This window comes from Pseudomonas sp. H3_E04 (assembly GCF_054668915.1).
The window spans coordinates 2350591-2407811 of the sequence record NZ_CP162797.1 but is presented as its reverse complement, the minus strand read 5'-3'; the positions used below and the strand labels follow the sequence as shown (position 1 = coordinate 2407811).

Below are 57221 nucleotides of genomic sequence, written 5' to 3'. Positions count from 1 at the left end.
TGCTGCTGGGCGAGCAGGGTGGTCGGCACCAGAATCGCCACCTGACGACCGCCGTGCACGGCGATGAACGCGGCGCGCATGGCCACTTCGGTCTTGCCGAAGCCAACGTCGCCGCAGACCAGGCGATCCATCGGTTTCGGCGCGAGCATGTCTTCGCGCACGGCCTCGATGGTCGCTTGCTGATCCGGCGTTTCTTCGAACGGGAAACCGGCGCTGAAGGTGGCGTAATCGGCCTTCGGGTCGGCGAAGGCATAGCCTTCACGGGCGGCGCGACGGGCATAAATATCGAGCAATTCGGCGGCGACGTCACGCACCTGCTCGGCGGCTTTGCGCTTGGCTTTCTGCCAGGTTTCCGAGCCGAGGCGGTGCAGCGGCGCGAGCGAGTCGTCGCTGCCGGTATAGCGCGCGATCAGGTGCAGGTTGGCCACCGGCACGTAGAGCTTGGCGTTCTCGGCGTATTCGAGGGTGAGGAATTCGGCGGCCTGATTATCGATTTCCAGAATCGTCAGGCCCAGATAGCGCCCGACCCCGTGGTCGATATGCACCACCGGCGCGCCCTCGCGCAGCTCGGTGAGGTTCTTGATTACCGCATCGTTGCTGACGTCGCTGCGCTTCTCGCGACGACGACGTTGCATGACTCGTTGGCCGAACAGCGGACTTTCCGCCACCAGCGCCAGCGCCGGGTCGTCAAGCAGCAGACCTTCGTCGAGCGGGGCAATGGTGATCGCCAGACGATCCTTGCTGGCGACGAAATCCGGCCAGCTGTCGACGGTTTTCGGCCGCAGCTTCAGGCGTTCCAACAGTTCCAGCAGGACTTCGCGACGGCCCGCCGATTCGGCGGTGAACAGCACGCGCCCAGGGAACTCTTCGAGGAAGCCGGCCAGCGCCGCCAGCGGTTGCGTGGCCTTGGCTTCGATGGCCAGATCCGGCAGCGCATGTGCCGGGAAGCGTTCACGGCCGACGCCGGATTCAACGTCCTGTTGACTGGCAACGACCCGTGGCCAGTTCTTCAGGCGCGCGAAGCAGTCTTCCACCGGCAGGAACAGTTCGGCCGGTGGTAATAAAGGACGCGATGGATCGACGCGGCGTTCTTCGTAACGATTGCGCACGTCGTTCCAGAAGTTTTCCGCCGCCTGCTCGATGCCCGGCAGCGAGAACACCTGGGTGTCCTGGGGCAGGTAATCGAACAGCGTCGAGGTTTCGTCGAAGAACAGTGGCAGGTAGTACTCGATGCCGGCCGGAGTGATACCGCTGCTCAAATCCTGAAAGATCGGGCAACGGCGAAAATCGACGTCGAAGCGTTCACGGAAGCGCGCCTTGAAGCGGGTCACTGCGTCTTTCTGCAGCGGGAACTCGCGGGCCGGCAGCAGCTTGACCGACTCGACCTTGTCGATCGAACGCTGGGTTTCCGGATCGAAGGTGCGCAGGGTTTCGATCTCGTCATCGAACAGGTCGATGCGATACGGCAGCTTGCTGCCCATCGGGAACAGGTCGATCAACGCGCCGCGTACGGTGAACTCGCCGTGTTCGTAAACCGTGTCGACATAGCGATAGCCGCTGGCTTCGAGCCGTGCGCGCATCTGTTCGACGTCGAGTTTCTGGCCGATATCCAGCACCAGGCTGCTGCCGAGGAGGAATTTGGTCGGCGCCAGGCGATGCAGGGCGGTGGTGATTGGTACCACCAGCACGCCGTGGGCCAGTTCCGGCAGGCGATAGAGGCTGGCGATGCGCTGGGAGATGATGTCCTGATGCGGCGAGAACAGGTCGTAGGGCAGGGTTTCCCAGTCGGGGAAATGCAGCACGGGCAAATCCGGGGCGAAGAAACTCAGCTCCTGTTCCAGCCGTTCGGCGCTTTGGCTGTCGGCGGTCAGCAGCAGGGTAAAGCGCTTGGCAGCGCTGGCAGCCTCGGCAATCGCCAGGCTGAGGGCGGCACCGGGCAGATTGCCCCAGTGCTGTTTACCTGCCTCGGCAGGGAGTAGCGGTAGACGCAGAACAGGCACGGAAGGTTGAGCTCCAGGCGTTGCGACAAAGTCGGTAATTGTAGCGGCCTAGGGTGCCGCCTGTCAGTTGCAGACTGCGTCTATCTTCACGGTTTGGACGAAATGTAGTGGTAACCATAAAAACGAGCACTTTTTTCAGGGTTATGTAGTGCCGAAACCGGGTGGTGTTACGGAGGGTTACAGACATCGTCTAACAGTCGTCGAAAAATTGACTGCGCTGAAAGCCCCGGTTTTACTGGGCTGGAGAAAGGCGTAAATTTTTTGAACGGAATTTTGTTACCGGTTGCGCGACAAGCGCGCATTGCTGAAAGGGCTTCTCGGCGGCATAATGTAGCCCCTTTTTTCTGCCCCTACATGTGGAAGGTTACCGTGACTCAGAAGCCCGACCAGTGTCTTGGTGAATGGATCGACCGTGAAGCACTCGCAGAAGCGATGATCCCGCTTATCGGTCAGCTCTACCGCAATAACAACGTGGTTAGCTCGATCTATGGCCGCAGCCTGATCAACCAGTCTGTCATCGCGATTCTCAAAGCTCACCGCTTTGCTCGCCACCGTTCTTCCGACGACAGCGAACTCTCCGTCCACGAAACATTCCCACTGCTCAAGGCCATGAGCGAGCTCAAGCTCGGCGCGGCGTCGGTGGATCTGGGCAAGCTGGCGTTCAAATTCCGCAATGAAGGCAACGGCCGCAGCGCCGAGCAGTTCGTGCGTGAAGAGATGGCTGACGTGGTTGGCCAGCAGAACGCCTCGGCCCGCAAAGGCACCGACGTTGTTCTTTATGGCTTCGGTCGTATCGGCCGTCTGCTGGCGCGCATCCTGATCGAGAAAACCGGTGGTGGCGACGGCCTGCGTCTGCGTGCCATCGTCGTGCGCAAAGGCGCCGAGAACGACCTGACCAAACGCGCCAGCCTGCTGCGCCGCGATTCGGTACACGGTTCGTTCAACGGCACCATTACCATCGACGAAGAAAACAACACCATCACCGCCAACGGTAACCTGATCCAGGTGATCTACGCGAAGAACCCGACCGAGGTGGATTACACCCAGTACGGCATCAAAGACGCGCTGCTGGTGGACAACACCGGTGTATGGCGTGACGCCGATGGCCTGGGTCAGCACCTGGCCTGCCCAGGCATCGACCGCGTTGTTCTGACCGCGCCTGGTAAGGGCAAGCTGAAGAACATCGTTCACGGCATCAACCACGGTGAAATCACCGCTGACGACAAGATCGTCTCGGCAGCTTCCTGCACCACCAACGCCATCGTGCCGGTGCTCAAAGCGGTCAACGACAAGTTCGGCATCATCAACGGTCACGTCGAAACCGTTCACTCGTACACCAACGACCAGAACCTGATCGACAACTTCCACAAGGGCGATCGCCGTGGCCGCAGCGCCGCGCTGAACATGGTGATCACCGAGACCGGCGCCGCTACCGCTGCTGCCAAGGCTCTGCCTGAGCTGGCCGGCAAGCTGACCGGTAACGCGATCCGCGTTCCGACGCCAAACGTGTCGATGGCCATTCTCAACCTCAACCTTGAGAAAGCCGCCACCCGCGAAGAGATGAACGAGTACCTGCGCTACATGGCGCTGCATTCCGAACTGCACAAGCAGATCGACTTCGTTAATTCGCAGGAAGTGGTGTCGACCGACTTCGTTGGCTCGCGTCACGCTGGTGTGGTCGACGCTGAAGCGACCATCGTGCAGGATAACCGCGTCGTTCTGTACGTTTGGTACGACAACGAGTTCGGCTACAGCTGCCAGGTGGTTCGCGTGATGGAAGACATGGCTGATGTGAATCCGCCAGCGTTCCCGCGCTAAGCTTCAGGCTTGAATGAAAACGCCCCGGCATTTTGTCGGGGCGTTTTTGTTTATGGGCCTGTTGGATTTTCGGTGTCCTTGCCGGCCTCTTCGCGAGCAGGCTCGCTCCCACACTGGATCAGTGTCGTTCACAATCTTCTGTGGGAGCGAGCCTGCTCGCGAAAGCATTCTGTCAGGCGCCGCTGGCTACCGAAGCCTGCGCCGTGCGCAACTCATGCCGGTTGCCACGGAACAGCACCAGTGTTGCAATCAATCCCAACACCGCCGCGCCGCTGAGCCAAATGCCCGGTGCAGCCTTGTTGTCCAGCACATGAATCAGATAGGTACACGCCGCCGGCGTAAAGCCGCCGAACGTCGCTGTCGCCAGGCTGTAGGCCAGAGAGAAACCGGTCGTGCGCACTTCCACCGGCATGATCTCGGTCAGCGCCACCACCATCGCGCCGTTGTACGAGCCATAGAGGAAGGACAGCCATAGTTCGACAATCAGCAAATGGCTGAAGCTCGGGTTCGCCACCAGCCACGACAGCGCCGGATAAGCCGTTAAAATCGCCAGAATCGTTGCCGCCAGTAGTAAGGGTTTTCTCCCGATCTTGTCGGATACCGCGCCCATCACGGGCAGCCAGAAGAAATTCGACAAGCCGATGCACACCGTCACCAGCAAGGCGTCGAGGTCCGACAGATGCAGCTCAGCCTTGCCGAACGTCGGCGTGTATGCGGTGATCAGGTAGAACGACACCGTGGTCATCACCACCAGCGCCATGCCGGCAATGACGATGCCGAAGTTCTGACCGATCGAGCGGACGATCTCGCCGAGGGTAGGGCGGTGGGTCCGCGCCTGGAATTCCGGAGTTTCTTCCAGCGAGCGACGGATGAAAAAAATCACCGGCACGATCATGCAGCCAATCAGAAACGGTACGCGCCAGCCCCATTCGCCCATTTGCTCCGGACTCAGCCAATGGTTGAGACCGACGCCGAGCAAGCCAGCGAAGACTACCGCAGCCTGTTGGCTGGCCGACTGCCAACTGACAAAGAACCCTTTGCGGCCGGGCGTTGAAATTTCCGCCAGATACACCGACACGCCGCCCAGTTCCACGCCCGCCGAGAAGCCTTGCAGCAGGCGGCCGAACAACACCAGTAGCGGTGCTGCTACACCGAGCGTCGCGTAGCCGGGCACGCAGGCAATCAGCACCGTACCCGCAGCCATCATCGCCAAGGTGATGATCAAGCCTTTGCGCCGTCCGTGACGGTCGATATAGGCACCGAGGAAAATTGCCCCGAGCGGGCGCATCAGGAAGCCGGCGCCGAAGGTCGCCAGCGACAGCATCAGCGAAGCGAAGGCGCTGTCGGTGGGGAAGAAGGTTTTGGCGATGGCCGTGGCATAGAAGCCGTAGACCATGAAGTCGAACATTTCGAGGAAGTTGCCGCTGACAACGCGAAAGATCGCTTTGCCTTTGCCCGTGGTGGAGGACATGGGAGGTACTCACTGTTCAATTTTGTATAAAGGCGTTGCAGCCATGGGGAAGCGAGCGGGCGCTTGTAGTTCATAATGGCCGCCGTGGTTTTGCGGGGAGATGAAGAATTGTTAACTGGACGCTGGTGGGGGCCTGTGGTGTTGGCGGTGGCGATCGGCGGCTGCGGCAACGGCGATGCCCTGGAACAGGTCGGCGGCTCGACCATGGGCAGCACCTGGTCGGTCAAGTACGTACGCCATGCCGGGGTCGCCGATCCTGCACGAGTGCGCGGTGAAGTGGAGACCATCCTCGGCGAAGTTGATCAACAGCTGTCGACTTACCGCAGTGACTCCGCCATCGAACGTTTCAACGCGTTGCCCGCCGATAGCTGCCAAGCCATGCCGGCAGCGGTGCTCGAATTGGTCCGCATCGGCGAACAGCTTTCAACGCAAAGCGAAGGCTCCTACGACCTGACCGTAGAGCCGCTGCTGGACCTCTGGGGGTTTGGCCCGCAAGGACGCGAAGAAAAGGTCCCGGATGCGGCCGCTCTGGCCGAGGTCATGCAGCGGGTCGGTCATCAGCACCTGCGCATCGACGGCGAGCAGTTGTGCAAGGACGCCGCCGTCGAAGTCGACTTCAACAGCATTGCCGCCGGTTACGCCGTGGATACCATCGCCGCCAGATTGCAGGACATGGGCATCGACAATTATCTGGTCGAAGCCACTGGCGAACTCAAAGCCCGGGGCAAGAAGCCGGATGGTTCCGCGTGGCGCATCGCTCTCGAAGAGCCTCGCGATGACCAGCAAGTGGCCGAGCGGATTATTGGTGTCGACGGCTATGGCGTATCCACCTCCGGCGACTACCGCCACTATTTTCTGCAGGACGGTCGGCGTTATTCCCACACCTTCGATGTACGCAGCGGGCGACCGGTCCTACACGACCTGGCGTCAGTCACGGTGATTCATCCTTCAGCGTTGATGGCCGATGGACTATCGACGCTGTTGCTGATTCTGGGGCCGGAAAGGGCGCGGGACTATGCCCAAAAGCATGACATTGCTGCATTCTTTGTCTTGCGTGCCGATACAGGTTTCGTCACCCGCAGCAGTCCGGCATTTGCGCAGCTTGTCGGTGAAAAAAACTGACTGAGGACAAGACGAAAGCTGGCGTTGTAGTGCAGGCAAAAGTAGCCTACGACGCGACCAAGGGTTAATGTGCGCGGCGTTGACGCTTCTATAGACTGTGTCCGGGTTCTTCACTGGCCCCCAATTGTTCCTTCGCGCCGCCGTTCGGCGTGATTTAGCCGCCGGTGCTGCTGGCACCGCGGCCTGTTCTGAGGAGTACGCATGGCTGTCTACAACTACGACGTGGTGGTACTGGGTTCCGGCCCGGCGGGAGAAGGCGCGGCAATGAACGCCGCCAAAGCGGGGCGCAAGGTCGCGATGGTCGACAGCCGTCGCCAGGTCGGCGGCAACTGCACCCACCTCGGCACCATCCCGTCCAAGGCACTGCGTCACTCGGTGCGGCAGATCATGCAGTTCAACACCAACCCGATGTTCCGCGCGATCGGCGAGCCACGCTGGTTCTCCTTCCCGGACGTGTTGAAAAGCGCCGAAAAAGTCATTTCCAAACAAGTCGCCTCGCGCACCGGCTACTACGCCCGTAACCGCGTCGACGTGTTCTTCGGTACTGGCAGCTTCGCCGACGAGCAAACCATCGAAGTGGTCTGCGGCAACGGCGTGGTCGAGAAGCTGGTGGCCAAGCACATCATCATTGCTACCGGTTCGCGTCCGTATCGCCCGGCGGACATCGATTTCCACCACCCGCGCATCTACGATAGCGACACCATCCTCAGCCTCGGTCACACCCCGCGCAAACTGATCGTTTACGGCGCAGGTGTGATCGGCTGCGAATACGCATCGATTTTCAGTGGTCTGGGTGTGCTGGTCGAGCTGGTCGACAACCGTGGCCAGTTGCTGAGCTTCCTCGACTCGGAAATTTCCCAGGCGTTGAGCTACCACTTCAGCAACAACAACATCACCGTGCGTCACAACGAAGAGTACGACCGCGTCGAAGGCGTGGACAACGGCGTGATCCTGCACCTTAAATCCGGCAAGAAGATCAAGGCCGACGCCTTGCTCTGGTGCAACGGCCGTACCGGCAACACTGACACGCTGGGTCTGGAAAACATCGGGGTCAAGGTCAACAGCCGTGGCCAGATCGAAGTCGACCAGAACTACCGCACCTGCATAGAGAACATCTACGGCGCCGGTGACGTGATCGGCTGGCCAAGCCTGGCCAGTGCCGCCCACGACCAGGGTCGTTCGGCCGCTGGCAGCATCGTCGACAATGGCAGCTGGCGCTTCGTCAATGACGTACCGACCGGCATCTACACCATTCCGGAGATCAGCTCGATCGGCAAGAACGAGCAGGAGCTGACCCAGGCGAAAGTGCCGTACGAAGTCGGCAAGGCCTTCTTCAAGAGCATGGCGCGGGCGCAGATTGCCGGCGAGCCGCAGGGCATGCTGAAGATCCTCTTCCATCGCGAAACGCTGGAAGTGCTCGGCGTGCACTGCTTCGGTTATCAGGCGTCGGAGATCGTTCACATCGGTCAGGCGATCATGAACCAGCCGGGCGAGCTGAACACCCTGAAGTATTTCGTCAACACCACGTTCAACTACCCGACCATGGCCGAAGCCTATCGGGTAGCGGCGTACGACGGCCTCAACCGGCTTTTTTGACGGGCTCCGGCCGGTGGCCTGAGCCGGCCGGGGAGACCGATTTCAGCAATTCTCAAGGGTGGCAGTGGCCAAACCGGGAAAGTCTGTAATCAGGCTGTCAACGCCGAAGTCGGCGAGTCTGCGCATCAGTGCAGGCTCGTTGACGGTCCACACCGACACATGCAGGCCCTGACGCTGCGCCTTCTGCAGGCGTTCCGGCGTACACAGCGTCCAGTTCAAGGCGAGAATCTCGCAGCCGTAGCTCGCCGCCACCTTCAACGGATCGAGCCAGGCGTATTCGGCCACCAGGCCACGGGATACGTCCGGTACCAGATCCAGCGCTGCCTTCAAGACTTCCCGCGAACTCGAGGTGATCGTCACTTTGTCGAGCAGGCCGTGGCGCTGAGCCATTTCTCGAATCGCCAGCACGGTAGTCGCCGCGCGGGTGCGTGATGCGCTTTTGACTTCCAACTGCCAGTGCTCGAAATCACATTGCTCGAACAACTCTTCCAGTGTCGGAATCGGGCACGGCTTGATCCAGCCCGGGCCGCCCTTGCGCGCGTCGTAGGTGACCAGTTGGGCGGCGGTGTGCTCGACGACCTTGCCGCGACGCTCGGTGGTGCGCTTGAGGGTCGGGTCATGAATGACCATCAGCTCGCCGTCCTTGGACAGGTGCAGATCCAGTTCGCAGCGGCGCACGCCGTGTTTGAGGCATTCCTGAAAGCTGCGCAGGGTGTTTTCCGGTGCTTCGCCCTTGGCGCCGCGGTGGCCGTAGATGAGGGTCACGGTGCTTCCTTAAAGTTAAATGCCGGATTCGTTCTGTTCGCGGGCCAGACGGCGTTCCTGAGCCTGCTTCTGCAAAATGTAGCGAGCGAGCAATTGGCGCTGGGCATCGGTCGGACGCTCGAACTCGGTGCCGACGTCATAGCCATCGCCCTTGGGGTCGCAATGGGTGACCCGGGCGCGCAGCAGCAGGCCCAGCGCCTGCGGCATCAGCACCAGCTTCACCGACAGGTGTGCGCCAGTGGCAATCGGGGTCGGGTACTGAAAGTCGATCCCACCCTCGGAGATAATCACCGGCTGCGGCTCGCCGATTTGGCCGAGCACGGTCAGGGCGATCACCTGGCTGAGCAGGTCGATGCGTTTGTTCTGCGATTTGAGGAAGGCCGCGATGGCGCGGTCGCGCTCGCTGATCTGCCGCAACAGGTGCTGCGACTCGAATTCGCTCAGGTGCAGTTCGCTGAGCAGGTTGAAGAGCGGGGAAGCATCCTGCAACACTTCCTGGCCTGCGGCTTCGGGAGCGGACAGGGGCCGAATTTCCAGTGCGATCGTGTCCTCGATACGGTAGTATTCGCGGCGATCTTCTTCATCTAATGTCGACATGGCGAACCCATGGTAGCGGCGGTGGTCTGAGTGTAAAGCTGGTTTTCGACCCCCGCCACAAGGACGTTCCTTTTCCCTCCGAACAAGCCCCGACATGTTCAGACCTCTCTTCGTATTTATCGGCACGCGTTATACCCGTGCAAAGCGTCGCAATCATTTTGTGTCATTCATTTCCCTGACTTCGATGATCGGGCTCGCCCTTGGCGTGGTCGTGATGATCGTTGTGCTGTCGGTGATGAACGGCTTCGACCATGAGATGCGCACCCGCGTGCTGGGCATGGTGCCCCACGCCACCCTTGAGACCGGTGAGCCTATCAACGACTGGCAAAGCCTGGCCGACAAGGTCAGGCAGAACCGGCAGGTGACGGCGGTGGCGCCGTTCACCCAGATGCAGGGCCTGCTGACCAACAACGGTCAGGTTTCCAAGGTGCTGCTCAATGCCATTGATCCTGCGCTGGAGCGCAATGTGTCGATCATCGACAACTTCATGAAGCAGGGCAAACTCGACGACCTGACACCGGGCAGCTTCGGCATCGTCATCGGCGACAAGGCGGCGACCAAGCTCGGCGTCGGCATCGGTGACAAGGTCACCTTCGTCGCGCCGGAGGTCAGCGTGACCCCGGCCGGGATGTTCCCGCGCATGAAGCGCTTCACCGTGGTCGGGATTTTCCATGTCGGCGCCGGTGAGCTCGACGGCTACCTCGGCGTGACCAATCTGCAGGATCTGGCGAAAATGCACCGCTGGAAAGCCGATCAGGTGCAGGGCCTGCGGCTGAAGTTCGACGACCTGTTCCAGGCCCCGCGCGAGGCGTGGAACATCGCCCAGCAGCTCGGCGAGGATCGTTACTACGCCCGCGACTGGACCCGCACCCACGGCAACCTGTATCAGGCGATCCGCATGGAAAAAGCCATGATCGGCTTGCTGTTGCTGCTGATCGTCGCCGTCGCTGCGTTCAACATCATTTCCACGCTGGTGATGGTGGTCAACGACAAGAAGGGTGACATCGCCATTCTGCGCACCCTCGGCGCGACACCGGGCACGATCATGCGCACGTTCATGGTGCAGGGCACGGTGATCGGCGTGGTCGGCACGGCCATTGGCGCGGTAGTCGGGATCCTCGCGGCACTGAATGTCAGTGCGGCCATTTCGGCGCTTGAAGGGCTGATCGGCCACAAGTTCCTTAATGCTGACGTGTATTTCATTGATTATCTTCCTTCGCAGGTACAGAGCCAGGACGTCGTCATGGTCTGCGCCGCTGCGTTGGTCCTGAGTTTCCTCGCCACCCTGTATCCCGCCTGGCGTGCCGCGCGCACCCAGCCGGCGGAGGCGTTACGTTATGAGTGAGTCGGGCATGAGTGAACAAGCAATTCTGAGCTGCCGTAACCTGGGCAAATCCTACGAGGAGGGTCCGGAGTCGGTACAAGTGCTGGCCGGCCTGCAACTGGAGTTGCACCCTGGCGAGCGTGTGGCGATCGTGGGTAAATCCGGTTCCGGCAAGAGTACCTTGCTCAACCTGCTCGGCGGTCTCGATACGCCGAGCAAAGGCAGTGTCTGGCTCGACGGCGAAGAGCTGTCGGCATTAAGCGAGAAAAAGCGTGGCCTGCTGCGCAATCGCGCGCTTGGTTTCGTTTATCAGTTTCACCACCTGCTGCCGGAATTCACCGCGCTGGAAAACGTCTGCATGCCGCTGTTGATCGGCAAGACCGCCATCCCGGAGGCGCGTCAGCGTGCCACGGCATTGCTGGAGCGCGTCGGGCTGGGCCATCGTCTGGAACACAAACCGGCCGAGCTGTCCGGTGGTGAACGTCAGCGCGTGGCCATCGCCCGCGCCCTGGTCAACAACCCGGGGCTGGTGATGCTCGATGAGCCAACCGGCAACCTCGACCTGCACACCGCCGAAGGCATTCAGGATCTGATGCTGGAGCTGAGCACTTCGATGCGCACGGCGTTCCTGGTGGTGACGCACGACATGAACCTGGCTCGCCAGATGGACCGCGTCCTGCAATTGCAGGAAGGTTGCCTCACTCCCATCTGACTGGCTGAAACCCGGCGCCCGTAACGGCGCCGGGTCTTTTATTTCTATACGGTGCCCCAGCGAATGTTCAGACCGTTATCGATCTTTATCGGCACGCGCTATACCCGCGCCAAGCGCCGCAATCGCTTTGTTTCGTTCATTTCGATGACCTCGATGATCGGCCTCGCCCTCGGCGTGCTGGCGATGATCGTGGTGCTGTCGGTGATGAATGGCTTCCAGCGCGAGATGAGCTCGCGCATCCTCGGCATGGTCCCTCACGCCACCATCGTCGGCGTCAAGCCGATCGACGATTGGCAGCCAGTGGCCGCCGCTGCGATGAAAAATCCCGAAGTGACGGCCGCCGTGCCGTTCACCGAGATGGAAGGCATGCTGTCCTACAAGGGTTCGATGCAGCCGATTCAGATCAGCGGCGTTGATCCGGCCCAGGAAGGCAAGGTGTCCATCGTTGCCCAGCACATCGTCCAAGGGCGGCTCGATGCCTTGAAGCCGGGCGAATTCGGTGTGGTGATCGGTGAGATCACCGCACGGCGTTTCCGCCTCAATGTCGGCGACAAGATCACCCTGATCGTTCCGGAAGTCAGCACCGCGCCGGGCGGGATCACTCCGCGCATGCAGCGCCTGAATGTGGTGGGCGTGTTCAAGGTCGGCGCCGAGCTGGACGGCTCGATGGGCCTGATCCACGTCGCCGATGCTGCGACCATGCAGCACTGGCAGCCGAATCAGGTGCAGAGCGTGCGCCTGGCGGTCAAGGATCTGTACGCGGCGCCGAAAGTGTCTGCGGACATCGCCAGCGGCCTTGGCGCCGAGTTCAAGGCTGACGACTGGACCCACACCCAGGGCAGCCTGTTCAGCGCGATGAAAATGGAAAAAACCATGATCGGCCTGCTGTTGCTGATGATCGTCGCGGTGGCGGCGTTCAACATCATCGCGACGCTGATCATGGTGGTGAACGACAAGGGCGCCGACATCGCGATCCTGCGCACCATTGGCGCTACGCCCCGGCAGATCATGGCGATCTTCATGGTCCAGGGCACGGTGATCGGTATTGTCGGCACGATCATTGGCGGTGTGCTGGGCGTGATTGCCGCGCTCAACGTCAGTGAGCTGGTCGGCTGGGTCGAGCGTGTGACCGGCCAGCATATCTTCAGTTCGGACGTGTATTTCGTCAGCAATCTGCCCTCGGAACTGCAGGGTGGGGATGTGCTGTTGATCTGCTCGGCGGGGTTCATTCTGAGCTTTTTGGCGACGGTGTATCCGGCGTGGCGGGCGGCGAAGATCGAGCCGGCGCATGCGTTGAGATATTCGTAACCTTTAGACCGCCTTCGCGAGCAGGCTCGCTCCCACAGGGGAGCGCCTCCTCTGCAGAGAGCAGGCTTGATGTCACAGGAGAGCGCTTCCTCTTCAGAGAGCAGGCTTGATGTCACAGGGGAGCGCTTCCTCTTCAGAGAGCAGGCTTGATGTCAAAGGGGGGCGCTTCCTCTGCAGAGAGCAGGCTTGATATCACAGGGGAGCGCTTCCTCAACAGAGAGCAGGCTTGATGTCACAGGGGAGTGCATTCCAACTGTGGGAGCGAGCCTGCTCGCGCAGGGGCCGGACCTGCTGGCCTCAATTCTGCTTCGGTAACTCAATCACAAACCGAGTAACTCCCGCCCCCGATTCGCAATGAATCGTCCCGCCATGCGCCCGCACGATCGACTGGGTGATCGCCAGACCCAACCCCGCATGCTCACTGCTGCCTTCCTGCCGCGCCGGATCCGCCCGATAGAAGCGGTCAAACAGACGTGGCAGTAATTGCGCTGAAATTCCCTCGCCACTGTTCTCGACGCAGACGCGCACGGCTTTCGCCTCGTCGACGATGCTCAAGCGCACATAACCCTCGGCCGGGGTAAACCGCAGCGCGTTATCCAGCAGATTCGACAAGGCCCGGCGCAACATGCCGCGATCACCTTCTATACGCGCCGCCCCCTCACGGCTAAGGCGAACGCCAGCGTCTTCCGCCAATGGCGCAAAAAACTCCAGCAGCATGTCGGCCTCATCCGCCAGCTCCAGCGGTTCGCGCTTGGGCATCAGCAAGCCGTGGTCAGCCTTGGCCAGGTAGAGCATGTCGTTGACCAGTTGCGCCATCCACTGCAGTTCTTCGAGGTTGCTGTGCAGCGCTTCGCGGTAATCCTCCAGTGCCCGTGGGCGGGTGAGGGTGACCTGGGTGTGGGTCAGCAGATTCGACAGTGGCGTGCGCAGCTCATGGGCGATGTCGGCGGAGAATGCCGAGAGGCGCTGAAACGAATCGTCGAGGCGTGCGAGCATGGCGTTGAAGCTGTAGGCCATTTCCGCAAGCTCTGGCGGCATCTTCTCCTCAGGCAGTCGGGCATTAAGCGATTGCGCGGAAATCCCACGGGCCACGGCGCTCATGCGGCGCAACGAGCGCAGACCACTGCGCGCGGCCCAGGCCCCGAGCAGGGCGGTGGCCAGCGCTGACAGGCCGACGGTCAGCCAGATCAGATGCTGCATGCGCGCAAGGAAATGCTGGTGATGGGTGATGTCCAGCAGCAGCGTCAGTTGCGGCGAATCCGCTGCGTCCGGGTAGAGCGGGGCGCGGAGCACGCGGTAATCAGTGCCGTCATGGCTGATCGTCGACAGGCCGGTTTGCAGCGGCAGATTCTTCGGAATCTGCACCGAGCTGTCATACCAGTGTTGCCCGTCGCCACTGGTGATGCGCAACGACAGATCCGCCTGACGGCTGAGTTCATCGGCCAGCCGCGCCTCGCGCTGGGCAGGTTGGAGATCCTGCAAGGCGCGGCGCAGGCCGATCAGTTTCGTCTCCAGTTGTTGCTGGTCAAGTTCGATGAAGTGCGCCTCGCTGGCGCGGTCGAACAGCACCCCGGCGAACAGCGAGACCACCGCAGTGCAGGCGGCAAACAACAGCGCCAGGCGCGTGCTCAAGGACAAACGACGCATCAAAGCGCACGCTCTTCGAGCACGTAACCCATGCCGCGCACGGTGTGGATCAACTTGTTGGGGAAGTCATCGTCGATCTTCAGGCGCAGGCGGCGGATCGCCACTTCGATGACGTTGGTGTCGCTGTCGAAATTCATGTCCCAAACCTGCGAGGCGATCAGCGATTTGGGCAGGACTTCACCCTGACGGCGCAGGAGCATTTCCAGCAGGGCGAACTCCTTGGCGGTCAGGTCAATGCGCTGGCCGCTGCGTTCGACCCGGCGGCGGATCAGATCCAGGCGCAGATCGGCCAGTTGCAAGCTGGTTTCCTGGGCGATCGCGCTGCCGCGCCGCAACAGGCTGCGCACTCGGGCGAGCAATTCGGAGAAGGCGAACGGCTTGACCAGATAGTCGTCTGCGCCCAGTTCGAGGCCGTGAACCCTGTCCTCCACGGCGTCTTTGGCAGTAAGAAAAAGTACCGGCGTCTCGAGGCCGGCGCTGCGCACCGCTTGCAGAATCTGCCAGCCACTGCGCCCGGGCAGCATCACATCGAGGATCAACAGCGCGTACTCGCCGCTCAAGGCCAATTGCTGGCCGCTGATGCCGTCAGCCACCAGCTCGGTATTGAACCCGGCCTCTGTCAGCCCCTGGCGAAGGTATTGGCCGGTTTTCGCTTGGTCTTCAACGATCAACAGTTTCATGGGCGACTCGGGCGGGGTTGGTATGTAGAAGGGCGAGGGCGTTATACCGTGAGATCCGGCGATAAGCATCAAGCTGACAAAGTTGTAATCTGCCTGTCAGGTCGATGCCAGCCCTGGGTGGTTAAAGTTTCCCACAGGCTGAACCTTCTCTTGTTGGAGTACGACCATGTTTTTGCGCACCTCCCTGAAAATAGCAGTCTGTCTGCTGGCATTGAGTTCGCCGGCCTGGGCGACCCCGGCGCACACCTACGCCTTCGGCCAGCCGGCAGCGGCGAGCCAGGCCACGCGCAGTATCGAAATCGTCATGGGCGACATGAACTTCGACCCGAAAGCCCTACAGGTCAAGGCCGGTGAGACGGTTCGCTTTGTGCTGGTGAATAAAGGCCAGTTGCTGCACGAATTCAACCTCGGTGATGCGGCGATGCATGCCAGTCACCAACAGGAAATGTTGCAGATGCAGCAAAGCGGCATGCTTACGCCTACCGGCATAAAAGAAATGTCCCACGACATGGCGGGCATGGATCACGCGGCGATGGGCCATGGCATGCAGCATGACGACCCCAACAGCGTGCTGGTCGAACCGGGCAAAACCGCCGAGCTGACCTGGACCTTCAGCAAGGCCACGGCGCTCGAGTTTGCCTGCAATATCCCCGGGCATTATCAGGCCGGCATGGTCGGCAAACTGACAGTCAGTCAGTAAGCACTCAAAGGCGCGGGCAAAGGCTGGTAGAATCCGCTGATTCTTCAGTCAGGTTTCCGCCATGCATCCCGCAGCCGAACATTCGCCGCTGGGCAAATCCAGCGAATACATCGCCACTTACACGCCCTCCCTGCTGTTCCCGATTCCGCGCACCGCGAAATGGGCCGAGCTGGGCCTGACCGCCGAAACCCTGCCGTATAAAGGCGTGGATTTCTGGAACTGCTTCGAGCTGTCGTGGCTGCTGCCCTCGGGCAAACCGGTGGTGGCGATCGCTGAATTCAGCATCCCGGCAGACTCGCCGAACATCATCGAATCGAAGTCGTTCAAGCTATACCTGAACTCGCTGAATCAGACGCCGTTCGCCGACGTCAGCACATTGGAAGCGACGCTGGTCAAGGATCTGTCCGCCGCTGCCGGCAAACCGGTGGGCGTGCGGGTGCGCAGTCTGAAAGACGTCGAAGCTGAAGGCGTTGTGGCGTTGCCGGGCGTGTGCATCGACGATCTGGATATCAGCGTGAGCAATTATGAGCATCCGCGTCCGGAGCTGCTGCGTTGCGATGATTCGCGCGTGGTCGAGGAGAGCGTGCACAGCCATCTGCTCAAATCCAACTGCCCGGTGACCAGTCAGCCGGACTGGGGCAGCGTTGTAGTGGAGTATCGCGGCGCCGCGCTGGATCACGCCAGCCTGCTGGAATACATCGTCAGCTTCCGCCAGCACTCGGATTTCCATGAGCAATGCGTGGAGCGGATTTTTCTCGATCTGCAGCGGTTGTTGAAACCGGAGAAGCTCACCGTATTTGCGCGATATGTTCGGCGCGGCGGGCTGGATATCAACCCGTATCGCAGTACCGAAAGCGTACAGCTGCCGAATCATCGGCTCGTACGTCAATAAAGAACCGGAATGTGCGATATCCCTTGTGGGAGCGAGCCTGCACGCGAATGCGGTGTTTCATTCAACGATGATGTCGACTGACACGACGCCTTCGCGAGCAGGCTCGCTCCCACAAGGGCTTGCATGCACATTTTGCAAATGAAAAAGCCCTGCCATCGCTGGCAGGGCTTTTTTGTGCGGCGGGGCGTCAGATGCCCATGCTGCCCAGCGTATTCATGATATTGCGCAGGGTGCCGGCGATCGCCGGGTGTTCGACTTCGAAGCGCTCGACCGCCAGGTTCACGCCGTCGGCGATGCTTGCGTCCTGGGTGGCAGTTTCCAACTGGATTTCCGATTCGATCTGCGCCATCAGCGCATGCAGATCTTCACGTTCGACTTCCGACAGCGGTGGATTGTGTTCCAACTGCTCGCGCAGGGTATCGAGCTGTTTTTGCAGTTCTTGGGCGGGCATGGTGGTTTCCTTTTATCAATAGGCACTGGCATTGACCGCAGCCACGCGCCAAAGGTCTATGGCTGACCTTTAGATTAATCCACTCTCGGTAAACCTGCATGACGCCGATCAGGGCTTTTCACCTTTGGCGCGGCGCAAGCTGATGTCGGTGAGGCAGGCGTCCAGTTCGCCGAGATGATCGATCACCGAATGCACGCCCAAGCCAAATAACTGCACGGTTGCCTTGCCGCGCAACTGTTCGCGTTCCTTTTGCGAGAGCGATTGCCACTCGCTCGGGCTCAGGCCGCACAGCGAGCCACAGGAGGCCAGACCAATCGTCCACAACCCGGCATTCAGGCCAGCCTGCAGCAGGCGCGGCTCACCGCTGACCAGTACGCAGCCATCGAGTCGATCGATGTTCAGATCCATCAAGGCTTGCCAGCACGCATTGGGTGCTGGCCATGGATTCATTGTTGCTGAATGTTGCGTAGGCTTCACCCAGTCCGGCAGCGAGGCGGCCAATGACAGAGTCAGGGCAGGGGGCAATTCGTCGAGCCACGCACAGGGAATCCGCTGGCGCTGCAAACTCTTCAGGCTATCGAGGGCGCCGGGGGTGAATTCGGCGTGTTCTGGACGGGCGTCGAGCTGTTGCGCAGCGCGGGCACCGAAATCCACCAGGCAACCGCTCAGGCCGAACAATACGGCAGTCAGACTGGGCGCGGCGACGGGCAAGGTTTCGGCGTGAGTCATGGCAACGTCCCTGAAATAACGCTCAAGGCTAGGGCGCGCGGGTGACAGTTGCATGACAGGCCGGTGAAAGTCGGCGTAGGAAACTTCCTGCATATCCTTGCTGCGGCGCACTGCCCAAATCGCCGTTTACGCTTATACTAGCGGCCTCAATGCACGGGCCGAGCGTCCGCGCCAGTATCAAATCCAAGGAGTTTTTCTATGCGCTGGAGCCCTTCGCTCACTCAGCTAAGTGTTTGTGCCAGCCTGTTGCTGGCGCCGTTCGCCACTCAGGCGGCCACCGAAGAAGACCCTTGGGAAAGCGTCAACCGGCCGATTTTCCAGTTCAACGACTTCGTTGATACCTACGCGCTGAAGCCATTGGCGCAGGGTTATGAGTTCATCACTCCGCAGTTCGTTGAAGACGGCATTCACAACATGTTCCGCAACGTCGGTGACGTCACCAACCTGGCGAACAACATCCTCCAGGCCAAACCGGCTGCGGCGGGCGTTGATACCGCCCGACTGATTTTCAACACCACCTTCGGTCTGCTCGGCTTCTTCGACGTCGGCACCAAGATGGGCTTGAACCGCAGCGACGAAGACTTCGGTCAGACCCTCGGTTACTGGGGTGTGGGCAGCGGCCCGTACGTGATGCTGCCGCTGATGGGGCCGAGCACCCTGCGTGACGCACCGTCGAAATACGTCGACAGCTTCACCGGCCCATACCGCTACATCGACCACGTGCCGACGCGTAACTCGATCTTCGGCCTGAACATCGTCGACACCCGCGCCAGCCTGCTGTCGAGCGAGAAGCTGATCAGCGGTGACAAATACACCTTCATCCGCAATGCTTACCTGCAGAACCGCGAGTTCAAGGTGAAAGACGGTCAGGTCGAAGACGATTTCTGATTTCGACCGATTCCAAAAAGGCGACCCTCGGTCGCCTTTTTTGTGCGCGGCAGAGCATCGCCAGCGACCGTCGCTACCTTCCATCGGGTTACGTTTAGAGCGGTTCTTATAACTCCCGGTGATTTGACAAACAAAGTCGTCAAGCGACAATCGGCGCATGCTTGAAACGCTCTGCGGATGGGAGTACCGTCTGCGCCTTAGAAGGGCACCTCTGTTTAAAACCGCGCGCCAGGCGAATGCTTGAAAGCGCTGCAACAGAGAGGCTAGAAAGCGAATCCAGTAGTCTGCGCAGGGCCGTTGCCCCGCTCACTACGCCAACCTAATTCTGGCGCCGTTTGCCCACATGCCAAAAACCAGTGCCACGCTGCTGATAATCGATGATGACGAGGTAGTGCGCGCGAGCCTCGCGGCCTATCTGGAAGACAGTGGTTTCAGCGTCCTGCAGGCCGGCAACGGTCAACAGGGTCTTCAGGTATTCGAGCAAGACGAGCCCGATCTGGTCATCTGCGATCTGCGCATGCCGCAGATGGGCGGTCTCGAACTGATCCGTCAGGTCACCGAGCGCTCACCGGAGACGCCGGTGATCGTGGTCTCGGGTGCCGGGGTGATGAACGACGCGGTCGAGGCCCTGCGCCTGGGCGCGGCGGATTACCTGATCAAGCCTCTCGAAGATCTGGCTGTGCTCGAGCACTCCGTGCGCCGGGCCCTGGATCGTGCGCGGCTGCTGCTGGAAAACCAGCGTTACAGCGAGAAGCTGGAAAAGGCCAACCGCGAGCTCGAAGCCAGCCTGAACCTGCTCCAGGAAGACCAGAACGCCGGTCGCCAGGTGCAGATGAACATGTTGCCGGAAAGCCCGTGGAGCATCGACGAATTCCACTTTGCCCACCAGATCATCCCGTCGTTGTATTTGTCGGGTGATTTTGTCGACTATTTCCGTGTCGACGAGCGCCGGGTCGCGTTTTATCTGGCGGATGTTTCCGGGCATGGCGCGTCATCAGCCTTCGTCACCGTGCTGTTGAAGTTCATGACCACGCGTTTGCTCTTCGAATCGAAACGCAGCGGTACCTTGCCGGAGTTCAAGCCTTCGGAAGTGCTCGGTCATATCAACCGGGGGCTGATCAGTTGTAAGCTGGGTAAACACGTCACAATGGTCGGTGGAGTCATCGACGAGGAGACCGGTTTGTTGACCTATAGCATCGGCGGCCATCTGCCTTTGCCTGTGTTGTACACGCCTGACAGTGTTCGTTATCTCGAAGGCCGTGGTCTGCCGGTGGGGCTTTTCAATGAAGCCACTTACGAAGACCACGTGCTTGAGCTGCCGCCGACGTTCAGCCTGACGCTGATGTCTGATGGCATTCTGGACCTTTTGCCGGAAGCAACGCTCAAAGAAAAAGAGGCTGCTTTGCCCGAACGGGTGAAGTCAGCGGGCGGCAGCCTGGATGGTCTGCGGCAAGTGTTTGGTTTGGCCACGCTAGGGGAGATGCCGGATGATATCGCCCTGTTGGTGTTGAGCAGGAATCTTCAATGAGTACCGGTAGAATCCAGTTCGCCGAGCAGGACGGCACCTTCGTCCTGAAGTTCGTCGGTGAAGTTCGCCTGACCCTGTGTTCGGCGTTGGATGCGACTATTGAGAAAATCTTCACCGCGCTGAATTTCAACGCGATCGTGATCGATTTGACCGAAACCCGCAGCATCGACAGCACGACGTTGGGCCTTTTGGCCAAACTGTCGATCCTGTCGCGGCAGAAGGTCGGCCTGTTGCCGACAGTTGTCACCACCCACGAAGACATCACCCGGCTGTTACAGTCGATGGGCTTTGAGCAGGTGTTCAACATCGTCAACCATCCGGTGCCTTGCCCGGAGTGCCTGGACGACCTGCCGGATCAGGATCAGTCGGAAGAAGTGGTGCGAATCAAGGTGCTGGAAGCGCACAAGATTCTCATGGGCCTGAACGATTCCAATCGGGAAGCGTTTCATGATTTGGTGAATGCGCTGGAGCGGCATTGATCCAGTGAATTGAGGATGCATGGGCCGGCCTCTTCGCGAGCAGGCTCGCTCCCACATTTTGATCAGCAGTTACCATAAAAAAGGGCGAACCCTCACAGGTTCGCCCTTTTTGCATTTCACCAACTCAAATCACAGCTTGGCCTGCAGCAACGCTTCCAGCTTCTCCTGGTCGCGGGCGAACTGACGGATGCCTTCAGCCAGTTTCTCGGTGGCCATCGCGTCTTCGTTGGACAACCAGCGGAATTGCGCTTCGTTGAGGCTCAGACGTGCTTCACCGGCATTGCCCGGCGCCAGTTTGCGTTCCAGCTTGCCGGTGTCGGCGGCCAGTTTCTCCAGCAGTTCCGGGCTGATGGTCAGGCGATCACAGCCAGCCAGTTGCTCGATCTGGTTGATGTTACGGAAGCTCGCACCCATGACCACGGTCTTGTAGTCGTTGGCCTTGTAGTAGTTGTAGATGCGCGTCACCGACTGCACGCCGGGATCATCGGCGCCTGTGTAGTCGTTGCCGTTGGCTTTCTTGTACCAGTCGTAGATACGGCCCACGAACGGAGAGATCAGAAACACCCCGGCATCGGCGCAGGCGGCGGCCTGGGCGAAGGAGAACAGCAGGGTCAGGTTGGTCTGGATGCCTTCCTTTTCGAGGATCTCGGCAGCGCGAATGCCTTCCCAGGTCGAGGCGATCTTGATCAGCACGCGGTCGCGGCCGACGCCGGCCTTGTCGTACAGCTCGATCAGGCGATGCGCACGCTTGAGGATCGCATCCTGGTCGAAGGACAGACGCGCATCCACTTCGGTGGAGATGCGGCCCGGAACCACGTTGAGGATTTCTTTGCCCACTGCAACGCCGAAACGGTCGCTGGCCAGGCCGACATCGCCCTTGCAGTCGCGAACGCAATCGTTCAGCAGTTCGGCGTAGCCGTGAATGGCCGAGGCCTTGAGCAGCAGGGAAGGGTTGGTAGTGGCGTCGACCGGTTTGACTCGGGCGATCGCTTCGAAGTCGCCGGTGTCGGCAACCACGGTGGTGAACTGTTTGAGTTGTTCCAGCTTGGAAGTCATGGGCGTGCTCTATCCTATGGGTCTGAAGACATTACCCGAGCGCTGACGGGCACTCAAGGGTGCATTCGTGGATCGATGGCCCCTGCGGCAACAACCTGAAAACGATTGTTTGAAAGGTGGGGCGCGGTGTCGCTGAATACGATGCCAAAACAGCCCACAGGTTCAAAGCAACCGACCTGTGAACAGACCGGTTGCCCAAAGCCTACTCAGCGTTCAGCAAACCTTCCACGGATAACCGCGCCGGTTTTGGCTGGCCGTCGGAGGTGAGAAAGCCGAAGTTCTTCTCGCGATCGTTGCTGCCCGAATCGCTGTTCCTCCATTCATAGATAGAAGTCAGCGGGATATTCAGGCGTTTAACGTCGGTAATAAACGCGTTGATCTTGGTCGCTTGTCCCTCAGGCCCCCCATTTGAGGCGAGGGCTGAAACCCCCCATTCACTGATGACCCCCGGCAGATTGAAGTTCTGCTGGATGAAGGTCTGGGCGTTGCTGATCTGCGTGGCGGTCATGCCGTAAGGGTGATAGGACACGGCGTTCAAGCATTTGGGGTAATCGCTGACGATACTTTTCATCGCCACCGTCGACGCCGAGCCTGCGCTTGGCGGCCGGGCGAAGCCGAAACCGACCCGTGGTGTCGATTGCGGCTGACCTTCAAAGGCCTTGCACATGCCAGCCATGAACGGCACGAAGGTTGTGTCGAAATTGCGCGTCGGCCAATAGGTTTCCAGGTCCGGCTCGTTCCAGATTTCGATCGCCACCAATTGCGAGCTCCAGGATTTTTCCAGCCCGGTCACAGTGTTGGCGAACTTACTGCCGGCGGCGTTCAGCTCTTCGGGCGAAGTGGCCGGCAGTGCCTTGATTGCGCGCACCGTCAGCAGCACCGGCAGGCCGGCGGAAGCGGCGGCGGCGAAGGCGTCGCTGACCTGTTTCTGATAAGTCTTGGCGGTGAGGCTGTCGCTCCACACACCGAAGCGCACAAAGCTGAAGCCTGCCGCTTTGATCTGCGCGGCATCGGCGGCGGTGAAGCTCTGGATCTTCACCTGCACGCCGATGGTTTTCGCTGGAAGGTTGGGGAACAGCTCACTGGCGTGAACCTGGCTGGTCGCACCGAGCGCCATCAGGGCAAGGGCGGCGAGTTTATTGCGCTGTGCTGTTTTCATGTCTGCTCTCCTGAAGAGAATGACAACTACGAATATTTATCCCGTTACTCAATTTCCGATAACGGTGATGGCACTAAGTGCGCGAATGTTATTTTTTGTCAGGAAAACAGCAACTGAAAATCACAGTTATTTTTAGTCCGTTAATTGTGGTTGGGGCGGCTTAAAACGCTGTGGTACTTAATGTTCCTGTACTAACAGGGCGAAGCTATTTCTGAGTGCAGGAAAGTCGCGAGGGTTCATTAACTTTCACGGCATGTTGGCTGTTTGATATTACACAGGAAAGCAAGACTTGTTCAAAAAGATCCTCGTTGTCTGCGTGGGCAATATATGCCGAAGTCCGACGGCTGAACTGCTGCTGCGCAACGCGCTGGGCCCGTCCGCCATCACCGTGTCCTCCGCCGGCCTGTCCGCCCGCGTCGGCGAGGGCGTCGAGGCCTCGGCGCGGCAGGTTCTCGAAGAGCGCGGGCATTGCGCCGAGGCCTTCAAGGCGCGGCAACTGACCTCGGACATCGTCAATGACTCGGACCTGATCCTGGTCATGGAAAAGGCCCACGTCAATCAAGTGCTGAAGATTGCCTCGCACGCCAGAGGCAAAGTGTTTCTGCTCGGTAAATGGCAGAGCGAGCGCGAAATACATGATCCGTATCGTCAAGGCAAAGCCGCGTTTATTCATGCCCACGCATTGATTGAAGATGCTGTTAGTTCATGGGCGAAGCGTCTCGGGCATTGATGAATCTTCTTCAGAACAGTAAATGGTAAGAACAGACTTATGCAGTTACCGTCCGTAATCGGCACCCGCGACAATGATCAAGACAGTATTGATCTGCTCGGCATCTTCGGCAGCCTGATCGACCAGAAGTGGCTGATCGGCGCGCTGACCGGTGCCTTCATGGTCACCGGCGTCGCCTATGCGGTTCTGGCGACGCCCGTGTACCTGGCGAACGCGCTGGTGCAGGTCGAACCGAAAAAGAACGACATGCTCGGTTTCTCCGATCTCAACAGCATGCTCGGCGGGCAATCGCCGTCGGTGACCGAAATCGGCATCATCAAATCCCGCGCGGTGATCGGCAAAACCGTTGACGACCTGCGCCTGGATATCGACGTCACCCCCAACACGTTCCCGTTGATCGGCGGCTTCCTTTCGCGGCGCTATCGCGGTGACAGCGAGACCAGCGTCGCGCCGCCGCGCTTCGGTTTGACCAGTTATGCCTGGGGCGGCGAGCGTCTGGAATTCAATCGGCTGCAATTGCCGAAAGATTTGCTCGGCAAGAAACTTACCCTGATCGCCGGCGAGCAGCAGCGCTTTGAGCTGTTCGATGAAAACGACAATCTGCTCGCCGAAGGCGTGGCCGGCGAAGCGTTTGCCAACGACGGCGTGGAAGGGCAGATCGCTCAGTTAGCGGCCAACCCCGGTACGCGTTTTCAAGTGGTGCGCAATCCCCGCATTGTGACTATCCAGGGCTATCAGGACGCGCTGGATATTTCCGAACAAGGCAAGGAGTCGGGCATCATTCGTCTGGCGCTGGCCAGCTCCGACGCGGCCGAAGCGGTGAAGATCCTCAACAAGATCGCCTCGCTCTACGTCGAGCAAAACGTACGCCGTACCTCGGCGGAAGCCGCGCAGAGCCTCGCGTTTCTGCAGAGCCAGTTGCCCCAGGTCAAGCGTGATCTGGCCAAGGCCAGCGACGCCTTGAATGCCTACCAGACCCACGGCAAGACCGTGAATATCTCGCTGGAAACCCAGTCGGTGCTGGGCCAGTCGGTGGCGCTGGAAACGCGCATCTCCGAACTGAAAATGCAGCAGGCCGAGCTCGATCGCAAGTTCACCAAACAGCACCCGGCCTATCGCGCCCTGATGACGCAGATCGGCGAGCTGACCCAGCAGCAGAAATCCCTCGAGGGCAAGGTTCAGGACTTGCCGGCCACTCAGCAGGAATTGCTCAACCTGACCCGCGATGTCGAAGTGGCCTCGCAGATCTACACGCAGTTGCTGAACAAATCTCAGGAGCTGGACATCGTCCGCGCCGGGGCGGTCGGCAATGTGCGCTTGATCGACTCTGCCGATGTCGACCTGACCAATCCGATCAAACCGAAGAAGCCGCTGATCGTACTGATCGCGACATTGCTCGGCGCGTTTGTCGGTGTGGCGCTGGTGCTGCTGCGCAAATCCCTCAGCCGTGGCCTTGAAGGCCCGGAGGGCATCGAGCAGTTGGGCCTGCCGGTTTACGCGTCGATTCCCTACAGCGCCTTGCAGGAGGAAGAGGACAACAAAAAGGGCCGCGCCCGCGACGGCGTCGACAAGCCGGCGTACCTGCTGGCGCTGCGCAACCCGACCGATCTGTCGATCGAATCGATCCGCAGCCTGCGCACCTGCCTGCACTTTGCCGGGCTCGATTCGACCAACAATCGCATCATGATTTCCGGGCCGAGCCCGCAGGTCGGCAAGACCTTTGTTTCGTCCAACCTTGCAGCGGTCATGGCCCTGAGCGGCCAGCGTGTGGTGCTGATCGATGCCGATATGCGCAAAGGGCACCTGCACAAAACCCTCAACACCCCGATCAGCAATGGTTTGTCCGACCTGCTGGTCAAGCGCTGCACCCTTGAGCAGGCGATCAACAAAGTCGAAGTCGACAACCTGCATTTCATCAGCCGGGGGCAAGTGCCGCCCAATCCTTCCGAGCTGCTGATGCACGCCAACTTCCGCGAACTGCTGGCAGAACTCAGCGAGCGCTACGACCTGGTGATCATCGACACGCCGCCGCTGTTGGCGGTGACCGATGCCGCCATCGTCGGTCGCGAAGCCGGCATCAGCCTGATCGTCACCCGCTTCGGGGTGAACCCGGCCAAAGAGATCGAACTGACCATTCGCCGCTTCGCCCAGAACGGCATCGAGTTGAAAGGCGCGGTGTTCAACGGCGTCGAGAAGCGCGCGGCCAGCTATTACGGCGGCACTGGCTATTACAACTACGAATACGCGTCCGACAAATCCTGATGGTTGCCGATTGTTCTTTCCTGTTTGAAGTGGGTGAGCTGTGAAAAAAATACTGCACGTGGCAGAGACGATCAAAGGTGGCGTGGCGACGGTGATCCGCACGATTTCGGCATCGCCTGAAGACGACGCGGCGAATTATCAACTGGTCTATCTGGTACCCGAGGATCAGGCCAAGGAGCTGCACGGTATCGCCCCGCAGCAGGTGCGTACATTCCCGCGCAGCGGCCGCAACGTGCCTTCGCTGCTGCGTTTCGCCTGGCGTCTGAGCCAGGTGCTGCTCAAGGAAAAACCCGACGTGGTGCATTTGCACAGCACCTTTTCCGGAGTGATCGGCCGTGTTGTGTGCGTGCTGTTGCGACCATGGCGCAAGCCGAAAATCGTCTACTGCCCGCACGCGTTTTCGTTCCTGATGGAAAGCTCGCCGACCAAGCAGAAGGTCTATGCGTGGATCGAGCGCGTGCTGCAGAAAGTCACCGACGTGATCATTTGCGTCAGCCAGTACGAGCTGGATAAAGCCGCGCGTTTCGGCATCGAGCGCAAGCGCATGAAGCTGATCTACAACGGCATTCATCACAAGGATGACGCGCCGAAAAGCGCTGGCGCCGAGCCGATTCATCTGCTGTTCGTCGGGCGGCTGGATTACCAGAAAGGCTTCGACGTGCTGCTCAAGGCCTACGCCAAGGTCAATCGCAACGACTTGAAACTTACCGTGGTCGGCAGTGCAGTCAACGAGGATTCGGTCGAGTGCCCGCCGATGGATTCGGTCGAGTACCTGCCCTGGGTGACGCCGAGCGAAGTGCAGGCGCTGTATCAGAAGGCCGATGCGCTGATCGTGCCGAGTCGCTGGGAAGGCTTTGCCATGGTGCCGCTGGAAGGCATGGCCATGGGGCTGCCGGTGATCGCCAGCAACTGCACCTCGCTGCCGGAACTGGTCACCAACGAAGTGTCCGGCTACGTCTTTCCGTCCGGTGATCACCAGGCGCTGGCCGACGTGTTGACGATCATTCAGAAGCCGCGCCTGCTCGACCTCGGCAACGAAGGCCGGAGCATTGTCCGCGAACGTTTCAGCGCCGCGTTGATGATCCGCCAGACCTACGACCTGTATCACGCTCCCACTTATTAAGTAGAACTCAAGCTTATGAACGTAACGATTTTGCATGGCTACAGTGCGTCCAACTCCGGTGACGGTCTGCTCGTCGATCTGGCCATTGCTCTGGTGCAGCGTAACTTCGGTGACGACACCGCGATCAGTGTCGTGGCGTCCGATCCCGAGTCGTTCAATTACTTGCCGCACCCGCGTTTCGATGCGCCGGTGATGGCCGCCAAAGGTCTGGGCCGGGTCAAGCAAGCGGTGTTTCTCAATCAGTCCTACGCCGGGCTCGCCGATCTGCTGAAGAAAACCGATCTGATCGTCGGTGTCGGCGGCGGTTACATGCGCTCGAAAAGTGCCTTCGAGCACATCAAGCTGAAGCTCGGCCACGCCAAGCAACTGGAAACCGCGATCCTCAGCAAAGTGCCGTCGGTGTACCTGCCGCAGAGCATCGGCCCGTTCCACGGCGAGAGCAGCAAGATTGTCGAGCACTACGCCAGTGCCGATGCAGTGTTCGTGCGCGACAACCGCTCCTCGGCCATATTCGACGCTTGCGAAAACGTCTACCGCGCGCCCGATCTGGCCGTGCAGTCGCTGGCGAGCAAGATTCTTCAGCAACCGAAATTCACCCGCTGCGCCGCCTCGCCGGCGACGGTATGCGTGGTGCTGCGCAAGCCGCCGGAGTGGAGCAAAGAAAAGAAGGTCGCCTACGTGGCCAATCTGAAACTGCTGCTGCAGCGTCTGAAGAACAAGAGCAAAGTGGTCTGCGCGGTGCAAAGCGCGGTGCGCGGCAACGATGACGGAGCGTTCTACCGCGAGCTGGGCATCAACGAAGACCTGCTGTCGCTGAAGGCAACCATCGCCAAGTACCAACCGGACCTGGTGATCTCGGTGCGTCTGCACGGCGCCATCGAATCGCTGCTCTCCGGCGTGCCGGCGTATCACATCAGCTACGAGCGCAAAGGTTTTGGCGCCTATCAGGACATGGGCGTCGAGGACTGGGTGATCAATGGCGGCAACATCGACGTCGACACCATCATCAACACCGTTTACGCGCCGAATGCGCTGGCGGATTTCGGCAAGCGCCTGACCGACACCTGCCGCGAGATCGAAGCGAAAACCGTGGCCATGGACGAAATCATCAAGGGTGTCGTTCGATGATATTTCGGCTGTTGCTTCGCGGCGGAGCCTTGGGCGCGAAGTTCTTGCTGGTGTTGGCCATCACCCATTACCTCGGGTACGAGGCGCTGGGTTTTTACGGTGTGGTGGTCGCGGCTTCGTTGATTGCTTCGAAGTTCTACAGCGTCGGCTTCAGTTCCGAAATCAACCGGCTGATCAGCGTCGGCGGCAGCTCGCGGCGGGTGGTCGACAAGGTTCTGTTGCTGTATCTGGCGGTGGGGCTGTTGTTGTCGGTACTGACGGTGCTGATCTATTCGCTGTTCCAGTCGGTGGGAGCAACCGCCACGCTGATCCTTTGCGTAACTTTGGTGCTGCTCACCGAACACCTGTCGTTCGAGATCAATTCCTTCGTTTTTTCTGCGCAGAAAGCCACCGCCGGCGCCTTGCTGTTCTTCATCAAGACTGGCCTGTGGGCGGTGTTGGCGGTGGGCGGCATGGTGCTCGGCTGGGTCGAGGGCATCGCCAGTGTGTTGTGGTTGTGGGTCGCCGCCAACATGCTGGTGATCATCGCCGGTTACCTGATCGTGGTGAACGTGCACAAGGGACGCGAAGCAGCGGCACTGGACACCGCGACGGTGTGGAAGGCCGGGTTGCCGTTCTATCTCGGTACCGGTCTGATTGCGCTGAGTCAGTACGCCGAGCGCTTTCTGATCATTGACCTGGAGCCCTACGCCAGCCTCGGTAAATATGTGTATGCGTGGTCGGCGGCCAACACTTTGCAGGCGTTGTCGTACGCAGTGGTGGCAGTGGTCGGCATTCCGGTGCTGGCCAAGCGTTTCCAGGCCGATCAACAGGCGTTCACGGTCAGGCAACTGTTCGTCAACAAATGGGTGTTGCGTTCGCTGGCGGTCTCCGCCGTTGTGGCCGTGGCGATCTATGTGTTTTTCAATGTGCTGCTCGATTACGTCGCCAGCAGCGTGCCGCGTCCCGACAACGCGCTACTCGCGGTGCTGATTTTTTCCTTCGCCTTGCGGGCGATTGGCGACATCGTCTGGGGCGGTTTGATTGCTTCGAAAAACAGCCGGGTGTCGCTGGCCAGCGCGGCGCTCTGCCTGCTGATTTCAGTGCCGGTCAGCTATGTGCTGATCAAGCATTACTCGATCTACGGCGCGGCGTGGGGCAACGTTTTCGCCATCGTCGTGCAGCTCAGTGTGATTGCAGTGTTGACCCGTGTCACCGGCGCGAAAAAAGGCTGCGCTGTCATGGGCCTGAAACTGCCGCGCATCGAATTTCGCGGGCGCAAATTCGATTCGTCGATTTCCTTTCTGATCCTGTTCACCGGGCTGTTCCTGTCAGTGGCGATGCCACTGCTGGTGCCACGCGATCCGGGGCCGGATGCGATGACCTTGTGGTCGTCGTATGCGCGTGCCGACAACTGCAATTTCTGGAACCCGTTCTCGCCGGATCGCTCGTCCTACGAGTGTTCTGCGTTCCTGCTGCGGCCCACCGGGATCAATCTGACCAATGCCTGGGCCTACGGCATGTTCTGCAATTTTTTCCTCACGGCAATTCCGGTGGTGGTGTTCCGGCGCATGCCGTTGACCATTTTCGGCACCCTGTGCCTGTGGGGCATCGTGCGCTCGTTTTTTCTCGAGAACCTGACCAAGGAAATCATTGTGTCGGTGGCGGTGTTGAGCATTCTGCTCAGCGCATTGACGCGCAAATATCGCGGCGGTTTTTTCCTCTCGGCGGTGATTTACGGTGTGCTGATCCGGCCCTACTGGATTTTGTTTTCGCTGTCGTGGGTCGGCGTCTGCGTGATGAAAAAGTACGTCTCGCGCTTCACCTTTTTTCTGATGCTGTTCCTGTTCTACCTGGCGGTGGCCATGGCCATTCAGCTGGCGCTGGGCTTTCCGGTGTCATCGATCCGGGCGAGCAACAACGAGCTGCGCACGGCGGGCGAGGAGGGCTCCAAATCGCTGATCGTCTCCTGGCTCAGCGGCAGCGACTTCGTCTCCCAGGCGCTGGACTCGATGATCATTTTCTTCCGCCTGTCGTTTCCGGTGGAGCTGATTCTGCTGTCCGGGCCGGGGCAGGTGATCTTTGTTGCACTGATGATCATGACTGCACTGCTGCTGTTCAAAGTCATCACTTCGACCGACTACAAAGGCGCGCCGATCCAGACCAAACCCAAGGAACTGATCGCGATTCCGCTGGCGTTTCTGTTGGTGCAGGGCTTGTTCGAGCCGGACTTCGGCTCCTTCGCCCGTCACTTCTCGATGGTCGTGCCGGTGTTGTTCGTCGGCCTGGGATTGATGCTGCGCGCGAACAAACCGGTGCAGGTCGAATCAAGAATTCTCACTTAAGGCAGGTGCTCTATGTCGAGCAAGAAAAAATCCCTGGAGATCGAAACCCTGCGCGGCCTGGCGTGCCTGCTGCTGGTGCTCTATCACGTCATCGGCCCGCTGGGCGGTGGCTTGAAGATCGACATCGGCTCGCCGTTCCGGGTCATCGCCGACTCGATGGTGTACGTGCGCATGCCGCTGTTCACCTTTATCTCCGGCTACATCTATTCGATCTACAAGATTCGCGGCAATGACTTTGCCGCGTTCTTCGCTGGCAAGGTGCGGCGGCTGATCGTGCCGCTGTTCTGCGTCGGCGTGCCGTTTTCGGTGCTGCAAGCGGTGGGGCCGGGGGTGAACAAGGACGTCGGCGTGATCGATGCGTTGTTGTCGTTCTGGGTGCCGATCAACCACTTCTGGTTTCTGCAGGCGGTATTCAGCATTTTCATCTTCGTTGGCTTGCTGGAGTGGCGCGGCCTGCTGCGTTCGGCGACGCGGCTATATGGCTTGTTTGCGTTTGCGGCGGTGTTGTTCCTGCTGCCGCCGTTGCCGCTGGATGCGTTCGGTATCAACGGTGCGATTTACCTGCTGCCGTTTTTCGTCGCGGGGATGATTGGCCAGGAAAATGTCGATGTTTTGAAGCAGCGTTTCAAAGTGCTCGGGCCGCTGTTGTTTGTGCTGATTGCGCTGACGCTGTTGTACGTCGCGGCGATCGATCGTGAGCTGATTGTCGATCGCCGTAGCCTGATCGGTTTGACGGTGGGGTGTGTGTCTTGCATCGCGTTGCTGTCCAGTGACATGCGCTCGAAAGCGCTGACCTGGCTGGGCGGGTATTCCTATGCGATTTTCCTCTTTCATGTGCTGTTCGCAGCGACCTCGCGCTTTGTGCTGGGGCGCCTCGGCGTGAAGGATGAGAGCTTGCTGGTGCTCGGTGGTCTGAGTTGTGGATTGCTCGGGCCGGTGCTGTTGGCGATGGTGTTCAGCCGGTTCAATTTTACCTCGGTGCTGTTCCTTGGCGAGCGCGCGGCGAAGAAGAAAGCGCCGGTGATTGTGGCTCCGGTGGTGCAGACGCAATCATCCCTGTAGGAGCTGACGAGTGAAACGAGGCTGCGATCTTTTGATCTTTTGATCTTTTGATCTTTTGATCTTTTGCCGTGGCTTGCGAAGATCAAAAGATCGCAGTCTCGTTGCACTCGTCAGCTCCTACAGTGGATCCGTGCTAGTCACACCATCCTTGTGGGAGCGAGCCCGCTCGCGAAGCGTTCATCCCGGGCAAAGGAAATATTCAATGATGCCAGTAGACGCCCCTCAACCAGTCGCCACCTCGGCCATCACGGTAGACGATGCCCGCCAGCGTTTTGCGCAATGGCGCGAGGGCAAGGCCGGCAAGGTGCTGGCGGTTTCGGTGATCGGTGACAGCTACACCGCCGGGCAGGATTTCTATCTGAACAAGCTGGTGCAGCGAGTGGCCGCCGAGGTGGGTTTCGCCGGCCCCGGTTACGTCGGTTTCAACCACGGCGCGGCGCTGGGCGGCACGCACTTCAAATACACCCGCAGCAGCGATAAATACTTCGGCGGCGGCTGGAAGGTTTCCGAGCTGGGCCAGGCCAGTCCGGACAGTCGCACGATCAGCGGCAAACCGGGCGCCTGGTTGCAAGTCGAGGCCAGCCCTTCGCCGCGCATCGATACCACGCTCACTCAGGCGAAACTGTTGTATCTGGGCAGCGGCGAAGCCGACGAGCTGCGCTATCGCTGGTCGCCCGCGCAAGCCTGGCAACCGTTGAAGCTCGCAGGCTCAGGCGTTCAGGAAGTCGCGCTGGCCGGCAATCCATCAGCCGCAGACTGGTCATTCAGACTGGAAGTGGTGAAGGGCGCGCCCACGTTGTTCGGCCTTTGGATGACGAATGATGAGAAGGGCATTCGGGTGTCGAAACTGGCGGCCTCCGGCGCGGCATCGGCGGATTTCTATCACGCCGATCGACAGTGGCAGACGCAATGGAAAACCGTGGTGTCGAAGATCCCGGCCGACGTTTACCTGATCATGCTCGGCGGCAACGATCAGGGCTTCGGCGTCAAACCTGCGCAGTACCTGCAAAACGTTCAGGGCCTGGTGAGCATGCTGCGCGAGATTCAGCCAGCGGCGAGCATCAACCTGATCATGCGTCAGGACACCACGCGTTCCAGCGCTTACCCGATGTCAGCCTATGCACAGGTGCTCGAACCGTGGGCGCGTGAGCAGCAGCTCGGTTTTGCCAACCTGCAATGCGCATTCGGCCCCGTCGTCAAACGCTACGCCAGCGCGATGATCGGCCCGGACAAGATTCATCCGTTGCCGGCCACGGGCGGGAAGGTGATTGCCGATTATTTTTATGGCTGGATCATGGGCGCCAACGACCGTTGCGACAAACCCCCGTTGTAGGAGCTGACGAGTGAAACGAGGCTGCGATCTCTTGATCTTGATCTTCACTGCGATCCGAAAAGATCGCAGCCTCGTTTCACTCGTCAGCTCCTACAGGTTGTTCATGCCGATGCGAAGCTGTCGACTTGTTCGAGTAACTCCGCAAGTTTCTGCGGCATCAACCGCGCATCACAACGGGTCTCGACGTTGATGATGATCGCCGGGTCGTTGCAGCAGATGCGCACGCGAAAGCGCCAGTCGCAGAAGATCACTTTCAGACCATCGCGGTCATCCATTTCCAGCGCCTGTTCGCCATATAGCGCCTTGAGATGCGCGAGCAGCGGATAGGGATTACGCAGCGGCCGGCGAATATCGCCGGACGCAGGGAACACACCGATCCGCTCCACCAGCAGAATCGTGCCCAGCCAGGTTTCGTTGGCGCTGGGCAGCGGTTGATGGCGCGACAACCAGCTCATCACCCCGAGGTTGCCCACCTCACGCTCAATCTCTGTCGAATGTTGTGCAATGTTCATGGTTGCCTGCCTCTGGTGGTGGGGGAGCCGTCTCAGCGGCCCTTGAGGTACACGTTGTCGTAGCAGAAGTTGGTCGCTTGCAAGTAACCCTCGGCGTCGCCGCAGTCGAAGCGCAGGCCTTTGAATTTGTAGGCCAGCACGCAGCCGTTCTGCGCCTGTTTCATCAGTGCGTCGGTGATCTGGATTTCACCGCCCTTGCCCGGTTCGGTGTCGGCAATCAGGTCGAAGATGTCCGGGGTGAGGATGTAGCGCCCGATGATTGCCAGGTTCGACGGCGCGTCCTGCGGCGCCGGTTTTTCCACCATGTTGTTGACCCGGTAGATGCCCTCGGAAATCAGCTCACCGGCAATCACCCCATACTTGTGAGTCTGGTCGGCGGGGACTTCCTGAATGGCGACGATCGAGCAGCGGAATTTCCTGTACAGCTGAATCATCTGCGATAGCACACCGTCGCCTTCCAGGTTCAGGCACAGGTCGTCGGCGAGCACCACGGCAAACGGCTCGTCACCAATCAACGGGCGGCCACTGAGAATTGCGTGGCCCAGGCCTTTCATTTCCACCTGACGGGTGTAGGAAAAGGTGCAGGTGTCGATCAGCTCGCGGGTGCCGGCGAGGAATTTCTCTTTCTCGGTGCCGCGAATCTGGTGCTCGAGTTCGTAGCTGATGTCGAAGTGGTCTTCCAGCGCGCGCTTGCCCCGGCCGGTGACGATGGCCATGTGTTGCAGGCCGGCGTCCCGTGCTTCTTCAACGGCATATTCAATCAACGGCTTGTTGACGATCGGCAGCATCTCTTTCGGCATGGCTTTGGTCGCCGGCAAGAAACGCGTGCCGTAGCCGGCAGCGGGGAACAAACATTTACGAATCATAAAAGTATCCTGGACAGTCATGGAACACAGGCGACGGTTGCGCACCACAAAGTGGTGGCAAGTTTCAATGATTATTGAAGGCTTACTTTAATACCCGAGTCAGGTTGTTGCTGGCAATTAGTTGCGCTATTAAAAAGCGCTATTGTTATGAGATGTCGACTACTTGGTTATAAGTTATTTTTAGTCGGTATCTGTCGATAGTGAGAAGTATCCAGGGAGTGCTAATAAGTACTCGTCAAACAGTTTGACCGGCAAAAATAATTATTGCCATTGGTTGAACTAAATTTGTTTGAGGTTGTTGTCGCCCTGTTTGTGTGAATTGCTCCGCATATCCACCAGGCATGGCTTGACACGCTACCGGGTACTTATTCAATGACGGACCGCGCTATGAAGATTCTGGTAACGGGTGGCGCCGGCTATATCGGCTCGCATACCACACTTGCATTGCTTGAAGCAGGTTATGAGGTTGTCGTTCTGGATAATCTTTGTAACAGCAGCGACGCAGCACTTCACGCCGTTGAAGCCATTTGCGGCAAAAGTGCATGGATGATTCGCGGCGATGTCTGCGATCGGCCGCTGCTCGACCGGATTTTCCGCGAGCATCAGATCGACGCCGTGCTGCACTTCGCCGGGCTGAAAGCCGTGGGCGAGAGTGTGCGCAAGCCGCTCGAATACTACGAAACCAACGTCGGCGGCAGCATCACCCTTTGTCAGGCGATGGCAGCGGCGGGGGTGTTCCGGCTGGTGTTCAGTTCTTCGGCGACGGTGTACGGCGAGCCCGAAGAGATGCCGATTCGCGAGGATTTTCCTACGGGCAATCCGACCAATCCCTACGGCCAGTCCAAGCTGATCGTCGAGAACGTGCTGCGCGACCTGAGCCTCGCCGAGCCGCGCTGGAGCATTGCGCTGCTGCGCTACTTCAACCCGATCGGCGCCCACGCCAGCGGGCATATGGGCGAAGACCCCAACGGCATCCCGAACAATCTGGTGCCATATATCAGCCAGGTTGCGGTCGGCAGCCTGCGCGAACTGTCGATTTTCGGCAACGATTACCCGACCGCCGATGGCACCGGTGTGCGCGATTACATCCATGTCGTCGATCTGGCGGATGGGCATTTGAAAGCGTTGCAGTCGATCAGCGAGCGCACCGGCATCCACACCTGGAATCTCGGCACTGGCGATGGCTACAGCGTGCTGCAAGTGCTGCATGCCTTCGAACAGGCCTGCGGGCGGCCGGTGCCGTACCGGATGATGCCGCGCCGTGCCGGTGACATTGCCGAGAGTTTTGCCGATGCTTCGAAAGCGGCGAAAGAACTCGGCTGGAAAGCCACGCGCAACTTGCAGGACATGGTTGCCGACACTTGGCGCTGGCAATCGAATCATCCCAATGGTTATTCGCGATGATGGCCATTTAGTCCGATGTTAGTTTCAGTCAGGTTGTTAGATAACGTCGGGAAATTACACTGGCAATGCCATTTGCAAGTCCGTAGATATAAACCTGCCGTTCGACTTTAGCAGTTGCACAGGACTGTGGAAGAACAACGGATCTTGTTCGCGCTCTTTGCGGACTTGAAAGCTACCAGCTCTGACACAGATCTGTTTTTTAACAGTTCGAATGTTAGAAAGGAGTTGTTATGAAAAAAGTGATGGCAGTTGCCCTGTTGACGATGTTGAGCAACTGGGCTGCCGCCGCTGAAGCGCCGTTGACAGCGGTAACCAATGTAGGTGGCAGTGTGGCGGCTTCGCAAGCGCCCGCGGCCAGTACTGCAATGGTTGCCAGTGCTGTAGCGGCGTCCAACAGCGGTGGCAGTGCCAACGGCGGTACCACCGGTACGACAGGTACCACCGGTACAACCGGCACGCATAACTAACAGGAACATTTGTTAGTGCAGTACAGAGTCGCCCGACGCAAGTCGGGTGACTTTGTTTTTTGGATTCGCCCTTGAATAGCGTAGTGCCATTATGACTCGTAGTGTTTATCTTTTAATGTTGGCAAGTCTCGCTTTGCAAGGTTGCATGTTTTCCCCCGGCCAGTACCTGAGCACCAGCGATATCACCCGCCAGGGTGCCAGCGAAAGCAGTCGGGTCGAGCTGATTCCGATCACCCCGAAGCTGATCGCCATGAACCGCGCCACGCAGAAGCGTGAGTCGCTGCCGGCGGAGCTGTTGGTGACGCCAGCGGAATACCGCATCGGCAACAACGACGTGCTGTACATCACCGTCTGGGATCACCCGGAGCTGACCGCGCCCTCCGGCGCGCAACAACAGATCGATGCCAACGGCCGTCTGGTGCGCTCCGATGGCACGCTGTATTACCCGTTCATCAAGGAAGTCCAGGCCGCCGGCCGGACCATCCAGCAACTGCGCGCGGACATCGAGCAGCGCCTGTCGGCATTCATCGCCGAGCCGCAGGTCGACGTCGCGGTGTTGCGCTTCGCCAGCCAGAAAGTCGTGGTCACCGGCGCCGTGACGAAGGCCGGCCCGCAAGCGATTTCGACCAATCCGCTGAGCGTGGTCGAGGCCCTTGGTTCCGCTGGTATCGACACTAACAATGCCGACTTGTCCGGGCTGTTGCTGACGCGCAACGGGCGCGTCTATCCGCTCAATCTCGATTCGCTCAATCAGCAGGATTCCGAACTGCAGAACGTCTACCTCAAGGGCGGCGATCAGCTGTATCTGCCGTACAACGACAACAAGCGCATCTACGTCATGGGCGAGGTCAACCAGCCACGCGCGCTGAGCTTCAAGACCGCGACCATGAACCTGTCCGACGTGCTCGGTTCGGTCGGTGGCCTGAGTCAGACCAGTTCCAACGGCAACGCGGTGTACGTGATTCGCGGCGTGGAAAATCTCGACGTCGAGCCAGCCAAGATCTATCAGCTCGAAGCCGAATCGCCGACCGCCATGGCGCTGGCCTCGCACTTTCAGGTGCGGCCGCAGGATGTCGTCTACGTCGGTCCGGCCAACGTTACTCGCTGGAACCGTTTCATCAGCCAGTTGGTGCCGTCGGCGTCGATTGTCGGCACCGGGGCTTCGGCAGCGAAGAACTGGAGCGAATACAGCAACAACAGCAAATAAGGCCGCCCGACTGTGAACCTATTGAAAGTGGGCGTCTGCCTGATGGCGGCCTCGTTGCTGTGCGGCTGCAATCCGCTGATGAGCGCATCGCTGAACAACCTCAAGGCCGCCGTCGTCGGCCCCGACGAGGTTGACGTTTCGGCGGCCGAAGTTGCCGGGGTCAATTATCCGCAACTGAAACTGACCACGCCCTCCGGCTCAGGCGTGCTGGCGCTGGTGCGCGAGCGCGAAGATCTGCAGTTCTGGGTCGCCTCCGGCAAGCAGGTGTTGCTGCTGCGCGATGGCCTCGCCGTGCGCAGTATCGGCCTCGGCCTGGAAGGCGATCTGGATGGCACGCGGCTGGCCGATGATTCGCCGTTCAAGCACGGTCTGCATCATGTCGCCGACGGTTTCACCACGCGGCGCTGGATCGATCTGTACAAAGGCCAGGAAGTCGGCGTGATCGTCAACAGCCGCTTCTCGCGCCGCTCCACCGAGACCCTGGAAATTCTCGACAAGGCTTACTCGGTGCTGCGCGTCGATGAGCAGATCGACGCGCCGGCCATCGGCCTCAGCGCGACCAACCGTTACTGGGTCGACCCGCGCGACGGTTTCATTCTGCAAAGTGAGCAACAACTGACCTCGCAACTGCGCGTCAAGCTGGTGCAATTGACACCTGATCGCAGGCATCTGCCGTGAAGCGCTTAAGCCTTATCGCGGCGGGTCTTTTGCTGATCGCGGAGGCGAGTCAGGCCGCCGTTACTGTGTCCGGCGACGTCGCCAATCCCGGTCCGATCGCATTGCCGCCGGGCGGCCGCCTGCTCGATGTGATCAGCGAAGCCGTGCCCAATGCCGAAGGCTACTGGCTGGCGGGCGGCTTGTTGCGCCAGTCGCTGATCGAGGAGCAGACGCGGCTCAAGGTCGGCGTGTTGTTCGATCTCGAGGTGCTGCAGCGCATGGCAACGCTGTTCGACCGGCCGAGCCGCGCAGCACTGGCGCAGCGAATTGCTGAAGAAGTCCGGCAAATGCCAGTGACCGGACGGCAGATCGCTGATCTCGATCCGGTGGCCGTGGAAGTCGGCTTCGCGCGCAACATTCGCCTGGATGACGGCGATCGGCTGATCTATCCGAAACGGGTTGATGAAGTGCAGGTGTTGGGCGCGGTCACCGAGCCATGCCACTTGCCCTATCAGCCGTTGCAAGAGGCCCGCGAATATCTCGAAGGCTGCTCGATTCTCGACGATGCCGAGGCCGATTACCTGTGGTTGATCCAGCCCAACGGCGTCTCGCGGCGCGTCGGCATCGCGCACTGGAATCGCGAGTCCGGGCAGTTTCCGGTGGCCGGTAGCAGGATTCTGGTGCCGATAAAAAATGATGATCTAGATCCGCCTCTTCCTGAACTGAATCAGCAGTTGGCCGAATTCATTGCCACGCAGCTGGCCGAGGTGGTTCGTTGAAGTTACGTTTTGCAGCTGTGTTGTTATTGCCCTGCGGTCTGGCTCACGCCGAGCCGCGCATCACCCAGAATGACTTCGGTGGCGCCGGTCTGTTGCAGACGCCGACGGCGCGCATGGCCCCGGCCGGCGAGTTGAGCGTCAATGCCAACCGCACCGATCCGTACAGCCGCTACAGCGTGTCGTTGCAACCGCTGGACTGGCTCGAAGGTTCTTTCCGCTACACCGCGATCACCAACCGGCCGTACGGCTCGGAGGCCCTCAGCGGCAGTCAAAGCTATAAGGACAAGGCGGTCGACGCCAAGGTACGCCTGTGGCAGGAAAGCCACTGGGCGCCGGAAGTGGCGCTGGGCTTTCGAGATATCGGTGGTACCGGTTTGTTCTCCAGCGAATTCTTCGTCGCCAACAAGCGCTTCGACAATTTCGACTTCAGCGCCGGCATCGCCTGGGGCTACATTGGTAATCGCGGCGACTTCGACAACCCGCTGGGCTACGTCAGCAGTCGCTTCGATACGCGCCCGGCGCTGGAAGGCACCGGTGACGTCAACTCCGGCTCGTACTTTCGCGGCAAGCCTTCTCTGTTCGGTGGCATGAGCTACCAGACGCCGTGGGATCGGCTGAGTCTGAAGCTTGAATTCGAAGGCAACGACTACAAGAACGAGCCGAAGGATAACGAGATCAAACAGGACTCGCCGATCAACCTCGGCGCGGTGTTCAAGGTGACCGATTCGATCGATCTGAGCGCTGCGTGGGAACGGGGCAATACGGCGATGTTCGGCGTGACCTTTCACACCAATTTCGTCAGCCGCAAGGCGCCGGCCAAGACCTACGATCCGACCCCCGAACCGCTGCCGACGAAGGCGCCGACGACCTCGATGGAACAGGTCAACTGGGCCGATGTGTCGCGGCGTCTGCAGCAGAATGCCGGGTACAAGGTCGAGCGCATCAGCCAGCGCGATTCCGAACTGATCGTCTATGGCGAGCAGCAACGGTATTTCCATTCGTCCAAGGCTGTCGGCCGCGCGAGCCGTATTCTCGACAACAGCGTCAATGACGACATCGACTGGTTCACCGTGGTCAACAAGCGCTATGACTTGCCGCTGGAAGAAACCAGCCTGCCGCGCCAGACCTTCCGCGAAGTGATCAACAACGAGGAGCCTCTGGAGTCGCTGCACCGCACCACCGAAATCAACCCGGCGATGCCGCACAACGAGAAAACGCTCTACAGCGAAGCGCCGCAGCATTTCAGCTACGGCGTAGGCCTGGGCTTCAAGCAGAACGTCGGCGGCCCGGATGGTTTGCTCTATCAGTTCAGTGCTGACGCGGACGCGGAATATCGCTTCAACCGCAACACCTGGTGGAGCGGTTTGCTCAGCGCCAACCTGGTCAACAACTTCGACAAATTCGTCTACGACGCGCCGAGCGGATTGCCCCGCGTGCGCACGGATCTGCGCCAGTACCTGACCACGTCAAACACGACCATGCCGTTGTTCCAGCTCAGCCATGCCGAGCAGTTGGACAAGGATCTGTACGGCATGGTGTACGGCGGCTATCTGGAATCGATGTTTGCCGGCGTCGGCGCGGAAGTGCTGTTCCGCCCGACTGGCGAGCGCTGGTCGCTGGGTGCGGATCTGAACTGGGTGCGCCAGCGTGATTTCGATCAGGGTTTTGCCTTGCGCGATTACTCGGTCGTGACCGGGCATATCACCGGCTATACCGACCTGCCGTTCGATACGCTGGCAGCGGTTAGTGTCGGGCGGTATCTGGCCGGGGACTGGGGCACCACTGTGGATATCTCGCGCGAGTTTTTCAACGGCGTGCGCGTCGGTGCCTGGGCGACCATCACCACGGCCAGCAGCGCCGAATATGGCGAAGGTAGTTTCGACAAAGGCCTGTACCTGTCGATCCCGTTCGACGAAATGATGAGCATGTCGACCATGCGCCGCGCCAACCTGGTCTGGGCGCCACTGACCCGAGATGGTGGTGCCAGACTGAACCGCAGCTATCAACTGCACTCGATGACCGATAGCCGGGAAGGGGACATGTTCTATCGCAATTTCGAGAAGATTACCGAGTAAGCGCTGGTCTATGGGAGCGAGCCTGCCCGCTCCCACAGTAAATCGGCATCACGCCACACATCCCGGCCATAACCCAAGCCCCTGTGGGAGCGGGCTTGCCCGCGAAGGCGCCGGCACATCCAACATCTCCATCGCCTGACCCAGCGCTTTCGCGAGCAGGCTCGCTCCCACAATTGGACGGCATCACGCCACACATCCCGACCATAACCCAAACTCCCTGTGGGAGCGAGCCTGCTCGCGAAGGCGCCGGCACATCCAACATCTCCATCGCCTGACCCAGCGCTTTCGCGAGCAGGCTCACTCCCACAATTGGACGGCATCACGCCACACATCCCGACCATAACCCAACCCCCTGTGGGAGCGAGCCTGCCCGCGAAGGCGCCGGCACATCCACCATCTCCATCATCTGACCCAGCGCTTTCACAGTAAATCGGCATCACGCCACACATCCCGGCCATAACCCAAACCCCTGTGGGAGCGGGCTTGCCCGCGAAGGCGCCGGCACATCCAACATCTCCATCGCCTGACCCAACGCTTTCGCGAGCAGGCTCACTCCCACAGTAAATCGGCATCACGCCACACATCCTGGTCATCACCCAAACCCCTGTGGGAGCGGGCTTGCCCGCGAAGGCGCCGGCACATCCAACATCTCCATCATCTGACCCAGCGCTTTCGCGAGCAGGCTCACTCCCACAATTGGACGGCGTCACGCCACACATCCCGACCATAACCCAACCCCCTGTGTGGGAGTGTTACACCACAATTTCCCCCAAACCCTAATCCCTGTGGGAGCGGGCTTGCCCGCGAAGGCGCCGGCACATCCACCATCTTCATCATCTGACCCAGCGCTTTCGCGAGCAGGCTCACTCCCACAATTCGTCGGAATCACGCCACACATCCCGGCCATAACCCAAACCCCTGTGGGAGCGAGCCTGCTCGCGAAGGCGCCGGCACATCCACCATCTTCATCATCTGACCCAACGCTTTCGCGAGCAGGCTCGCTCCCACACTTGGACGGCATCACGCCACACATCCTGGTCATCACCCAAACCCCTGTGGGAGCGAGCCTGTAGTCCATACCGGTTACCCAAATCCCGCGCACAAAAAAGGGGACTTTCGTCCCCTTGCGATCTGAAGCACTGAACCTCAGTAAATGTCCTTCGACAATAACGTAAACGGCGTCTTCACCAGGATCTTCAGATCCAGCCACAACGACCAGCTGTTGATGTACTGCAGGTCAATCTCGACACGCTTCTGCATCTTGTCGATGGTATCGGTCTCACCCCGGCAGCCGCTGATCTGCGCCAGGCCAGTGATGCCCGGTTTGATTCGGTGACGCGCCATGTAAGCGAGGATCTTGCCCGAGTAGTAATTGTTGTGCGCCACCGCATGCGGCCGTGGACCCACCAGCGCCATATGCCCCTGCAACACGTTGAACAGTTGCGGCAACTCATCCAGCGAAGTGCGGCGGATAAAGCGGCCTACTGCGGTAATGCGCGAGTCATTACGGCTGGCCTGTTTCACTTCGCGGTCATCGTGGACACGCATCGAGCGGAATTTCCAGACCTTGATCACCTTGCCGTTCCAGCCATGGCGGTCCTGCTTGAAAAACACCGGGCCGGGCGAGTTGAGTTTTACCGCCAGAGCGATGATCAACAGCAGCGGACTGAGGGCAATGATCGCCAGGAATGCGACGGTTTTCTCAACCAGACTTTTGCTCAGCGCAGCGGTCGGGCGGCTGGTCAGCGGGCTCTCGTTCAAGTAGATCGCCGGCAAACCGTCCACGACCTTCACCGAGTGGTTGAGCAGGGTCAGGCTGTTCAAGTCCGGCACCCACACGACATCGACGTTGGCGCCGAGCAAATCGACATACATCGCTTCGATTTTCGCGGCTTCGCACAGCGGCAGGGTGATGTAGAGGCGGCGGATGTCGTGGGCCTCGATCAGTTCGAGCAACTCGTCCTGAGCGCCAACGACACGCGGTGCGTCGGACGTCAGGACCGGTTTGTCACCGTTACTGACCAGGCCAATCAGCGGCAGGTTTTCCAGCTGGCTGAGCTTTTTCGCCAGGCCCAGCGCCAGTTCGCCGGTGCCGACAATCAGCGTCCGGTGTTCGCTTTTACGCGAACGCTGGTAGTACTTGGAAAACGCATGCAGCGGCGCGTAGAGGAACGCCTGACCGAGGAAGCCATACACCGCCCAGCTCAGAATTACCTGGCGGGAAAACAGCTCATCGGCCTGGCAGACAAAAGCGATGCACGCCAGCGCGGCCATGGTCATCGACCAGCCCATGAACAAGCGGCCGAGGCCGGTCAGGTAGTTGTCGCGTTTGCGATAAACGCCGCTGAATGTGTAAGCCGGCACCGAGGCCAGGACGGCGAGGGTGGCGCACATTCGGTAGTAGAACGCGACGGTGCCGGTGTGCTGTTCAGCGAGGATGAACAGCAGCGTCACAACGAAAGCTTGTGCCAGCGCCCATTGGCCCCAAAAGGTCAGTCCCTTGAGGCCCGTGCTTCGATTGATACTGAGAGAAAGATCCATACGATATCCCCAAAAGACGTCCATTCAGGTTTCAACAGTTGAAAGCCGAGTTGTTATGCAGACTTATTGTTTTTGTTTTAGCGAGTGTCTTGAGGTAACAACATCGAGAGCCGAACTGTCGTCAGCCAATAGACTAAGTTATTGCCGGGAATGGTGTCTGACGAGTTTTAACAAGATGGCACAGTGCCAACTTTTAATAATTAAATAGATGGCTGTTAGAAAAGGTCGTAGAGCGGGGGATGAAAAGAAGGGGGCGTATTTGTTACTGTTGAAGGGTGGAGGCAGGAAGCTTTTATCGAATCAGGGAGAGAAAACCAAACAGAGTGCTCTTCTTGTTGTTGTAGTCGCACTTTATATCTGTTTGTCTCGGTTTGAGTGTCGCCTGTGATTACGCGACGACTTCCTGGATCAGGCAATATCCGCGATTTCTTACGGCACGGAACAATCGCTCACCATTACTCGCGCTTTTGAACTTGTCCTGCAAGCGGCTCAAGCACATCTCCAGACCGCGGTATTGCTCGGGTTCCCGGCCAATACTGATGATCAGGTCATCGCGACTGACCACACGCTCTTCATGTCTCAGCATTTTTCTGACCAGAGCGGTTTCCAGACCAGTCAGGCTGATCGCAATGGTGTCCTTGAGCAATACACCCTGTTCATCATCAAGATGCCAGGTGTCGCTGCCGGACTCAGTACTCTCACTGACATTCGAGATATGGGCTCGTTCTGCAGTGGTCGTCGGGAAGCTTTGGAACGGATTGTCTGTTTGCGCAGCCCGCCATTCATTTTCAAGCGTGGCCAGTATGCGTTGAGTATCGTGTTCGATACTGCGCGCAACATTTTTTCGACTGAGGCTTGGGTAACTGAACTCCATGACCATCGGGGCGGAAGAGGGCGAAGCAACACCTTCAACAAACATTTGTGCCTGCGACGTGCCAAACGAATTGAAACGCTCACTGGACAAAATGCTTTCCAGTTCGCGTTGCGACGTTGTGCTGTGCGTCACAACAACAAAATATTTTCTGGGGAGGGTTGTACTCGTTTCCATGTCTCTCTCCTAAATACACACCAAAATTGGCTAAAAGATAAATCGGCAGGCGAGCAATGACTTCCTCGGAAGTAATCGTAGGCAGGGTTCGGGCCGAAAATGGCCGTCGATAAATTCCACTCGATCTGCTGCTATGTTATGGAGTTTTATTGTTATGCGGCGTGACGCCGTGCTCATTCAAGTGCTTGAGTTTTAATAAGTATGAAGTGCAGTTGAAACGATATGGCTGCATCAGACGATCCTTCGTTCGTATGCAAAAGGGAAGACTGCCCGAGACTCAGGCCGTCGATATCAGACCCCGCATCAGGCGATAGCCGTAGCCGCGGATGCTCTGAATCGCGTTCGTACCATACATGTCCTTGATTTTTCCACGCAAGCGGCTGATTGATTTTTCCAGTGCCCGAGGATCGTAGAAATTGGCGTTGAGGCCCATGATACCGGCGATTTCATCATGGCTCAGAATGTGATTGGCGGTTTGCGCAAAGGCCTCGAGGATCTTCATCTCGGCAAAAGAGATATCGAGTTTGCGCCGACTGTTCATCAGGCAGATCCGCGTCGGATCAAGTGTCAGATTGATATCTCGCTGCCAGTCTTCGCTGTTGAAAAACTCCTTCAGCAACTCGTCGCTGTCCTCGCCCAATGTGTTGAGCTTGATACAGGCATCAGCGCCAGCGAGGTAATACTTGATCTTGTTGACAGTGCCACGGCCGGTAATGATCGCGCAAATAAGCGGCTTCAAGTTTGCTTCGCGCAAGCTCTGGATCGCTGCCAGATTATCTTCGAGGGCCTGTGGATTATCGATGACGAGGAAAATCGCGCGATAGGAACCGATGTAACGTTGCTGCTTATATGAAGCGTTGAAAGCACCTGTTTCCAAGACCATCTCGGACTGCACGTGCTTTGCGATCAGCGTTATAAAGCGATCAGCCACACCCAAGGTACGACCCAGAGCAAGAACACCGGATTCATCATTTGTCGGGCGCGGACTTCTAGTCGCCAAGTTCCCTGAGAGCATCATGCGTTGACTCGAATTAGGTGCTGACATCGGGATGTTAAAGCACCGGTTCTCATCTGTGACTGACAATTGGTAACATTTACGCGGATTTTAGACGTGTCTCCCGAGTTTTCTAACAATAACTAAGCTTTTCAGGCTTTTAGTTGATTTTCTCGGGCTTGTGAACTAATGGGTAAGTGATGGCTATATGCAATGGTGCCACTATTTTGAGCTTGTGGCGATGGCTTTGTCTATGTCCTTTTGCCATTGATTGGCCATGTCGGCAATATGTGAAGTTGATCACACTTCATATCTGAACTGAAATATTTGTTGTAATAGAAGTAAATTTTTTCCGTTTAGTTCGTCGGCCGACGATTACTAACATGACTTGAGTGTGGCAGTCCGTTAGACCTATTCTTCGAAATCAAAAGATCGCAGCCTTCGGCAGCTCCTACAGGGAAATGCATTTCAAATGCAGGAGCTGCCGAAGGCTGCGATCTTTTGATCTTCATATGCGCCAATTGTGTAACTCAGATACTCAACCCCGAGTGTTATTGACTGGTCGCTCACCCTGAGTGCTCTGACGGAGGATTAATGGATTTCTGGACCCTTTTCCAGGTGTTGATATTGGGCGCGGTAGAAGGCTTGACCGAGTTCTTGCCGATCTCGAGTACCGGCCACCAGATTATTGTCGCCGACCTGCTCGAATTCGGTGGTGAGCGCGCGATGGCGTTCAACATCATTATTCAACTGGGGGCCATTCTTGCTGTGGTCTGGGAGTTTCGTCCGAAGATCTTCGAGATTGTCAAAGGCCTGCCCACCGAGCGCAACGCACAACGTTTCACCCTTAATTTGCTGATCGCGTTTTTCCCCGCCGTTATCCTCGGCGTGTTATTCGCCGACGCGATTCATGAATATCTGTTCAATCCGATCACCGTTGCGGTCGCCCTGGTTGTGGGCGGTATTGTCATGTTGTGGGCCGAACAGCGCAGCCATGTAGTCAGCGTCGAACATGTCGACGACATGCGCTGGTCTCACGCACTGAAAGTCGGTTTCGTACAATGCCTGGCGATGATTCCCGGCACCTCGCGTTCCGGCTCGACCATCATCGGCGGGCTGCTCTTCGGCCTCTCGCGCAAAGCCGCCACCGAATTCTCGTTCTTCCTCGCCATGCCGACCATGGTTGGCGCCGCCGTTTACTCCGGCTACAAATACCGCGACCTCTTCCAGCCCAACGACCTGCCAGTCTTCGCCCTCGGTTTTGTCACCGCGTTCATCTTCGCGATGATCGCCGTGCGTGGCCTGCTGAAATTTATCGCCAACCACAGCTATGCCGCGTTCGCGTGGTACCGGATCGGTTTTGGTTTGTTGATTCTGGCGACTTGGCTGTTTGGCTGGGTGAACTGGACGGCGGCTGCGGCCGCTTGAGGCGTCAAGCCAGGCGAATCACTCCGCCTGGCTGAATGAGGGGAGGGCATCAACGCCCTTCAAGCAACTCCGCCGCCTGATCCAGCAACGCCAGCGGATCCTTGGCCTTGTGAATATCCACCGACAACAACTGCCGAAACTTGCGCGCCCCGGGGAAACCGGTGCCCAGGCCCAGCACATGCCGCGTGATGTGATGCATCGCACCACCGGCCAGCAAATGCTCGGCGATATACGGCCGTAACTGTGCGAGCGCCTCCGCCCGGCTAATCACTGGCGCCGAACTACCGAACAACTGCTGATCGACCTCCGCCAGCAAATACGGATTGTGATAAGCCTCACGCCCGAGCATCACGCCGTCAAACGTTTGCAGATGCTCATGGCAGGCTTCCATGGTCTTGATCCCGCCGTTCAGCACGATCTCCAGTTCCGGAAAATCCGCCTTCAACTGCGCCGCCACGTCATAGCGCAACGGCGGAATGTCGCGATTCTCCTTCGGCGACAACCCTTCGAGAATCGCAATCCGCGCATGCACGGTAAAACTCGTGCACCCGGCATCCCGCACTGTGCCGACGAAATCGCACAGCTCGGCATAACTGTCGCGCCCGTTGATGCCGATCCGGTGCTTCACCGTCACCGGAATCGACACCGCATCACGCATCGCCTTCACACAATCGGCCACCAACTGCGGATGCCCCATCAGGCACGCGCCGATCATGTTGTTTTGCACACGATCACTCGGGCAGCCGACGTTCAGGTTCACCTCGTCGTAACCGTGCTCCTGCGCCATGCGCGCGCAGGCGGCCAGATCAAGCGGAACGCTACCGCCGAGTTGCAGCGCGAGCGGGTGCTCGGCCTCGTTGTGACGGAGGAAACGTTCGTAATCGCCGTTGAGCAGAGCGCCGGTGGTGACCATTTCGGTGTAGAGCAGGGCGTTCTTCGACAGGAGGCGTAGGAAGAAACGGCAATGGCGGTCCGTCCAATCCATCATGGGCGCAACGGAGAACCTTCTAGACAGCGTAGAGCCTATGTTTACTGGGTATGTAGCTGATTTATGTACCATTTTGCTCTACGTGTTCTGGGCCGATTTCAGGGGGTAAATAGGCGTTTTCTAAGGTCGGTTGGTACAATGTACCAATCACTTTTCCAATTGTACCAGTTGACTATGGCCACGATCAGAGCACGGAAACGCACCGACGGCAGCACCAGTTACACGGCACAGATACGCCTATTTCGCGATGGGGCGCAAGTTTACCAAGAGAGCCAGACCTTCGCCCGAAAACAGGCCGCACAGGCTTGGGTGCGTAAAAGAGAAACCGAACTGGACGAGCCAGGGGCGATAGAGCGGGCGAACCGACCTGGCGCGACGATCAAGGAAATGATCGATCGCTACTTGGCCGAGATGACCAAGGCGCGCCCTCTCGGGAAAACGAAACTCGGCACGTTGAAGGCGATCAGCGAGTCTTACCTGGGAAAGTTGAGCGACAGAGATATTAGCAGCCAGCACCTGGTCGAGTATGCGTTATGGCGCATGGGCGAGGAAGGTGGGAGCGTTCAGCCTCAGACCGCTGGCAACGATCTCGCCCACTTGGGCGCAGTTCTTTCGATCGCTCGTCCCGCTTGGGGTTATGAGGTAGATCCGCACGCAATGGTGGACGCGCGCCGAGTGTTGAAAAAGCTCGGTTACAACATGAAAAGCCGTGAGCGCGATCGCCGGCCCACCCTGGACGAGCTCGACAAGCTGCTTACGCACTTCGGGGATATCCAAACCCGTCGTCCGACTTCGATCAACATGCTTAAGCTGACGAGCTTCGCGTTGTTTTCCACGCGTAGGCAAGAAGAGATCACTCGGATCCTATGGGACGACTTGGACGAAGCTGGCCAGCGGGTGCTGGTTCGTGACATGAAGAATCCAGGCCAGAAGATCGGTAACGACGTCTGGTGTCATTTGCCGCCAGAAGCATGGGCGATACTTCAGACCATGCCTAAAGTGTTGCCTGAGATTTTTCCTTACAGCGCTGAATCCGTGTCCACGTCCTGGACAAGGGCCTGCAAAATCCTGGGCATCGAAGATCTGCACTTTCACGATCTGCGCCACGAAGGCGTCAGCCGGCTTTTCGAAATGGACTGGGATATTCCGCGGGTCGCGAGTGTGTCGGGACATCGAGATTGGAACTCGATGCGCCGCTATACCCACCTGCGCGGGCGAGGGGATGTCTATGCATCTTGGGAGTGGTTCGAGCGCATCCTGCAGGCGCCCGTAAAGCTGGGCGCCAAAACGTTAAAGTGAGTTAGCTGCTGCGCGGTGCGCTATTCAGTTGGTGGCTTTCCTTGACTGCTGCAGCGCGCTGTTCGTCCAGGTAAGCCGACAGATCTGCAATATGAACACCTTTCGCACTTTTCTGGCTCGGCTCCATGCGAGTAATCGGCAGCTTTATCTGCCCGGCACCCACTTTGCGTTGAAACATATCCGTTGTCAGGTGCGTGAAATAATCCTGGCACACTCGATCCAGCGGAATTACCACTTGGCCATTGTATTGAGCCATCAGTACAAACAACGTTTTCATAGTGCGATTCCTTCGAGTGGGTGAGGTCGATCAATTGGGATTAGGTTGGCTGTTGAGTTGTTAGCTAGTAGTTGAGCAACAACCGCGAACTCTGCCGCGTCGATGTCGCCCAACTCCTTGGCGAAGGTGGTAAGGCATTCAAGACGGATCCGCGCTATCTCGGTTTTCCGCACCTGATAATCAAACAGTGCTGTACCGACGATTTTGATAGCCATCAAATGCCTCGAATGCGGGTCACCGTTGATGAGTGTGTTAGCCTTTGAACCGCTGTCGCTTAGGTGCTGTGCTTGCATGGTGTGTCCCTTTGTGGTGGTTGGTGTCGGGGAGGTGCAACTCCTCGACATCGCTTCTTCTTCACGTCAGTCCCGACGGGCCAGGTGAATGATCAGGTCGACGTATTTCGGATCCTCCTCATTGCAGGACTGCCATTCCAGTACGCTCAGAATCTGCTGCGGGCTGCACGCGTCCACCAAAATTTCGCGTTGGCCACCTGCAGCACGAACCTCAAGAATCTGTAGCAACCCTTCCTCCCCGTAAGCACCTGCCTGAATCACCGGCTGGCTTTCACCCAACGCATCCAGACGATCAATGATCTCCTGCAGCTTGTTCGTTTTGCCGTCGCCGGCGTTGCCCAAAAAGACTTGGATTTGCATCGGTGTAGCCTCCTTTTTTTCACGCTTTGAATATCCAGCACTTGACCGTTGTAGGGCGACCGGGCGCTAGTGGTGTTCTGCTGTTCATCGCTGCACGAACTGCGCTGTGAACGGCCTTGTTGGCCTCTAGAAACTTGTGCGAGCGGGACTCCTTCAGCAGGTCGCGCAGAGTGGCCACTTCGGCCAGCTTCTGTTTGTGTTCTGCAGCTCGTTCGCTGAATTCGTTGAGGTTGATCGCGATGACGCTCGGGTCACTGCTGTGGTCGACCACTGGGTCTTCATTCAGGGATTCGAGGTAGTCGTAGACCTCCCAGAATTCGGCGACGGCCGGATGGTCGGAGCTGATCGAGGCCTGACGCTCGATCGCCATCCGCACGATCTGCCGCTGCGTGGCGGCAACCTGCGGGTCGCTCAGTTTCAGCACCAGGCGGAGGCCATCAAGCAATGACAGCAATTGCGCGTGGTTTTTGCTGATGCGCTCCACGCGGATGTAACCGCGTAGGTCGTAGCCGCAACTGCTGCAACTCCCCTGGTCACTGAGGTAAACCGTGCCGCAGGCAAAACAGTGGGTATGCAGGCGGCGTAGCTTGGCTTCGTGTTCGGGCATGCGCTGGGCGAACAGCTCGAGCACGGCGGACTCTTTGCCTACCGCGCGTAATAGGAAGTGGCTTAGGGTGCTGCCGTCCAATGCGTTCAACTGATCAGCGGCCGCACGGCTCTCCGGGGTGACAATCGGACGCACAAAGTGCAGTTTGACGATGCGCGTCATGATCGCTTCGTGCGCAACCACCGCCGCGTTTTGGCTGATCGCAATCGTTCCGCGAAAGGGAGGTTCGTACGTCTCATTGCCAGCTGTCTTAACGCCTTTGGTGGCCAGCGTGCCGCCGCCATAGAAGTCTTTGAGCTCGTCCCACTCGAAGGTTTTCGCGTTCGCTCGATCGTCGCTGTGGCGATCGGCTTCCAGAAACACCACCGGCATGCCGGACACTTGACCCATCAAACGAGACCGTCCGGCCTTGGTGGATTTCATCGGATCGAAGCCTTCGTAACCTTCGCGGCCGAGCAATTTCCACAACAGGTTGAGCAGGGTGGTCTTGCCAGCGCCGGCTTCACCGGTGGCTTCCAGGAAAGGAAAAGACTGGTAACGCGCGCGGATCTGCTCGCAGAACAGGGAACCGAAAAAGAAAACCAGTGCGACGAAGCCTTGGGCGCCGAAGCAAGTCCATAGCAGCTGTACCCACTTCTCGTTGAAGTCTTTGCCGTCACGCTGCAGTTTGATCGGCACACCTTTCTGCAGGGTTTTGAGGCGCAGCTTGCCGAACTCGAAATAGTCTTCGCTGTTGACCTTGTAAGTGGTGCCGTCCTTGATCGCGAGATCGCCGTAGACGTAGCAGGCGTATTCCTTGCTGTAGCCGACGTAGTCGATGGTCGACACTGTTTTGATGCCAAACAGCTGATCCTTCATCAGCTTGTCGAGCTGTTGGCCACTGCCGGTAAACATCGCGCCGGCCGCCATGCCGAGCAGACGTTTCTTGAATTCACTCGCGGCGGATAACTGGCCGCTTGTGAAGGTGTTTTTCACGCTCTCGGAGTCGTGGGGGAAGTCCACGCGCAGGTAATACCAGGACTCGTCGGTGACTTCGTTGCGCTGGAAATACAGGGCTTGTGGGTAGCAGTTGGCAATCTCCACGACGCTGCCGGACTGCTGCAACGCCTTTTCACGCTGTTGCGCCTGGTTAAGCAACTGATCGTCATGATTCTCGCTGTCCTCGATGTCCGACATGGCGCGGTTGAATTTCTCCATGTCTAACTTGAACCAGTACAAACGGTTACCAAAGCCAAGGTGAAATTCCCCGCGCTTGTTCCAGTCGTACATCAGCAAGGCTTTTTCCGCTGCGCTCTCTGCCAACAGCAACGCGCCCTGATGGCGAGCCTGTTTGAGGTCGGTAGCAATCTGGTCGGCGCGCTTGCCGTCTTCCTGGATGAAGCTCCAGCGCTGGTGTAGGTCGTTCCAGTCAGCCTTGCGACCATCGCGTTGCGGAATCAGCGCCGCTTCGCAGACGAAACCCAAAGCGCGAGCATCACGAACCCAACGCCGGGTGTAGGCGTTGGCGCTTGGCTCGTTGTCCAGCGCCCAAACCAGCTTGGGCAGCTTACCGCCCTCACGGTTTTTGATGAGAGCCTTGAGTGAGTCCCCAGGGAACGCGTTAGACGACATGGCCGATAAAAACGCCGATGGCCGGCCCATGCGCACTGACTACCAAGGCAACCACGCACACAACATCGGCGTCGGTGCCGCTGGTCAGCATGCGCACAACGTGGGTGTTGGAGGCGGCGGCGCGCACACGCACGCAATTGTCGTAACTGCTTCGGGCGGCACCGAAACCCGGCCTCGAAACATGGCCCTTAATTACTGCATCAAGTATTGAGATCGAGCATGACTGAAAAACTCGTGTATCAAACCGATCACCGCGGCATTTTCGTCGGTACGGTATTGGCTGACGAATCGCCTCTGGAGGCGGGTGTTTATCTGATTCCTGGCGGCTGCGTCGAAGCAGAACCCCCCGCGGTACCGGAACACAAAGCCGCGTGGTGGAACGGTAAGGCCTGGCAGTTGGTGGATTACTTTGACGGCGTTGTGGTTTACAGCACCGATACCGGCGAGCCACGAACATTGGAAGGCTTCGAAGCGGTGCCTGCGGGCTTTACCATGGAGAAGCCCGGGCCGAATCAGATCTGGAAGAATGGCAAGTGGGTAGATGACATCGACGCCGTGCTGGCGGCTCTTCGTGATCAGAAGCTGCAGACGATTACCACTGGCTGCGCGGACTACGATGCGGGCGGTTTCACTTCCAGCGCCCTGGGCGAACCATATCGGTACAGCAGCGCGATCGACGACCAAGTGAATTTAAACGGCCAGGTGCTGCTGGGTCTGGACGACGTCTACCCATGCTATGACGTCGATCAGGTGTTGGCCTTCCGGCCGCACACTATCGAACAACTGCAAAAAGTCAGTCTTGACCTGGTGCGCTTCCGGCAGGCGGCGCAGCAGCACGCTGAAACACTGCGCCAAGCTGTGGCGAAGGCTCAGAAAGACAAAAATCTGAAGGCAATGAAAGCCATCACCTGGACGCCGCCGGCATGACCTGGGCACCGGTGACAATGCGCTGGCCGGAGCAGGCCACGCAGTGGATGGCCGGGCTGTCAGCGGCCAAGGATCTGGCCGGTGGCGAACTGGCCAGCACCGCCCAGCGCCTGGCTGGCCTGAGTGGACTGGCCAACAACAACCCGGGGCCGGTCGGTGATGCAGCAAAAGGCGCGATCGCGGCCGGACGCGCAGCGCTGGCCGAGCAGATGGGGCAGGTGCCGGCGTGCCTGGTCGTGACGCCATTTCAAAGCGGCGTTGGCCAGGGCGCGGGCTATCAGCGCTTTCTGTCCGCGCCCAACGCGCTGGAACATCTCGCCAAGAAACTGGAAGACGCCAGCGACAGCGGGCGTCCGACTGGGCCGCAATACGCATTGTCGATCCTGTTCCTGGGCACGCGCCTGGAACAGTTGGCCAGCAGCTTGGCGCGCTTCAATGCACTGCTGCCGATCCCTGACCTGGTGCGCACCGAGCGCCGGGCGCATCACCTGGTGAAACTGGAGAGTGAAAAGTGGGAGATCCCCGGCGCCGGAACTCTACCGCGTTGGCAAGGTTTGCCGCTGGAGCGTTGCACGGTGGTCAAAGCTGCCAAACAGTCGATGGCGGGGCAGATAGCCGTGCTGGAAGGCTACGCCGCTGACAGCTCGCCGTTGGCCGATCTGGCAGCGCTGGCAGCTCGCAAGAGCGCCCAGCAGCAGGGGCGAGATAAGCAATTGGCTGACCTGAAAGACCTCCTGGCCGGGGGCAACCCTGACGTCAGCATGCGCGCGCGAATGATCGGCCCAGGCACTGCCGGCGAATTACGCCGCGAACTGCTGGCCGGCGATGCCCCGGGCCACGAATGGATTCAATGCGCCGGGGTTTTGTTGGTCGGCAGCAAAGAAGGACTGAGTTTTGTGCGGGAAATGGTGGGCCTATGACGCTGCTACTCGACGGGCAAAAAGTCCAAGGCAAGAACCTCAAAGTCACGGCCAACCTGCGAATCGAAAGCGGCGACATGTCCGGCCAGACCAGCAACACCGACAAGGCTCACAAAGGCTTCAAGCCTAAGACGCTGGCCGTCTCGCTGATGATTCCCTTCGTGGATAAAACCCAGCTTACGGATCTGTTGCGCATGGCTGAAGCCACCGCCGGCGGCGGTCAGTTGCATCTATATCGGATCGTGAACGACACGGCCGAAACCTTCGGCGTGCGTCAGGTGGAGTTCTCCGACGGTGTCAGTGCGCGGGAAGCCGACACCCTGAAAGCCTGGCTTGTGCAATTCACGCTGAGCGAACGCGAATCGAACCCGGAGAAAGTCGAAGGCCGGCGCGCCGGCAACAAGGTAGACGCTCAAGGCGCCCCGGGCAGTGCGGTCGGCGAAGGCGGCGCCGGCAACGGTGATGGAACCAGCGACAACCCCGCGCTGAGCGGCTTTGAAAAAGTACTGGGACGTGTGGATAAGTGGCTGGGCGGGAGTGAGCAGACGTGAAACTGCACAAGATACTTTCCCTCAACGGCGCCCCGATCGCTCTCATCAAAGAGGACGTCCGGCTGGACGCTACCAGCCCCGGCCGGGCGAACTTCACAGTTCAATCCCCTGTGCCGCTGAAAGGGCTGGTGACGCTGGATATCGGCTACAACGAGGGCACGCTGCAACGGCACTTTATCGGCTACGTCGAGCGCTGCACGGCCGCCAACGCGGTCGAACAGGTGCTGTTCTGCCGTGAGCTGGCCGCCGCGCTGGCCAACCCGTTGCCGTTGAACCTGCGTCATGTGGATCTGCGCGCCGTTCTTGCCGAGGTCAGCGAACAGACCGGACTGCGCTTTCGTGTCCCTGATCGGCCTTATGCCAGCGTCAAGACGCCGTATTTCTACAGCCTCGCCGCCGGTTACCAGGCGATGGACAGTCTGGCCCGAGTCTTCAGCATTCCCGACTTCACCTGGCACCAGCTGGGCAACGGTGAAGTGTTTGCCGGCAGTTGGGCCGACAGCTTCTTTGGCACACGTGCGCCGCTGCAAATCCCCACGGAGCTGTTCCACGGCTACCAGGGCAACCAGAGCGCGATGGTCGCGGCCCTTCCCGGGGTGCGCCCAGGTGCAACGATCAACAATGGCGAGCGCATCACCACGGTGACGCTGACCAATGACCAGATGGCTATCCGATGGAAGACGCAATCCGCCGCGCTGTAGAGCGCCAATTTCCCGAACTCACCGGTGGCTATCACCTGCCGCGCTTTGCCCAGGTTACCGCCGTGTCCGACGCGCCGGCGGACGCCGGACTGTGCGACGACTTCCGTCCGCGCTACGCTGTGGACATTGTCGTACTCGGTCCGGATGACGAGCCAGATCCGGCCATGCCGCCGCTCACTGGCGTTCCTTTGCCGCTGCCCACCGGGGGCGAGGAAATGGGTATTTATGCCTTTCCGGAGGAGGGCACGAGGGTTGTGGTGTGCTTTGCCTACGGCCTGCCGAACAAACCCTACATCCAATCGATCTTGCCGCACGGGTTGAGCATGCCGAAGGTGCCGAAAGGTGATCAGGTGTGGCAGCACAGCGCTGCCGCCCAGCAGCGCGTCGACGTCGACGGCAACTGGCTACGTCAGACCGATGGCAAGATCCGGGATCAGGCGATAGAGCGCGAAGTTGAAGCTCTGGACAACCGCGAGCAATACCAGAGCCATACACGGGCGGTGGACGACCATTCGACCGAGACAGTGGGTGGTGTCAAAAAGATCGAAGCGCTGGGTGCGCTCAAGCTGATGTCGGGCGGATCAGCGAGCCTGGCGGCGGTGGACGATCTGCACCAGGCGACCGGTCGTGATCTGAACCTGGTTGTGGGGCAGAACCACAACGCCACGGTCGGTGGCGATATGCTGGAGCGTATTGAAGGTTTACGAGAGAGCGTGACAGGAATGAGTCAGCGGATGCAGGCTCCAAAAAGCTGGATAGGTTCTGATGGTGTCAACATTTTTCAGGTGGTATGTGAAATTCTAAGGCTGATACAACACATGAACGAACAGCTAGCAGCGCATATTCACATTGCTGGCCAGTATCCGAGTGCAGCTGATACGGCGGCGTTTAAGGAGTATTCAGCCGCAGCAATGTCCCTAGAAATAGTTGTACAAAAAATCACCCTGAGCTAGGGAACCATTTCATTGAATCCGAGCGATGCCGCTGGTGCGAGTGATTTTTTTTAGGCAGTATCTATTTCCTATAAAAAAAGGAAGTCAGATATGGTAATCACAGGGGCGGTTGTAACAGGGTTTGTTGTGAAGAATTTTGAGAAAATTTGGGCGGTGGCTAAGCAAGTCTATAATGCAGCAGATGAAACATTGCAGATTTCTCTAAAAACGGCTTATACAGATTATCTTTCTAAAACTTCGGAAAAATACTCAAAGTCAAAATCGTTTTTTATTCGTAATGAGCCTACTAGTCTCTATAGTTATTATGTTCCGATAGGTATTGCTTGTAATACGCATTCGATCAGTGAACCCGACATTAAAGGTTGTATATCGATAACTAATAGAGTCATAATTTCTGGTTCAGGCGGAAGCGGCAAATCGGTGCTACTTAAGCATCTTTTTTTGGACTGCATCGCAACCGGTGCGTATGTCCCAATCATGGTAGAGCTTCGAGATTTAAATAACACAGAAACTACACTCAATGAGTTTGTAACAGAGCTTTTAGGGGATTTTGGTTTTCAAGTCTCAGGTGGGTTCATCGAAAAAGCGAAGAAGGCTGGGCATTTTTGTTTCTTTTTGGACGGGTATGATGAAATCGCCCATGCACACCGGAAAAGACTGCTGAAAGAAATAAAGTCGTTGTCTAAAAAATATCCTCAATGTCCTATATTCATTTCGTCACGACCGGATGAAGCGTTTAATGGGCTTGATGAGTATTCGAATTTCTTTGTTTTACCTCTTAAGTTGTCTACTGCCTCGCTCTTAGTGGAAAAGCTTCCGTTTGATATAGAAATAAAAGCAAAATTCAAAAAAGATCTGCATGATAAGCTATT

53 protein-coding genes (2 of these 53 only partly in view) are annotated in these 57221 nt (G+C 58.8%); 32 read left to right on the top strand and 21 right to left on the bottom strand.

What is annotated here, in order from left to right; genetic code table 11:
* A protein-coding gene (gene mfd, locus AB4N53_RS10775; RefSeq protein ID WP_024013632.1) for a transcription-repair coupling factor crosses the window boundary here: on the bottom strand, positions 1-2000 show its 5' portion. Its footprint begins 1450 nt before the window's first position; 2000 of the gene's 3450 nt are visible here — the first part of the coding sequence; it begins with the start codon at positions 1998-2000; the stop codon falls past the left edge of the window.
* A gap of 354 nt (positions 2001-2354) precedes the next feature.
* Between mfd and AB4N53_RS10770 the strand changes: the two genes are divergently transcribed.
* Positions 2355-3818 carry a glyceraldehyde-3-phosphate dehydrogenase gene (locus AB4N53_RS10770; RefSeq protein WP_016775482.1) on the top strand — a complete coding sequence of 488 codons (1464 nt, stop codon included), beginning with the start codon at positions 2355-2357 and terminating at the stop codon, positions 3816-3818.
* Between the two features lie 172 nt (positions 3819-3990).
* Here the strand turns inward: AB4N53_RS10770 and tcuC are convergent, their stop codons facing one another.
* A complete protein-coding gene (tcuC, locus tag AB4N53_RS10765) occupies positions 3991-5289 on the bottom strand; it encodes an MFS transporter (protein WP_041477332.1) in 1299 nt (432 codons plus the stop codon).
* A 75-nt stretch (positions 5290-5364) separates the two neighbouring features.
* Between tcuC and AB4N53_RS10760 the strand changes: the two genes are divergently transcribed.
* Together AB4N53_RS10760 and sthA are read left to right on the top strand one after the other, a co-directional pair.
* Positions 5365-6411, top strand: a complete 1047-nt coding sequence (locus AB4N53_RS10760; RefSeq protein WP_460120400.1) for an FAD:protein FMN transferase — start codon at positions 5365-5367, stop codon at positions 6409-6411.
* Positions 6412-6612: 201 nt separating this feature from the next.
* A complete protein-coding gene (gene sthA, locus AB4N53_RS10755; protein ID WP_039760770.1) occupies positions 6613-8007 on the top strand; it encodes a Si-specific NAD(P)(+) transhydrogenase in 1395 nt (464 codons plus the stop codon).
* Positions 8008-8049: 42 nt separating this feature from the next.
* On the opposite strand, the gene AB4N53_RS10750 is transcribed toward sthA, so the two are convergent.
* Together AB4N53_RS10750 and AB4N53_RS10745 are read right to left on the bottom strand one after the other, a co-directional pair.
* A complete protein-coding gene (locus tag AB4N53_RS10750) occupies positions 8050-8772 on the bottom strand; it encodes a glycerophosphodiester phosphodiesterase (protein ID WP_460120398.1) in 723 nt (240 codons plus the stop codon).
* 15 nt (positions 8773-8787) lie between these two features.
* Entirely contained in the window at positions 8788-9369 is a 582-nt protein-coding gene (locus AB4N53_RS10745) for a PilZ domain-containing protein (protein ID WP_350570859.1), read from the bottom strand.
* Positions 9370-9463: 94 nt separating this feature from the next.
* Between AB4N53_RS10745 and AB4N53_RS10740 the strand changes: the two genes are divergently transcribed.
* The 3 genes from AB4N53_RS10740 (at position 9464) to AB4N53_RS10730 (ending at position 12713) form a co-directional block, all read left to right on the top strand.
* Entirely contained in the window at positions 9464-10714 is a 1251-nt protein-coding gene (locus tag AB4N53_RS10740; protein WP_041477329.1) for a lipoprotein-releasing ABC transporter permease subunit, read from the top strand.
* Positions 10707-11405: a lipoprotein-releasing ABC transporter ATP-binding protein LolD gene (gene lolD, locus AB4N53_RS10735; RefSeq protein WP_024013628.1), complete on the top strand. Its 699-nt coding sequence runs from the start codon at positions 10707-10709 to the stop codon at positions 11403-11405. Before AB4N53_RS10740 ends, lolD begins: the two co-directional genes overlap by 8 nt.
* 63 nt (positions 11406-11468) lie before the next feature.
* Positions 11469-12713 (top strand): lipoprotein-releasing ABC transporter permease subunit, encoded by a 1245-nt coding sequence (locus tag AB4N53_RS10730; RefSeq protein WP_125918340.1) that lies wholly within the window; start codon positions 11469-11471, stop codon positions 12711-12713.
* A 297-nt stretch (positions 12714-13010) separates the two neighbouring features.
* Here AB4N53_RS10730 and AB4N53_RS10725 read toward each other — a convergent pair whose 3' ends face one another.
* Both AB4N53_RS10725 and AB4N53_RS10720 read right to left on the bottom strand, forming a co-directional pair.
* Entirely contained in the window at positions 13011-14360 is a 1350-nt protein-coding gene (locus AB4N53_RS10725) for a heavy metal sensor histidine kinase (protein ID WP_460120393.1), read from the bottom strand.
* Positions 14360-15040 (bottom strand): heavy metal response regulator transcription factor, encoded by a 681-nt coding sequence (locus tag AB4N53_RS10720; protein ID WP_460120390.1) that lies wholly within the window; start codon positions 15038-15040, stop codon positions 14360-14362. Before AB4N53_RS10720 ends, AB4N53_RS10725 begins: the two co-directional genes overlap by 1 nt.
* Before the next feature lie 166 nt (positions 15041-15206).
* On the opposite strand from AB4N53_RS10720, the gene copI reads away from it, so the two are divergent.
* Both copI and queF read left to right on the top strand, forming a co-directional pair.
* Positions 15207-15740, top strand: a complete 534-nt coding sequence (gene copI / locus AB4N53_RS10715; RefSeq protein ID WP_460120388.1) for a copper-resistant cuproprotein CopI — start codon at positions 15207-15209, stop codon at positions 15738-15740.
* 61 nt (positions 15741-15801) lie between these two features.
* Positions 15802-16632: an NADPH-dependent 7-cyano-7-deazaguanine reductase QueF gene (gene queF, locus AB4N53_RS10710; protein ID WP_460120386.1), complete on the top strand. Its 831-nt coding sequence runs from the start codon at positions 15802-15804 to the stop codon at positions 16630-16632.
* Between the two features lie 187 nt (positions 16633-16819).
* Here queF and AB4N53_RS10705 read toward each other — a convergent pair whose 3' ends face one another.
* Together AB4N53_RS10705 and AB4N53_RS10700 are read right to left on the bottom strand one after the other, a co-directional pair.
* The gene (locus tag AB4N53_RS10705; RefSeq protein WP_460120384.1) at positions 16820-17083 is read right to left on the bottom strand and encodes a DUF4404 family protein; all 264 of its coding nucleotides are present in this window, start codon (positions 17081-17083) and stop codon (positions 16820-16822) included.
* 108 nt (positions 17084-17191) lie between these two features.
* On the bottom strand, positions 17192-17812 hold the full coding sequence (locus tag AB4N53_RS10700) for an HAD family phosphatase (RefSeq protein ID WP_460120382.1): 621 nt from the start codon (positions 17810-17812) through the stop codon (positions 17192-17194).
* Positions 17813-18010: 198 nt separating this feature from the next.
* On the opposite strand from AB4N53_RS10700, the gene AB4N53_RS10695 reads away from it, so the two are divergent.
* The 3 genes from AB4N53_RS10695 to rssC all read left to right on the top strand — a co-directional run bounded on the left by AB4N53_RS10695 (position 18011) and on the right by rssC (position 20707).
* Positions 18011-18700, top strand: coding sequence for an MlaA family lipoprotein (locus AB4N53_RS10695; RefSeq protein ID WP_122508321.1), 690 nt, complete (start codon positions 18011-18013; stop codon positions 18698-18700).
* A 343-nt stretch (positions 18701-19043) separates the two neighbouring features.
* The gene (gene rssB, locus AB4N53_RS10690) at positions 19044-20228 is read left to right on the top strand and encodes a two-component system response regulator RssB (RefSeq protein WP_460120380.1); all 1185 of its coding nucleotides are present in this window, start codon (positions 19044-19046) and stop codon (positions 20226-20228) included.
* Positions 20225-20707 carry an anti-sigma factor antagonist RssC gene (gene rssC, locus AB4N53_RS10685; RefSeq protein WP_003226553.1) on the top strand — a complete coding sequence of 161 codons (483 nt, stop codon included), beginning with the start codon at positions 20225-20227 and terminating at the stop codon, positions 20705-20707. The genes rssB and rssC overlap by 4 nt, the downstream gene beginning before the upstream one ends.
* Before the next feature lie 129 nt (positions 20708-20836).
* Here the strand turns inward: rssC and tal are convergent, their stop codons facing one another.
* Both tal and AB4N53_RS10675 read right to left on the bottom strand, forming a co-directional pair.
* Positions 20837-21763 carry a transaldolase gene (gene tal / locus AB4N53_RS10680; RefSeq protein ID WP_041477315.1) on the bottom strand — a complete coding sequence of 309 codons (927 nt, stop codon included), beginning with the start codon at positions 21761-21763 and terminating at the stop codon, positions 20837-20839.
* A 202-nt stretch (positions 21764-21965) separates the two neighbouring features.
* Positions 21966-22922, bottom strand: coding sequence for a glycosyl hydrolase family 5 (locus AB4N53_RS10675; protein ID WP_460120378.1), 957 nt, complete (start codon positions 22920-22922; stop codon positions 21966-21968).
* Between the two features lie 289 nt (positions 22923-23211).
* Between AB4N53_RS10675 and AB4N53_RS10670 the strand changes: the two genes are divergently transcribed.
* The 7 genes from AB4N53_RS10670 (at position 23212) to AB4N53_RS10640 (ending at position 32884) form a co-directional block, all read left to right on the top strand.
* The gene (locus AB4N53_RS10670) at positions 23212-23652 is read left to right on the top strand and encodes a low molecular weight protein-tyrosine-phosphatase (RefSeq protein WP_460120376.1); all 441 of its coding nucleotides are present in this window, start codon (positions 23212-23214) and stop codon (positions 23650-23652) included.
* Positions 23653-23691: 39 nt separating this feature from the next.
* Positions 23692-25914, top strand: a complete 2223-nt coding sequence (locus AB4N53_RS10665; RefSeq protein WP_460120374.1) for a polysaccharide biosynthesis tyrosine autokinase — start codon at positions 23692-23694, stop codon at positions 25912-25914.
* 40 nt (positions 25915-25954) lie between these two features.
* Entirely contained in the window at positions 25955-27037 is a 1083-nt protein-coding gene (locus tag AB4N53_RS10660; protein ID WP_016775464.1) for a glycosyltransferase, read from the top strand.
* A gap of 15 nt (positions 27038-27052) precedes the next feature.
* Entirely contained in the window at positions 27053-28165 is a 1113-nt protein-coding gene (locus AB4N53_RS10655; RefSeq protein ID WP_434766183.1) for a polysaccharide pyruvyl transferase family protein, read from the top strand.
* 1220 nt (positions 28166-29385) lie between these two features.
* Entirely contained in the window at positions 29386-30489 is a 1104-nt protein-coding gene (locus AB4N53_RS10650) for a hypothetical protein (protein WP_016775461.1), read from the top strand.
* A 12-nt stretch (positions 30490-30501) separates the two neighbouring features.
* Positions 30502-31551, top strand: coding sequence for an acyltransferase family protein (locus AB4N53_RS10645; protein ID WP_460120367.1), 1050 nt, complete (start codon positions 30502-30504; stop codon positions 31549-31551).
* A gap of 202 nt (positions 31552-31753) precedes the next feature.
* Positions 31754-32884, top strand: coding sequence for an SGNH/GDSL hydrolase family protein (locus tag AB4N53_RS10640; protein WP_460120365.1), 1131 nt, complete (start codon positions 31754-31756; stop codon positions 32882-32884).
* Between the two features lie 101 nt (positions 32885-32985).
* Here AB4N53_RS10640 and AB4N53_RS10635 read toward each other — a convergent pair whose 3' ends face one another.
* Complete coding sequence (locus AB4N53_RS10635) at positions 32986-33396, bottom strand: mannose-1-phosphate guanylyltransferase (RefSeq protein ID WP_460120362.1); 411 nt, start codon at positions 33394-33396, stop codon at positions 32986-32988.
* Between the two features lie 32 nt (positions 33397-33428).
* Entirely contained in the window at positions 33429-34262 is an 834-nt protein-coding gene (gene galU / locus AB4N53_RS10630) for a UTP--glucose-1-phosphate uridylyltransferase GalU (protein ID WP_041477294.1), read from the bottom strand.
* A gap of 387 nt (positions 34263-34649) precedes the next feature.
* Between galU and galE the strand changes: the two genes are divergently transcribed.
* The 6 genes from galE to AB4N53_RS10600 all read left to right on the top strand — a co-directional run bounded on the left by galE (position 34650) and on the right by AB4N53_RS10600 (position 40851).
* Positions 34650-35666: a UDP-glucose 4-epimerase GalE gene (gene galE / locus AB4N53_RS10625; RefSeq protein ID WP_016775458.1), complete on the top strand. Its 1017-nt coding sequence runs from the start codon at positions 34650-34652 to the stop codon at positions 35664-35666.
* A gap of 230 nt (positions 35667-35896) precedes the next feature.
* On the top strand, positions 35897-36133 hold the full coding sequence (locus AB4N53_RS10620) for a hypothetical protein (protein WP_016775457.1): 237 nt from the start codon (positions 35897-35899) through the stop codon (positions 36131-36133).
* Positions 36134-36224: 91 nt separating this feature from the next.
* On the top strand, positions 36225-37340 hold the full coding sequence (locus AB4N53_RS10615; RefSeq protein WP_172667912.1) for a polysaccharide biosynthesis/export family protein: 1116 nt from the start codon (positions 36225-36227) through the stop codon (positions 37338-37340).
* Positions 37341-37352: 12 nt separating this feature from the next.
* Entirely contained in the window at positions 37353-38018 is a 666-nt protein-coding gene (locus AB4N53_RS10610; RefSeq protein ID WP_460120359.1) for a YjbF family lipoprotein, read from the top strand.
* The gene (locus AB4N53_RS10605; RefSeq protein WP_460120357.1) at positions 38015-38776 is read left to right on the top strand and encodes a capsule biosynthesis GfcC family protein; all 762 of its coding nucleotides are present in this window, start codon (positions 38015-38017) and stop codon (positions 38774-38776) included. The genes AB4N53_RS10610 and AB4N53_RS10605 overlap by 4 nt, the downstream gene beginning before the upstream one ends.
* Complete coding sequence (locus AB4N53_RS10600) at positions 38773-40851, top strand: YjbH domain-containing protein (protein ID WP_460120355.1); 2079 nt, start codon at positions 38773-38775, stop codon at positions 40849-40851. Before AB4N53_RS10605 ends, AB4N53_RS10600 begins: the two co-directional genes overlap by 4 nt.
* A gap of 1146 nt (positions 40852-41997) precedes the next feature.
* Here AB4N53_RS10600 and AB4N53_RS10595 read toward each other — a convergent pair.
* The 3 genes from AB4N53_RS10595 to AB4N53_RS10585 form a co-directional block, all read right to left on the bottom strand.
* Positions 41998-43392 carry an undecaprenyl-phosphate glucose phosphotransferase gene (locus AB4N53_RS10595; protein WP_460120353.1) on the bottom strand — a complete coding sequence of 465 codons (1395 nt, stop codon included), beginning with the start codon at positions 43390-43392 and terminating at the stop codon, positions 41998-42000.
* A gap of 388 nt (positions 43393-43780) precedes the next feature.
* Positions 43781-44440 (bottom strand): winged helix-turn-helix domain-containing protein, encoded by a 660-nt coding sequence (locus tag AB4N53_RS10590; protein WP_460120351.1) that lies wholly within the window; start codon positions 44438-44440, stop codon positions 43781-43783.
* Between the two features lie 277 nt (positions 44441-44717).
* Positions 44718-45458: a winged helix-turn-helix domain-containing protein gene (locus AB4N53_RS10585; RefSeq protein WP_460120349.1), complete on the bottom strand. Its 741-nt coding sequence runs from the start codon at positions 45456-45458 to the stop codon at positions 44718-44720.
* Positions 45459-46028: 570 nt separating this feature from the next.
* On the opposite strand from AB4N53_RS10585, the gene AB4N53_RS10580 reads away from it, so the two are divergent.
* Entirely contained in the window at positions 46029-46862 is an 834-nt protein-coding gene (locus AB4N53_RS10580) for an undecaprenyl-diphosphate phosphatase (protein ID WP_016775449.1), read from the top strand.
* A 49-nt stretch (positions 46863-46911) separates the two neighbouring features.
* Here the strand turns inward: AB4N53_RS10580 and dusA are convergent, their stop codons facing one another.
* Positions 46912-47922, bottom strand: a complete 1011-nt coding sequence (gene dusA, locus AB4N53_RS10575) for a tRNA dihydrouridine(20/20a) synthase DusA (protein ID WP_460120347.1) — start codon at positions 47920-47922, stop codon at positions 46912-46914.
* Between the two features lie 102 nt (positions 47923-48024).
* Between dusA and AB4N53_RS10570 the strand changes: the two genes are divergently transcribed.
* Complete coding sequence (locus AB4N53_RS10570) at positions 48025-49149, top strand: site-specific integrase (protein ID WP_460125417.1); 1125 nt, start codon at positions 48025-48027, stop codon at positions 49147-49149.
* A 1-nt stretch (position 49150) separates the two neighbouring features.
* On the opposite strand, the gene AB4N53_RS10565 is transcribed toward AB4N53_RS10570, so the two are convergent.
* From AB4N53_RS10565 to AB4N53_RS10545, 5 genes are all read right to left on the bottom strand, one after another.
* Positions 49151-49426 carry a pyocin activator PrtN family protein gene (locus tag AB4N53_RS10565; protein WP_065615903.1) on the bottom strand — a complete coding sequence of 92 codons (276 nt, stop codon included), beginning with the start codon at positions 49424-49426 and terminating at the stop codon, positions 49151-49153.
* Positions 49423-49719, bottom strand: a complete 297-nt coding sequence (locus AB4N53_RS10560) for a hypothetical protein (RefSeq protein WP_263219504.1) — start codon at positions 49717-49719, stop codon at positions 49423-49425. The genes AB4N53_RS10565 and AB4N53_RS10560 overlap by 4 nt, the downstream gene beginning before the upstream one ends.
* A 66-nt stretch (positions 49720-49785) precedes the next feature.
* Entirely contained in the window at positions 49786-50079 is a 294-nt protein-coding gene (locus AB4N53_RS10555; protein WP_123419139.1) for a hypothetical protein, read from the bottom strand.
* A gap of 19 nt (positions 50080-50098) precedes the next feature.
* Positions 50099-52297, bottom strand: coding sequence for a bifunctional DNA primase/helicase (locus tag AB4N53_RS10550; RefSeq protein ID WP_460120344.1), 2199 nt, complete (start codon positions 52295-52297; stop codon positions 50099-50101).
* Complete coding sequence (locus AB4N53_RS10545; protein WP_460120342.1) at positions 52287-52430, bottom strand: hypothetical protein; 144 nt, start codon at positions 52428-52430, stop codon at positions 52287-52289. The genes AB4N53_RS10550 and AB4N53_RS10545 overlap by 11 nt, the downstream gene beginning before the upstream one ends.
* Before the next feature lie 86 nt (positions 52431-52516).
* Between AB4N53_RS10545 and AB4N53_RS10540 the strand changes: the two genes are divergently transcribed.
* The 6 genes from AB4N53_RS10540 to AB4N53_RS10515 form a co-directional block, all read left to right on the top strand.
* Positions 52517-53224 carry a DUF4376 domain-containing protein gene (locus AB4N53_RS10540; protein WP_460120340.1) on the top strand — a complete coding sequence of 236 codons (708 nt, stop codon included), beginning with the start codon at positions 52517-52519 and terminating at the stop codon, positions 53222-53224.
* Positions 53221-54144, top strand: coding sequence for a hypothetical protein (locus AB4N53_RS10535; protein WP_460120337.1), 924 nt, complete (start codon positions 53221-53223; stop codon positions 54142-54144). The genes AB4N53_RS10540 and AB4N53_RS10535 overlap by 4 nt, the downstream gene beginning before the upstream one ends.
* Positions 54141-54695, top strand: a complete 555-nt coding sequence (locus tag AB4N53_RS10530) for a baseplate complex protein (RefSeq protein ID WP_460120334.1) — start codon at positions 54141-54143, stop codon at positions 54693-54695. The genes AB4N53_RS10535 and AB4N53_RS10530 overlap by 4 nt, the downstream gene beginning before the upstream one ends.
* Positions 54692-55396: a hypothetical protein gene (locus tag AB4N53_RS10525; RefSeq protein WP_460120332.1), complete on the top strand. Its 705-nt coding sequence runs from the start codon at positions 54692-54694 to the stop codon at positions 55394-55396. The genes AB4N53_RS10530 and AB4N53_RS10525 overlap by 4 nt, the downstream gene beginning before the upstream one ends.
* Entirely contained in the window at positions 55369-56349 is a 981-nt protein-coding gene (locus tag AB4N53_RS10520; RefSeq protein ID WP_263220115.1) for a hypothetical protein, read from the top strand. The genes AB4N53_RS10525 and AB4N53_RS10520 overlap by 28 nt, the downstream gene beginning before the upstream one ends.
* 90 nt (positions 56350-56439) lie before the next feature.
* Positions 56440-57221: the start of an NACHT domain-containing protein gene (locus tag AB4N53_RS10515; protein ID WP_263220117.1), read on the top strand. The gene runs 997 nt beyond the window's last position; 782 of the gene's 1779 nt are visible here — the first part of the coding sequence; the start codon lies at positions 56440-56442; its stop codon lies off the right edge, out of view.

Coding starts and splice junctions, on each gene's coding strand:
- AB4N53_RS10535 (WP_460120337.1), top strand. CDS start 53,221: ATGACCTGGGCACCGGTGACAATGCGCTGGCCGGAGCAGGCCACGCAG.
- sthA (WP_039760770.1), top strand. CDS start 6,613: ATGGCTGTCTACAACTACGACGTGGTGGTACTGGGTTCCGGCCCGGCG.
- AB4N53_RS10580 (WP_016775449.1), top strand. CDS start 46,029: ATGGATTTCTGGACCCTTTTCCAGGTGTTGATATTGGGCGCGGTAGAA.
- AB4N53_RS10705 (WP_460120384.1), bottom strand. CDS start 17,083: ATGCCCGCCCAAGAACTGCAAAAACAGCTCGATACCCTGCGCGAGCAG.
- galE (WP_016775458.1), top strand. CDS start 34,650: ATGAAGATTCTGGTAACGGGTGGCGCCGGCTATATCGGCTCGCATACC.
- AB4N53_RS10595 (WP_460120353.1), bottom strand. CDS start 43,392: ATGGATCTTTCTCTCAGTATCAATCGAAGCACGGGCCTCAAGGGACTG.
- tal (WP_041477315.1), bottom strand. CDS start 21,763: ATGACTTCCAAGCTGGAACAACTCAAACAGTTCACCACCGTGGTTGCC.
- rssB (WP_460120380.1), top strand. CDS start 19,044: ATGCCAAAAACCAGTGCCACGCTGCTGATAATCGATGATGACGAGGTA.
- AB4N53_RS10635 (WP_460120362.1), bottom strand. CDS start 33,396: ATGAACATTGCACAACATTCGACAGAGATTGAGCGTGAGGTGGGCAAC.
- AB4N53_RS10560 (WP_263219504.1), bottom strand. CDS start 49,719: ATGCAAGCACAGCACCTAAGCGACAGCGGTTCAAAGGCTAACACACTC.
- AB4N53_RS10530 (WP_460120334.1), top strand. CDS start 54,141: ATGACGCTGCTACTCGACGGGCAAAAAGTCCAAGGCAAGAACCTCAAA.
- AB4N53_RS10740 (WP_041477329.1), top strand. CDS start 9,464: ATGTTCAGACCTCTCTTCGTATTTATCGGCACGCGTTATACCCGTGCA.
- rssC (WP_003226553.1), top strand. CDS start 20,225: ATGAGTACCGGTAGAATCCAGTTCGCCGAGCAGGACGGCACCTTCGTC.
- AB4N53_RS10650 (WP_016775461.1), top strand. CDS start 29,386: ATGGGCCTGAAACTGCCGCGCATCGAATTTCGCGGGCGCAAATTCGAT.
- copI (WP_460120388.1), top strand. CDS start 15,207: ATGTTTTTGCGCACCTCCCTGAAAATAGCAGTCTGTCTGCTGGCATTG.
- AB4N53_RS10730 (WP_125918340.1), top strand. CDS start 11,469: ATGTTCAGACCGTTATCGATCTTTATCGGCACGCGCTATACCCGCGCC.
- AB4N53_RS10720 (WP_460120390.1), bottom strand. CDS start 15,040: ATGAAACTGTTGATCGTTGAAGACCAAGCGAAAACCGGCCAATACCTT.
- AB4N53_RS10520 (WP_263220115.1), top strand. CDS start 55,369: ATGGAAGACGCAATCCGCCGCGCTGTAGAGCGCCAATTTCCCGAACTC.
- galU (WP_041477294.1), bottom strand. CDS start 34,262: ATGATTCGTAAATGTTTGTTCCCCGCTGCCGGCTACGGCACGCGTTTC.
- queF (WP_460120386.1), top strand. CDS start 15,802: ATGCATCCCGCAGCCGAACATTCGCCGCTGGGCAAATCCAGCGAATAC.
- AB4N53_RS10590 (WP_460120351.1), bottom strand. CDS start 44,440: ATGGAAACGAGTACAACCCTCCCCAGAAAATATTTTGTTGTTGTGACG.
- AB4N53_RS10760 (WP_460120400.1), top strand. CDS start 5,365: ATGGCCGCCGTGGTTTTGCGGGGAGATGAAGAATTGTTAACTGGACGC.
- AB4N53_RS10565 (WP_065615903.1), bottom strand. CDS start 49,426: ATGAAAACGTTGTTTGTACTGATGGCTCAATACAATGGCCAAGTGGTA.
- AB4N53_RS10695 (WP_122508321.1), top strand. CDS start 18,011: ATGCGCTGGAGCCCTTCGCTCACTCAGCTAAGTGTTTGTGCCAGCCTG.
- AB4N53_RS10640 (WP_460120365.1), top strand. CDS start 31,754: ATGATGCCAGTAGACGCCCCTCAACCAGTCGCCACCTCGGCCATCACG.
- AB4N53_RS10770 (WP_016775482.1), top strand. CDS start 2,355: ATGTGGAAGGTTACCGTGACTCAGAAGCCCGACCAGTGTCTTGGTGAA.
- AB4N53_RS10655 (WP_434766183.1), top strand. CDS start 27,053: ATGAACGTAACGATTTTGCATGGCTACAGTGCGTCCAACTCCGGTGAC.
- AB4N53_RS10570 (WP_460125417.1), top strand. CDS start 48,025: ATGGCCACGATCAGAGCACGGAAACGCACCGACGGCAGCACCAGTTAC.
- AB4N53_RS10540 (WP_460120340.1), top strand. CDS start 52,517: ATGACTGAAAAACTCGTGTATCAAACCGATCACCGCGGCATTTTCGTC.
- AB4N53_RS10550 (WP_460120344.1), bottom strand. CDS start 52,297: ATGTCGTCTAACGCGTTCCCTGGGGACTCACTCAAGGCTCTCATCAAA.
- tcuC (WP_041477332.1), bottom strand. CDS start 5,289: ATGTCCTCCACCACGGGCAAAGGCAAAGCGATCTTTCGCGTTGTCAGC.
- AB4N53_RS10615 (WP_172667912.1), top strand. CDS start 36,225: ATGACTCGTAGTGTTTATCTTTTAATGTTGGCAAGTCTCGCTTTGCAA.
- AB4N53_RS10555 (WP_123419139.1), bottom strand. CDS start 50,079: ATGCAAATCCAAGTCTTTTTGGGCAACGCCGGCGACGGCAAAACGAAC.
- AB4N53_RS10725 (WP_460120393.1), bottom strand. CDS start 14,360: ATGCGTCGTTTGTCCTTGAGCACGCGCCTGGCGCTGTTGTTTGCCGCC.
- lolD (WP_024013628.1), top strand. CDS start 10,707: ATGAGTGAGTCGGGCATGAGTGAACAAGCAATTCTGAGCTGCCGTAAC.
- AB4N53_RS10745 (WP_350570859.1), bottom strand. CDS start 9,369: ATGTCGACATTAGATGAAGAAGATCGCCGCGAATACTACCGTATCGAG.
- AB4N53_RS10675 (WP_460120378.1), bottom strand. CDS start 22,922: ATGAAAACAGCACAGCGCAATAAACTCGCCGCCCTTGCCCTGATGGCG.
- AB4N53_RS10645 (WP_460120367.1), top strand. CDS start 30,502: ATGTCGAGCAAGAAAAAATCCCTGGAGATCGAAACCCTGCGCGGCCTG.
- AB4N53_RS10585 (WP_460120349.1), bottom strand. CDS start 45,458: ATGATGCTCTCAGGGAACTTGGCGACTAGAAGTCCGCGCCCGACAAAT.
- AB4N53_RS10665 (WP_460120374.1), top strand. CDS start 23,692: ATGCAGTTACCGTCCGTAATCGGCACCCGCGACAATGATCAAGACAGT.
- AB4N53_RS10700 (WP_460120382.1), bottom strand. CDS start 17,812: ATGACTCACGCCGAAACCTTGCCCGTCGCCGCGCCCAGTCTGACTGCC.
- dusA (WP_460120347.1), bottom strand. CDS start 47,922: ATGGTACATAAATCAGCTACATACCCAGTAAACATAGGCTCTACGCTG.
- AB4N53_RS10620 (WP_016775457.1), top strand. CDS start 35,897: ATGAAAAAAGTGATGGCAGTTGCCCTGTTGACGATGTTGAGCAACTGG.